We start from the raw sequence: 55833 nt of genomic DNA, 5'->3' as shown, positions 1-55833 counted from the left end.
AACCCTCGCCTAGACTGGGCATCATGGCCGCCACCCGAGACCCGCGCCCCTGCTCCATCGCCGACGCCCTGGCGCTCGTCGGCGAGAAGTACTCCCTGCTCGTGCTGCGCGAGGTCTGCCTGGGCAACGGCCGCTTCGACCAGCTCGTGCGCAACATCGGGGTCCCGCGCGACGTCCTGGCCACCCGGCTGCGCCGGCTGGTCGACGCCGGGATCCTGACCAAGCGGGTCTACAGCGAGCGGCCGCAGCGCTTCGAGTACCGGCCCACCCAGGCGGGACTGGAACTGGAGCCGGTGCTGCTGACGCTCATGGCATGGGGCGACCGGCACCTGCGCAAGGACGACGACCGGCCCATGGTCCTGGAGCACGTCTGCGGCCATGAACTGGAGCCCGTCGTCGTCTGCTCCGCCTGCCGCGGCACGGTCGTACACGAGGACCTGACGTCCCACCCGCAGGCCCCCGGCTGGACGGTGTCGGGCCCGACCGCCGCGTAGGCCCTAACCGGTCGCGCGTCCGGGCCCGACCGCCCCTGTGGCCGGGCCGTCACCGCGGGGCGCTACGCTGCCCTCGCACCCCGATCACCGCGCCCGGTGATGCGGCGCGCCCGACTTCCGTCACACGACCAGCACTTGGACGCCGTAACTTCATGTCTTGGTTCGAATCACTCATCCTCGGACTCGTCCAGGGGCTGACCGAGTTCCTCCCCGTCTCCTCCAGCGCGCACCTGCGGCTGACCGCGGCCTTCTCGGGCTGGAAGGACCCCGGGGCGGCCTTCACCGCGATCACCCAGATCGGCACCGAGGCCGCCGTCCTGATCTACTTCCGCAAGGACATCGGGCGGATCGTGGCGACGTGGAGCCGTTCCCTCGTCAAGAAGGAGCTGCGCAGCGACCACGACGCCCAGATGGGCTGGCTGGTGATCGTCGGGTCCATCCCCATCGGGGTGCTGGGGCTGCTGTTCAAGGACCAGATCGAGGGGCCGTTCCGCGATCTGCGCATCACCGCCACCATGCTGATCGTCGTCGGAATCGTCATCGGCGTCGCCGACCGGCTGGCGGCGCGCGACGAGACCGGCGGGCGGCACCGGGCACCCAAGCAGCGCAAGGGACTTGAGAACCTCGGCGTGAAGGACGGCCTGATCTTCGGCATGTGCCAGGCCATGGCCCTCGTGCCCGGGGTCTCCCGCTCCGGCGCCACCATCAGCGGCGGCCTCTTCATGGGCTACAAGCGCGAGTCCGCGGCCCGCTACTCCTTCCTCCTCGCCATTCCGGCCGTACTGGCCTCCGGGCTCTTCGAGTTGAAGGACGCGCTGGAGAGCGACCACGTCTCCTGGGGTCCGACGATCTTCGCCACGGTGATCGCCTTCGTCGTCGGCTACGCGGTCATCGCCTGGTTCATGAAGTTCATCTCGACCAAGAGCTTCATGCCCTTCGTCTGGTACCGGATCGCCCTCGGCATCGTCATCATCGCCCTGGTCACGATGGGCGTCCTGAGCCCGCACGCGGCGGAGTCGGCGGGCTGAGCCACAGGTGGCCCTGACACAGCGGTTCGCGCGGGTCAGGCCGGAGGACCTCCTGGACACCGGCTGGGCGGTGTGGGGGCTCATCCGGCACTGCCGCGGGTCGGGCGTCGACGCCGGCACGGTGGCCCTGCCGGACCGCGCGGTCTCCGGCGACCCGGACGCTGCTCCCGGCTTCCCGGACCACCTCGACGTCCACGACGGCTTCGGGGACCCGCCCCGGCTTCCTCGTCCCCGCGGCCGTCGTCGAGGTCACGCGCGGCCTCGACGCCATCGACACCGACACTCTGCCCGCCCGCCTGCCGGACTCCCCGGACGAGGCCCGTCCGCGGCACCGTCACGGGGCGCCCGCCCCGAAACCCGTGACCCATCACATACGTTGTGCGTAGCCGTCCGGTAGCGCACTGTCAGTGCTTGCCCCTAGGCTTGTGCGCATGTCCCCCGATTCCGTGACCCCTGGTTCCGTGCGGTCCGCTGCCGAGGTGAACGAGCAGATCCGGGCGCTGTGGATGCGCGCCGGCGGCACACTGTCGGCACAGGAGCGCGCGGAGTACGAGCTGTTGGTGGTCGAATGGGCGGCCGCGATCCGCGGTGACGTCATCAAGGCAGCCTGAACTCCCCCCAGGCAGCAGGCGCGTTCCTCGAAGTGAGGTCATGCCATGAGAGCGATCGTCGTGGGCGCCGGCATCGGTGGTCTCACCGCGACGCTGAGCCTGCGCCGGGCCGGCCATGACGTGACGCTCGTCGAGCAGTCGCGGCGGCTCTCCGAGATCGGCGCCGGCATCCAGCTCGCCCCCAACGCCACCCGCGTACTGCGCCGGCTGGGCCTGCTCGACGCCGTCGCGGAACACGCCGCCCGCCCCTCCCACGTGAGCTTCCGCACCTGGTCCGACGGCTCGGAGATCTGTCGCTACGTCATCGGCCCGGACGTGGAGGAGGAGTTCGGGGCGCCCTACCTCCAGCTCCACCGGGCCGATCTGCAACGGGTCCTGGTCGCCGCCGTACCGCCCGGCTCGCTGCGCCTGGCGACCGCCGTCGTGGGGATCGACCAGGACGACAAGGGGGCCCGGGTGACCACGGCGAGCGGTGAACGCCTGGACGCCGACCTCGTCGTGGCCGCCGACGGCATCCGCTCCGCCGCCCGTCAGTGGCTCTTCGGCGCGGACGAGGCGGTGTTCTCGCACACAGCCGCCTACCGGGCCCTGCTCCCGGCCGCCGAGGTCGCCGACCTGGACCTCCCGGAGTACGCCCTCTGGCTCGGCCCGAACCGCCATGTCGTCCACTACTGGCTGCGCCACGGCCGACTCCTCAACGTCGTGGCCGTGTTCGTGACCGACCGGGCGGCCCAGGAGTCGTGGACCGCGCGGGCGGAACCCGGCGAGCAGGTGCGCACCTTCGCCGGCTGGGACCCACGGCTGCTGACCCTCCTCGACCGCGCGGGCCAGGTCTTCCGCTACGGCATCCACAGCCGCGCCCCGCTCCCCCGCTGGAACGTCGGCCGGGTCACCCTCCTCGGCGACAGCGCCCACGCGATGGTGCCCTTCCAGGCCCAGGGCGCTGCCCAGGCCGTCATGGACGCGGCCGTCCTCGGCGACTGCCTCACCGGCGCGGCCCCCGACGAGGTGCCCGACGCGCTGGACCGGTACGTCCGCAGACGGGCCCCGGCCGCGACGGCCGTGCAGGCCGGTTCCGTCCGGGCCGGGCACGACTACCACGTGCCGGACGGCCCCGAGGCCGAGCAGCGCAACGCCCGCCTGGTCGCCCTCGCGGCCGAGAACAGGTTCGGCCCCCACTCGGCCGCCTGGCCGGTCGACGTCCTGGCCGACGGCTGAGAAACATCTCCCGCCGGGCGAGCCACGGCCGGGCCGTCCGAATGTCACCGCACGCCCCTTGGCTCGGCCCGTCCCATGCCCAACACTGAGCCGATGACGCAGCGTGTGGAGCTCGCGACCGTGATGGACCGGCTGGCCGTGGACGCACTCGTCACCGACTACGCCGTGGCCGTGGACGACGGCGATTGGGAGGCGTACCGAGGACTGTTCACGTCCGGCGGACGGGCCGACTACCGCTCGGCGGGCGGGGTGGAGGGGGACGCGCGGCGGGTCGCCGCATGGCTCGCGGAGAGCCTGGCGCCGTTCTCGATGCGACAGCACCTGATCGTCAACCGCCGCGTCCGGTTCGGCACCCTGGACCAGGACACCGGCGACACGGCCCGCGTCCAGGCCGACTACCTCAACCCCATGCGTCTCGCCGCCGACACCCCCTCCACCGCCCCCGACTTCGTCTGCGGCGGCCGCTACGCCTTCGCCCTGCTGCGCACGGACGACGGCTGGCGGCTCAGCGAGGTCGTCGTACGGGAGAAGTGGCGGCGTCTGCCGGACCCCCGGCCCGCACCTGTGATCAACTGAGCCGACACCCTCGGGTGGTCAACCGCACGCACTTCGGAGACCCGCACGGGGTAGGAGGCGCCGTATGAACACGTTCGGCCACTGGCTTGCCTCCCCGTGGCGGCGCTCGACCGTCGCGGTGCTGGCGGGCGCCCTCCCCGTCCTCGCGTTCCCGGCCCCGTCGCTGTGGTGGTTCGCCTACGTCGCCCTCGTCCCGTGGATCGCGCTGATCCGCTCGGCGCCCACGGCGAAACGGGCGGCGTACGACGGCTGGGCCGGCGGTTTCGGGTTCATGGTCGGGATGCACCACTGGCTGCTGCCGAGCCTGAGCGTGTTCATCTTCGTCATCGGCGCCCTGCTCGGCGCGCTGTGGGCCCCCTGGGGTGCGCTGGTGCGCCACCTCCTGGCCGGGACGCCCTCGCGCGGCCGGGCCGTCGCCGCCCTGGCCGTACTGCCCTCGGGCTGGCTCGGCATCGAGCTCGTCCGCTCCTGGCAGGGGCTCGGCGGCCCCTGGGGCGTGCTCGGCGCCAGCCAGTGGGAGGTCGCACCCGCGCTGCGGCTGGCCTCGGTGGGCGGGGTCTGGCTGATCAGCTTCCTGATCGTGGCCGTCAACGTGGCGTTCGCCCTGCTGGCGACGGTCCGTGCGTCCCGGGTGCCCGCGGTGGCGGGCCTGGTCGCCTGCGCGGCGGTGACCTCGGCGGCCTGGATGTGGTCGCCGCGCCCCGACACCGAAGGGAGCACCCGGATCGCGGTCGTCCAGCCCGGTGTCGTCGACGGCCCCGACCGGCGCTTCGCCCGCGAGGAGCAGCTCACCCGCGACCTCGCCGGGCAGGACGTCGACCTGGTCGTCTGGGGCGAGAGCAGTGTCGGCTTCGACCTCGGCGACCGGCCCGACCTGGCGAAACGGATCGCGGCGCTGTCCGCGGAGACCGGCGCCGACATCCTCGTCAACGTGGACGCCCGCCGCTCCGACAAGCCCGGCATCTACAAGAGTTCGGTCCTGGTCGGCCCCGACGGGCTCACCGGCGACCGCTACGACAAGATGCGCCTGGTCCCCTTCGGCGAGTACATCCCGGCCCGCTCCCTGCTCGGCTGGGTCACCTCGGTCGGCAAGGCGGCCGCCGAGAACCGCAGGCACGGCTCCGAACAGGTCGTGATGGACGTCGGCCACGGGCTGAAGGTCGGTCCGATGGTGTGCTTCGAGTCGGCGTTCCCCGACATGAGCCGTCATCTCGCCGAGGAGGGCGCCCGGTTGCTGGTCGCCCAGTCGGCGACCTCGTCCTTCCAGCAGAGCTGGGCCCCCGAGCAGCACGCCTCGCTCGCCGCCCTGCGCGCGGCCGAGTCCGGCCGTCCGATGGTGCACTCGACCCTGACCGGGGTCTCCGCCGTGTACGACGCGAGCGGACAGCGCGTCGGCCGGTGGGTCGGCACCGACGCCAGCACCTCCCGCGTGTACGAGGTACCGCTGGCGACCGGGACGACGCCGTACGTCCGCTTCGGCGACTGGCCGGTGCACGCGGCCCTGCTCGTGCTCGCCGTGTGGTGCGCCGTCGAGTGGGGCCGGCGGTTCAGGCGGCCCGCTCCTGCACCGCGCGTACCACCCGCTCGCACAGCTCATGGGTCGCCAGCGCGTCCCGGGCGCTGAGCACCTTGCCCGCGCGGACGGCGTCGAGGAAGGTGAGCACCGCCTGCTCGATGCCGCGCTGCCGGGCCACCGGCACCCAGTCGCCGCGTCGTCGCACGGTCGGCTGGCCCTTGTGGTCGATGACGTCGGACAGGTTGAGCACCTGCCGCTTGGTGTCCTGCCCGGACACCTCCAGGATCTCCTCGGCCGAGCCGCTGAGCCGGTTCATCACCCCGAGCGCGGTGAAGCCGTCCCCGGCGAGCTGGAGCACGACGTGGTGCAGCAGCCCGTCCGCCACGCGCGCGCGTACCGTCACGTCGTCGACCGGCCCCGGCACCAGGAACCGCAGGGTGTCGACGACGTGGATGAAGTCGTCGAGGATCATCGCGCGCGGCTCCTCCGGGAGCCCGATCCGGTTCTTCTGCATGAGGATCAGCTCGCGCGGATGCTCGGCGCACTGCGTGTACCCGGGGGCGAAGCGCCGGTTGAAGCCGACGGCCAGGCTCACGTCCCGCTGCTCGGCGAGCGCCACCAGCCGTTCGGAGTCGGCCAGTTCGTAGGCGAGCGGCTTGTCGACGTAGGTCGGTACGCCCGCTTCCAGCAGCCGGGCGACGATCTCGGGGTGCACGGCCGTCGGCGCGTGCACGAAGGCCGCGTCGAGGTCCTGGGCGAGCAGGGAGTCGAGGTCCCGGTGCCGTTGTCCCTCGGGCAGGTGGAGCCCGTCGGCGACCCGGATCAGCGTCGCCGGCGTCCGCGTCTGCACGTGCAGCTCGATGCCGGGCCGGCTGCCGAGCACCGGCAGGTACGCCTTCTGCGCGATGTCACCGAGTCCGATGCAGCCGACCTTCACGTGGACTCCCTCATCTTGTCCGGCCAGAGCGTTGCCGGAAGCATACGGCGAGGGCTCCGGGGCCCGGTCGGCGGCCGGGAATTCGCTGGTGGTGCGGGGTCGGGTGGGTCAGGATGCGAGGATGACGACTCAGCGCCGGGAACCCGCGACCACCGCCGACGAACGCAGCATGCTGGAGGGCTGGCTGGACTACCACCGGCAGACCCTCGCCTGGAAGTGCGAGGGCCTGACCGACGCCCAGCTCAGGACCGCCTCGGTGGAGCCGTCCACGCTCTCCCTGATGGGCCTGGTACGGCACATGGCGGAGGTGGAGCGCAGCTGGTTCCGCCGGGTCCTGGCCGACGAGGACGCGGGACCGATCTACTACAGCGAGGCCGACCCGGACGGCGAGTTCCGCCTCACCGAGTCCGACACCTGGCAGGAGGCGTACGGCACCTGGCAGGCCGAGATCGACAGGAGCCGGGAGAACGCGGCCCGCTTCGGCCTGGACGACATCACCGTGGGCAAGCACCGCCGGACCGGCGAGCGGTACAACCTGCGCTGGCTCTACACCCACATGATCGAGGAGTACGCCCGTCACAACGGCCACGCCGACCTGATCCGCGAGCGGCTCGACGGCTCCACCGGCGACTGACGTCAGCACCGGACGCCCTGAGCACGCCGTACGGGGTCGGAGATCACCCGTGCGGGGCAACCTCCGCTTGTCCGCTGTCGCCGAGGTGGCCCCGACCAGCAGAGTGACGCGGGTGCATCGAACCACGACTACCGCAACGCTCCTGGTCACCGTGGCTGTCTCGGCCCTCACCGGCTGTGTGACGGTCCAGCGTCCACCCGTGTCCGGGCCGCCGCCGACGACAGCGCCGTCGCAGCTCCCGGAACCGGGGGACGCCCGTCCGGACGGTCAGGCGGAGCCGCAGATCGTGCAGGCCCCGGCCCAGGAGGCGCTGTCCATGATCGATCCGTCCCCGCGCTCGAAGCCGGGTGCGACCGCGCCCCGCGACAGCGCCCCGGGAACCGCGGCGGCCTCCGCGCACCCGCAGGACCGGCAGCCCGCGCACGCGCATCCCGCGCACCCGGAGCGCCCCGCGCGCCGGGCACATCCGCAGCCGTGGCACCCGGACGTACCGCACCACCGGCAGCGGCGCGTCGAGATCCCGGACGTGGCCGAGGCGGTTCCGAGGTCCGTGCCCAAGGGGCCGAAGGACGTCTGCGCGCTGGGCAGGAAGTACGGCCGCTGGCCGGAGGGCAGCCCGGAGTCGGTCATCTGCGACCAGACCTACGGGCGTTGAGGCCCCCGGAGGCTCAGGGCCGCTGACGCGGCGGCCCCCACCTGCCGTCGGTCGGTCCTCCTTCGCCGAGCCGCAGCTCCAGTCTGCTGATCGCCGCCCGCACCCCGTCGCTGTAGCTGTCCTCGCCCAGGGCGTCCGCCGCCCTGCGGGCCCGGCGCAGATGGGTGCGGGCGGCGTCCGCGCGGGCGAGCCGGACGTAGTCGGCGGCCAGGTTGAGGTGCAGCGAGGGGTACAGGGCGCGCACGGCGAGCGCGCTCTGGTGCCGGGCCGTCCGGTCGTCGGTGAGTTCCTCGGCGGCCGTCAACGCCCTGAGGTCCCAGGCGAGTTCGTCACAGGGGTCGTCCTGGGCGTCGGCCATGTAGTGGGCCAGGGTGCAGCGGTGCAGCGGGTCGCCGTCCTCGCCGATCTCCGCCCACAGCTCCAGGAAGCGGTGCCGGGCCTCCTCGCGGTCCCCCGCGTGGCACAGCATGACGACCTGCCCGATCCGTGTCATCACGGCATCCGGCGCCGTCTGCTCCTGTCGCTCCGTCACGCGTCCTCCAGGCCTGGTCGGCTGCCGTGCTGTCCTTCCCGACGCTAGCCGCCACCACTGACAATCCCGGTCAGGCGGGACCGGGCCGGCGGTGCCGCACCGGCCCGGCGGAGGAATCAGCCGAGGTTCGGGATCGTCCAGTCGATGGGCTCGTGGCCCTGCCGGGCGACCGCCTCGTTGATCTGCGTGAACGGACGCGAGCCGAAGAACTTCTTCGCCGACAGCGGCGAGGGGTGCGCGCCCTTGACCACGGCGTGCCGGCTCTCGTCGATCAGGGGGAGCTTCTTCTGCGCGTAGTTGCCCCACAGCACGAAGACCGCCGGGTCGGGCCGCTCGGCCACCGCGCGGATCACCGCGTCGGTGAACTTCTCCCAGCCCTTGCCCTTGTGCGAGTTGGCCTCTCCGGAGCGGACGGTGAGCACCGCGTTGAGCAGCAGGACGCCCTGCTGGGCCCACGGCATGAGGTAGCCGTTGTCCGGGATCTCCAGACCCAGCTCCTCCTTCATCTCCTTGTAGATGTTCCGGAGGGAGGGCGGGGTCTTCACTCCGGGGCGGACCGAGAAGCACAGGCCGTGTCCCTGGCCCTCTCCGTGGTAGGGGTCCTGACCGAGGATCAGGACCTTCACCCGGTCGTACGGCGTCGCGTCGAGGGCGGCGAAGACCTCCTCGCGGGGCGGGTAGACGGGACCCTTCGCCCGCTCGTCCTCGACGAACTCCGTCAGCTCCTTGAAGTACGGCTGCTGCAGCTCGTCGCCCAGAACCCCGCGCCAGGACTCGGGCAGCATGGCGGTGTCGGTCACGTCAATTCCTCACGATGTGCGGTCACTTGCAGGGTTCAGAACCTACAGGCGCCCACTGACAGTCGCTGCTACCAGCTCGTCTTCCAGTACAGCTCCCACATCGTCATCATGGTCGCCGGGTCGATGACCCTCTCCAGCCCGGCGACCTCCTCGCTCGCGGCCACGTACTGCTTGCCCTGCCACAGCGGCACCAGCCGGGTGTCGTCCACGAAGACCTGCTGGGCCTCCTCGATCTGCGGGCCGACGGCCCCGCGGTCGCTCTCCGCGCGCGACTCCGGGAGCAGCTTGCCGGTGATCTCGGGGGCCTCGTAGGGGGTGCCGAGCGCGTTCTGCTTGCCCACGAAGGGCGCGATGAAGTTGTCGGCGTCGTGGAAGTCGGGGAACCAGCCGCGCCCGAACACCGGGTACTCGCCCTTCTGGTAGCCCTCGACGTAGGTCTTCCAGGGGCGGCTCTTGAGGGTGATCCTGAAGAGACCGGAGGCCTCCAGCTGCCGCTTCAGCTCCTCGAAGGCGGGCTTGGTCGTGGAGCCGTAGCGGTCGCTGGTGTACCAGAGGGTGAGCGGGACCCGCTCGGTGATCCCCGCTTCGGTGAGGTACTTCTTGGCCTTGGCCACGCTGGGGTCCCCGAAGTCGTCGAAGAAGCCCGTGGTGTGGCCGGTGAGTCCGGCCGGGACCATGGAGTACAGCGGCTCGACGGTGTCCTTGTAGACGTAGTGGACGAGTGCCGGACGGTCGATGATCTGGGCGACGGCCTTGCGGACCGCGGGCTTCGCGGACCACGGGTCGCTCGGGTTGAACACCAGGTAGCTGATCTCGGTGGTGGGGTTCTCGATGAGCTGGAGCCCCTCCTTCTTCTGGTTGACCTCGATGTCCACGGTGTCGGCGGCGCCGAGCCCCCGGTAGACGACCGAGATCTCCTTGTTCTTGAGGGCCTTGACCATCTGGTCCGACCGCGGGAAGTAGCGGATGGTGACGGCCTTGTTCCTGAGGTCCGCGATGCCCTTGTAGTTGTCGTTGCGGACCAGCTCGGCCTTCTCGCTCTCCTGGTAGGAGTCGAGGGCGTAGGGCCCCGAGCCACTGATCTTCCCGTCCTTGCGGACCGCGTCCTCGGCGTACTCCTCGGGGTCCACGATCGACATGGCCGGGGTGGTGAGCACCAGGGGGAAGGTGGCGTCGGGCTGGCTGAGGCGGAAGACGACCTCGCGGTCCCCCTTCACCTGCACCCGGGAGAGCGTGCCCAGCAGGCCCGCGGGGCCGCCGTTGACGTTGATCTTCTTGATCCGGTCGATCGAGTACTTGACGGCCTGGGCGTCCAGGGTGTGCCCGTTGGAGAACTTCAGCCCCTCGCGCAGGGTGCAGGAGTACACGGTGCTCGACGAGTCGGTGAACTCGCAGTGCTCGGCGGCGTCGGGCTCGGGGTCGGACGCGCCCGGCGAGTAGTTGAGGAGCGTCTGGTAGACGTTGCGGAACAGCTCCCAGGAGTTGTCCCAGGAGGCCGCGGGGTCGAGGGTGGCCGGGGCGCTGGTGGTGCCCACCACGATCGACTTGTCGCTGTCGGCCGAGTCCGAGGAGAACACACCGCATCCGGCCGTCGTGGATATGGACACGAGCGCCGCGAGAGGCGGCAGGTATCGGTTCCGCTTGAACACGCGCTTGCTCCTCGAAATGCCGTGCCGAGAGTCGGCAAAACATACCGCAGCGCAACGCGCACTCAACCGGTTCGGACACAGGCGGCTTGATCACCGCACGGGTGATGACCCTGTAATGCCCCTGTGCGGCTTTTGTGCGTCGACACGGGCGCCGTCGGTGTCAACGGACGCCCGTGCCGAGGCGACGAGGGTCAGCCCACGCCGGCGTTGAGGAAGATGCCGCCGTCGACGACGAGGGTCTGGCCGGTGACCCAGTCGGACTGCGCCGAGGTGAGGAAGGCCGCGGCGCCGCCGATGTCGGAGGGCACGCCGAGCCGGGCCAGCGGGTAGGACGCGGCGGCCTCCGCCTCCCGGCCCTCGTACAGGGCCTGCGCGAACTTGGTCTTCACGACCGCCGGGGCGATCGCGTTGACCCGCACCTTGGGCGCGAACTCGTGCGCGAGCTGCTGGGTGAGGTTGATCATCGCGGCCTTGCTGACGCCGTAGGCGGCGATGAAGGGCGAGGGCGCGATGCCCGCGACGGAGGCGATGTTGACGATCGCGCCGCCGTTGTCCTTCTGCCAGGCGTGCCAGGTCTTCTGGGCGAAGCCGAGCGCGGAGATCACGTTGGTCTCGAAGACCTTGCGCGCCACGTTGAGGTCGAGGTCGGCGATGGGTCCGAACACCGGGTTGGTGCCGGCGTTGTTGATCAGGTAGTCGACGCGGCCGAAGGCGTCCATGGCACGCTCGACGGCGACCCTCTGGTGGTCCTCGTCGTGCGCCTTGCCGGCGACGTAGACGGCGCGCTCGGCGCCGAGCCGCTCGACGGCCTCCTTGAGGGCGTCCTCGGTGCGGCCGGTGATGACCACCCGGTCACCGCGCGCGACGAGCGCCTCGGCGACGCCGTAGCCGATGCCGCGGCTGGCGCCCGTGATGAGCGCGACCTTGCCCGAAGGCTCGGGGAGTTGCGAAGTCATGGTCCTGTTTCCCTAGTCGAGCGGTCCGCCGGCGACGTACAGCACCTGGCCGGAGACGAATCCGGCCGCCTCGCCGGTGAAGAAGGCGATGGCGTTGGCGATGTCGTCGGGCTCGCCGACGCGCGCGACCGGGATCTGGGTGGCGGCGGCGGCCTTGAACTCCTCGAAGCCCATGCCGACGCGCTCGGCGGTGGCGGCGGTCATGTCGGTGGCGATGAAGCCGGGGGCGACGGCGTTGGCGGTGATGCCGAACTTGCCGAGCTCGATGGCGAGGGTCTTGGTGAAGCCCTGGAGACCGGCCTTGGCGGCGGAGTAGTTGGCCTGGCCGCGGTTGCCGAGCGCCGAGGACGAGGACAGGTTGACGATCCGGCCGAAGCCCGCGTCCACCATGTGCTTCTGGACGGCCTTGGTCACCAGGAACGAGCCCTTGAGGTGCACGTTCAGGACGGTGTCCCAGTCGGAGACGCTCATCTTGAACAGCAGGTTGTCGCGGAGCACGCCCGCGTTGTTCACGAGGATCGTCGGCGCGCCGAGCTCCTCGACCACGCGCGCGATCGCGGCCTGCACCTGGGCCTCGTCGGAGACGTCCGCGCCGACGGCGATCGCCCGGCCGCCGGCCGCGGTGATCTTCTCCACGGTGTCCTTGCAGGCGGCCTCGTCGAGATCGATCACGGCGACCGCACGGCCCTCGGCCGCCAGTCGTACGGCGGTGGCGGCGCCGATGCCGCGCGCGGCGCCCGTGACCACGGCTACCCGCTGCTCAGTGGTGGACATTGCTGGTTCTCCTCGCCCTTGAGAAATCGCCTTGAGAGATCGCCCTGGAAATCGACCTGCGGAAGAACGGCCCGTTCGGTGAGCGACCGCTTAGTACCTTCAGCAGACGTGACGCTAGAAGCCATGGCACGCGGTGTCAACGTCACACGGGCCGCGTGTGATCCATTACCTGACCAGCAGATCGAGCAGACGCTCCGGTTCGGCGGCCGGATCGGAGGTGAGCCCGGTGTGCACGGGACCCGGCTGGACCACGGTCGAGCGCGGGGCGATCAGCCAGCGGAAGCGCCGGCCGGCGTCGTCGCGCGCGGCCTGCCCCGCCGCCGCTCCCCCCGCGCAGATGCCCTCGACGGCCCGGAGCGCGGCCCGTACGCCGGCCACGTCCGCCTCCGGGTCGAGCGCCCGCAGCCGGTTCTCGTCGAGGTGGGTGCGCACCCCGACGTAGGCCTTGGCCCGGCAGTACACGAGCACCCCCACGTTGATGCCCTCGCCGCGTTCGATCCGGGGGACGACCCGCAGCAGGGCGTACTCGAAGACCTCGCGGTCGTCGGTGCGGCCGCCCCTGATGATGTGGCGCTCGGTCACTTGATCCCCTCGATCCGCTCGTGGACGACGGCCGCGCGCGCGAGCAGGGGCCGTGCGTAGGTGCGCCGCAGTTCGTCCGGCGACTCGAAGCCGGGCTCGTCCGCCAGCCAGGCGTCCGGGATCTCGGCGGTGACCTCGGCGAGCAGGTCCTCGGTGACCCGGGGGGCCAGGTCGGCGGCGGCAGCGGCGACATCGGGCGCGAAGGGCTTGAGGACGTGGTCCGAGGCGTCGTAGGGCCGGGCTGCCGACTTCTCGGCGCCGGGCCAGTTGTGGTGCCAGATCATGGTCGCGCCGTGGTCGATGAGCCACACCTCGCGCTGCCACCACAGCAGGTTGGGGTTGCGCCAGGAGCGGTCGACGTTGTTGACCAGCGCGTCGAACCAGACGATCCGGCCGGCCTCCTCGGGGTCCACCGGGAAGGCGAGCGGGTCGAAGCCGAGTGCTCCGGAGAGGAAGTCCATGCCGAGGTTGGTGCCGCCGCTGGACTTGAGGAGTTCCTGCACCCGCTCGTCGGGCTCGCCGAGCCCCAGGTCCGGGTCCAGGTCGAGGGTCAGGAGCCGCGGCACCCGGAAGCCGAGCCGGCGGGCGAGTTCCCCGGCCACCACCTCGGCGACCAGCGTCTTGCGGCCCTGTCCGGCGCCGGTGAACTTGATGACGTACGTCCCGCGGTCGTCGGCCTCGACGAGCCCCGGCAGCGAGCCGCCCTCACGCAGGGGCGTGATGTAGCGGGTCGCGATGGCTTCCTTGAGCATCGCCCCAGGTTACTGGGGGGTGACTGAACAACGGGCCCTCCGAGGCCGTACCTCAGGGCAGTCCGGAGATTCCGTGGAAGGGGACGTCAGCAATGGCCAGCGAATCGATTCATCCCGCAGCGGGCCCCAGTCGCCGGGTCGTGGTGGCGGCGGTCGGCGCGGCGGGACTAGCCCTCACCCTGAACGCGTGCGGGTCGGAGGACGACCCCTCCCCGTCGTCGGACGCTGCCGCCGGCGGCGGTGTCCTCGCCAAGACCTCGGACATCCCCGAGGGCGGCGGCAAGATCTTCAAGGACTCGGGCGTGGTGGTCACCCAGCCCACGGCGGGCGAGTTCAAGGCGTTCTCGTCGAAGTGCACCCACCAGGGGTGCGCGGTGACGGGGATCGCCGACGGGGTCATCACCTGTCCGTGCCACAAGAGCGAGTTCTCGGTGGCGGACGGCAGCGTGAAGAAGGGGCCGGCCACCCAGCCGCTGCCCGAGGAGAAGATCACCGTCAACGGCGACTCGATCACGCTCGCGTGAGGAGTCAGGCACCGTGGGGCCGCCGGAGACAGGCCAGCACCTCGTCGGTGGTCGCGAGGGTGGCCACGAGGGCGAGCGTGTGGCGGATCATCGCCCGGGTGTAGTCGGAGGGCACCCCGGCGATCGCGTCCGTCACCACCAGGGCACGGTAGCCGCAGTTCACCGCGTCGAAGACGGCGTTGGGCACCGCCACGTTGGCGGAGACCCCGGTGACGACCAGGGTGCGGCAGCCGAGGTTGCGCAGCAGCGCGTCGACCTCGGTGCCCTGGATCGGCGACAGGCCGTGCAGCCGTCGTACGACGAAGTCCTCCTCGCTCACCTCGATCGGGGCGGCCACCCGCACCGCGGTGGTCCCGGAGAGCTGCTGGACGGGCAGGCGCTCGGCGGCGCTGAACAGGCGGGCGTTGCGGTTCGCGCCGCGCCCGTCCGGACGGCGTTCGGCGATCGCGTGGATCACCTGGACCCCGCTCGCGTGCGCGGCGGCGACCAGCCGGGCGACGTTGGCGAGTGCGCCCGAGGTCCGTGCCGCGCGGGCGAGTTCGGGCAGGGCGCTGTCCGGTCCGACGACGCCCTGCTGGCACTCGACGGTGAGCAGGACGGTGGTCTCGGGATCGAGCAGTTCGCTGAGTCGTGCGTACGACGGCACGGTTCCCCCTCGTCGCCGGTGACCCGGAGCCGAGGTCCCGAGCCGAGGTCCGCGCACGGTGGCCCGGAGCCGGTGACAGTAGCGACCATTGCGTGGGGACGGAAGACGACCCATCCTTTTCTGACGTGATGTCAGAGGATCTCTCCTCTGACACGACGTGAGAGACAGAGGGGGATGTATGACCGTCACGCAGCGCCGGGGCCGGAAGATCATGATGACGCCGGGCGAGCTGGACGAGTTCCTCACCAGCCAGCGCACCTGCCGGGTCGCCACGGTCTCGGCAGACGGCGCTCCGCATGTGAGCACGCTCTGGTTCGCCTGGGACGGCACCTCGATGTGGCTGTACTCCGTCGTGCGCAGCAAGCGCTGGACGGATCTGCGGCGCGATCCCCGGGTCGCGATCGTGGTCGACACGGGCGAGGAGTACGACGAACTGCGCGGCGTCGAGCTGTCCGGGGCCGTGGACTTCGTGGGCGAGGCCCCGCGCACCGGCGAGCTCCGGGCCGAACTCGACGTCCCCGAGACGCTGTTCGCCCGCAAGAACTTCGGTCTGGAGGAGATGCCGCACGACGGACGGCACGCGTGGATACGCCTGACCCCGGAGAAGATCGTCTCCTGGGACTTCCGCAAGCTGGGCTCCGTCTGACTCAGACGGCGTTCTCCGCCGCCGACTTCAGCGCCTCGACCGCCGCCCGGATCGACGGGCGGCGGTCGGCGTCCGCGCGCCAGACGGCGTAGATGTGCCGGCTGACCGAATGCCGTACGGGCACGGTCCGCACGCCCTCCGGGACCGGTCCGCGGCCGAGCCGGGGTGCCACGCACACGCCCAGTCCCGCGCCGACCAGGGCCAGTTGGGTCGGATGCTCCTCCGCGCGGTGTGCCACGTGCGGTTCGACGCCCTTGGAGCGCAGGGTGTGCATCAGCCACTCGTCGCAGAACTCGCCCTCGCCCCAGGTGATCCAGTCGTCGTCGGCGAAGTCCTCCAGATCGACCTCGTCGCGGTGCGCGTGGCGGTGGGTCGCGGGCATCGCCACGTCGGCCGTGTCGTCCACGATCGACGCCTTCACCAGCCCTTCGGGCATGGGCAGCGGCTTGTTGTACCAGTCCAGGACGACCGCGAGGTCGTAGTCGCCGCGGATCACGGCGAGGACCGCGGGCTCGGGCTCCATCTCGCGCGAGCCGATCCGCAGGCCCGGATGCGCCGAGCGCAGTCCGGCGATCGCGGCCGGGAACAGTCCGCGCGCCGCCGTCGGGAACGCTGCGAGCCGCAACTCCCCGACCACCCGGCCGCGTTGCGCCTCCAAGTCGGACTGGGCGAGTGCGACCTGGGAGAGGATGCGGGCCGCGTGGTCGGCGAGGAGGCGGCCGGCGTCGGTGAGGCGCACCCCCCGGCCGTTCTTCGCGAGGAGCTGCTGGCCGACCTCGCGCTCCAGCTTGGACATCTGCTGCGAGACGGCCGAGGTCGTGATGTGCAGACCCTCGGCGGCGCCGCTGACCGAGCCGTGCCGGGCGAGGGCGTCGAGGGTGCGCAGGCGCTCCAGGTTCAACATGTAAGCAATACTACGAGATACCTCACTGAAATACTCGCTTGTGCTACGAGATCGGGTGCCGGATCCTGATCCGCATGACCACCGCGACCGTCGCCGACTCCCCGGTTCTCGCTGCCCGCCGCCGCACCCTCGACTGGCGCCTGCGCTTCGGCGTGCTCTCGCTGATCTGGGGGTTCAGCTTCCTGCTCATCAAGGTGGGCACCGAGGGGTACGCGCCCTTCCAGGTGACGCTCGGGCGCCTGGTGTTCGGGACGCTGGTGCTGGCCGCGGCGATGGCGGTGAAGCGCGAGCGGCTCCCGCGCGGGGTGCGCACGTGGGGGCATCTGGCGGTCGCCGGGTTCCTGCTGAACGCGCTGCCGTTCTCGCTCTTCGCCTACGCGGAGCTGACCATCCCGTCCACGCTGGCGGGCATCTGCAACGCGACCTCACCGCTGTGGGGCATGGCGCTGTCCCTCGTCGCGCTGTCCGAGGACCGTCCCACGCGCGTGCGTGTCGCGGGCCTCGGGCTCGGATTCCTGGGCGTGCTGACGGTTCTCGGCGCCTGGCAGGGGTTCAGCGGCCTGGACGGCAGGGGGACGGCGCTGGCCCTGCTGGCCTCGCTCAGCTATCCCGTCGGGTGGATCTACGTGCGCCGCACCCTGGCGGGGGTGGGGTACTCCCACATCTCCCTGACGGGCGCGCAGTTGCTGCTGGCCACACTGCAACTGGCCTTCGTCACGCCCCTGTTCACCGGCGCGCCGCCCCACTTCGCCCTGCTGCCCCTGCTCGCCGTCGCGGCCCTGGGAGCGCTCGGTACGGGACTGGCCGTGCTCCTTCAGTACGGACTGGTGGCGGAGGTGGGGCCCACCACCGCGCAGATGGTCACGTACTTCATCCCGGTCATCGCCACGGGGGCGGGCGTCGCCCTGCTCGGGGAGTCGTTGCACTGGTCCACCCCGGTGGGCGCGGCCATCGTCCTGGCAGGAGCAGCGCTCAGCCAGGTACGACGGCGAGCCTGAGAGACGGGGCTCGGGGACCGAGGGGCGGCGGGGCTGAGAGACGGAGCCCGGGGACCGAGGGGCCGCGAGCCCGGCCGTGAGAGCCGCGCGGACCCCTGAGCGACGCGCCTGCCGCGTGGCGGCGGCCCGCACCGAATCCAGCACCCTTGCGACGGAGTCCGCCAAGGGGGCCTAGGTGGGCACGGGGGTACCGAAGGGCAACAGCCCCCTCATGCCTCGCCGCATCCCCGCTCCGCCCCCCGACCGAGCACCCCACTCACCCCTACGTGGCCGTACCCGAGCCTGCCCCACCCCATGAAACCCGCGGCCGCCGGAGCAGCCGGGTTCACCTGTACGTGCTCGCGGACCGGACCGTTCCCACCGCCCTCGCGACCGCGTCCGCCAAGGGAGCGACCTCGGCCTCCTTCAGGGTGGCCACGGTCACCCGGATCCCCTGCGGGGCGCCCATCCGGAAGCGGGCGCCGGGGGCCACCGCCCAGCCCGCGTGCAGGAGGCGGGACACCGCGCCCGTCTCGTCGGGGACGGGGATCCACACGTTGAGCCCGCTGCGGCCGTGGGCCTCGACCCCTCGTTCCGCCAGAGCCCGGATCAGCCGGTCGCGGCGCTCGCGATAGGCGGCCGCCACCTCGGCGGTGTCGAGCACGCCGTCCGCCCACAGGCGCACCACCGCCCGCTGGGTGACGAGGCTGACCCAGCCGGGGCCGAGGCGGTGCCGGCCGTGGACGCGGTCGACGGTGACCTCGTCGCCGGTGAGGACCGCCAGGCGCAGATCGGGGCCGTATGCCTTGGCCACCGAACGGACGAAGGCCCAGTGGCGGGTGGATCCCGCCAGGGGGTGCAAGGGGAGGTCGACGATGCCGTGGCCGTGGTCGTCCTCGACGAGCAGGACGTCGGGGTGGTCCTCGAGGACCGCACACAGGGCACGCGCGCGCGTGCCGGTCACCGAGGCGCCGGTCGGGTTCTGGGCCCGGTCGGTGACGATCAGGGCGCGGGCGCCCGACTCCAGGGCCCGGCGCACGTCGTCGGCGAGCGGCCCCTCGTCGTCCACCCCCACCGGGGCGGTACGCAGGCCGAGCGCCGGGACCAGGTCGAGGAGGCTGCCCCAGCCGGGGTCCTCCAGCGCGACCGTGTCACCGGGCTTGAGATGGGCGGCCAGGACGCGCTCGATCACGTCGAGGGACCCGGAGGCGACGGCGAGAGGACCGTCGGGGACACCGTCCGCGTCGAGCGCCTCCCGGGCCAGGCGCGCCAGGTCCGGATCCACGGTCGCCTCTCCGTACAGGACCGGCTCCCGGTCGCCCTGTGCGGCGGCCGCCGCGAAGGCCGGCGCCAACGGGGGCAGCAGCGCGGGGTCCGGGTTGCCGTTCGACACGTTCCGAACGCCCTCCGGGACCTCGACCCGGATGTACTCGCGGCCCGTGGTCGCGGGCTTCGGCCGGACCCGGCTGCCCCTGCGCCCGGAGGTCTCGATGACCCCGCGCTCCCGCAGAGTGCGGTAGGCGGCCGCGACGGTATTGGGATTGACGCCCAGCTCGGTCGCCAACTCCCGCATGGGAGGCAGCAGTTGTCCCGGCTCCAGCTCCCCGGCACCCACCGCGCGCTCGACGCTCGCCGCAATCTCTGCTGCGCGTCGCCCCTCGATCCGATATTCTCCTAGCACAAAGCAGATTATGCACTAGTGCAATGGAGACCGCAATGCAGGGGACCACCGCGACCACGCCGGAGCCGACCGCCTACGCGCCGACCGACCGCACCGTCCCGACGCGCTCCCCCGACCGGGCCTCGTACGACAGGGAACTGGTGCACTCGATACTCGACGAGGGCTACGTCTGCCACCTCGGCTTCGTCCGGGACGGCGCCCCGGTCGTGCTGCCCACGCTGTACGGCAGGGTGGGCGAGCGCCTCTACGTCCACGGCTCGACCGGCTCGCGCCCGCTGCGGATGACCGGCCAGGCGGCCCCCGGCCTGCCCGTGTGCCTGACGGTCACGCACGTCGACGCGCTGATCCTGGCCCGCTCCGCCTTCCACCACTCGATCAACTACCGCTCGGTGGTGGTGCACGGACTCGCCCACGACGTCACGGACCCCGAGGAGAAGCGCCTCGCCCTCGACGCGCTGGTCGACCACGTGGTCCCGGGGCGTGCGGTCGACTCCCGCCCCGCCAACAAGAAGGAACTGGCCGCCACCGCCGTCATCCGCCTCGACCTCGACGAGGTCTCCGCCAAGCTCCGCACCGGCGGTGTCAACGACGAGCCCGAGGACCTCGCCCTCCCCCACTGGGCCGGTGTGGTCCCGCTACGCAAGGGCTACGGCACCCCGGTCGCCGACGGCCACCTGGCCCCCGGCACCGAGGTCCCGGACTACCTCGCGGTGCTGTGATGCTGGTCCACCCCTGGGACGCGGCCCGTGACGACGCCGAGTGGCAGCAGTGGCTCGCCGTCCACGACTTCGGGCAGCTCGCCGTCAACGGCCCCGCGGGCGAGCCGCCGTTCGTCCAGCCGCTGCACTTCACCTACGAGCCCGCGCGGGGCGAGGTCCTCACCCACCTCGCGCGGCCCAACCCGCTGTGGCACGCGCTGGAGGCGAGCCCGGACTGCCTGCTGAGCGTGGTCGACGACTACGTGTACGTCCCGGGCCCGTGGCAGGCCGAGCCGGACGGCCCGTCCGAGCACGGCACGCCCACGAGCTTCTACGCGGCGGTCCAACTGCGCTGCCGTGCGCACGTGGTGGACGACCCGGCCGAGAAGGCCGAGCTCCTGAACCACCAGGTCGCTCACTTCCAGCCGGAGGGCGGCTCCGCGCGGGCGGCGGTGGGCCAGGCGCCGTACGGGCGGATGCTGGCGGGGATCCGCGGACTGCGGCTCGAAGTGACCGGTGTGCGGGCCAAGTTCAAGTACGCCGGGAAGCGGGACGCGCAGGTGCGGGAGCGGATCGCGGACGGACTGGCCGGCCGGGGCGGTCCCCGGGACGCGGCGGCACGCGAGCACCTGCTGCGGCGGCAACGCGCCTGACCGAAGGGCCCTTCGCGGAGAAGGGCCCATCGCGCCTGACCGAGGGGGCCCTTCACGGAGAAGGGCCCCCTCGCTCGTCAGGCGGGCACGCGCGCCTCGGTCACCGCGAGCCCCGCGACGGCGCCCAGCATCAGCAGGGTGCCGAGGAGGACGGCCGGGGTGAGGTGCTCGCCGAACACCACCACGGCCAGCACCGCCGCGCTCACCGGTTCGAGCAGCATGATCACGGAGACGGTGGTGGAGCGGACCACCGCGGCGGCCGCGAAGTAGAGGCCGTAGGCGAGCGCCGTGGGGACGGTGGCCAGGTAGACCAGCAGGGCCAGGAGCAGGGCGGGCCGGGCCGTGTGCGGGAGCAGGCCCTCCGCGAGCGCGAGCGGCAGCAGACACAGGCTGGTGACCGCGAACACCGCCACGGACGTCCCGGAGGACTCAGCGCGGGCGGCGCGGGTGATCAGGGTCATCACACAGCAGCCCGCGGCCGAGAGCAGCCCGAACAGCACACCCAGGGGGCGCACCGACGCGTCCGCCCCGCCCAGCGTCAGCACACCGAGTCCGGCGAGTGCTCCGGTGACGGCGAGGACTCCGCCGCGTCCGAGCCGCTCCCCGAGGGCGAGGCGGGCCCCGAGCGCGACGAGCACCGGGCCGGCGCCCAGGGTGACGACGGTGGCCACGGCGAGCCCGGTGGACCGTACGGCGGCGAAGTAGGCGGTCTGGAACACCGCGAGCCCGACGCCCGACGCGCCGACCCGCAGGGCCCGGCGACCGAGCGGTTCCGGGGCGGCCGTACGCGCGCGCGGCCGTGCGAGACGGACCGCGAGCAGCACCGCGAGGCCGGCCGCGCAGCGCCAGAAGGACAGCGACACCGGGCCCAGGTCACTGGTCCGGTAGGTCAGGGAGGCGACGGCTCCCGCGGTGCCCCAGGTGGCACCGGCGACGATCAGGTAGACGAGGCCTCGCCCGACGGGCAGGCCTGAGGAAGCATGCGACACGTGTTCTCTCCGCAGTCGCGCCGGGGCGCGGAAGTTCGGAAGAGGACGCCCGCTCGGCGGCGGGGTCCCGCGGACTTCGTCTGCGGGCAGCACCGTTCAGCCCGGCGACCGGCCGGGCGTGGTCTCCGGAGGGCCCGCCTCAGGCGGCCGGCGGAGAGACGATGAGTGTGCGGGTGTGCATGGTCCTGGAGCCTAGGCGGCGTTCTCCCGGGCGGACAACCGACTTTCGGCGCCGCCGGCCGCGACCGGCTCCGCTGAGCCCTTGGCCGGCGTCGAGGACTGCGCGATGAAGGCGCCCAGCAGGACGACCGCGCCGCCCACGATCTGCGGGGCGGAGAGGTGCTCGCCGAGCAGCACCCAGGCGAGGACGGTCGCGACGACCGCTTCGAGGCAGGCCACGACCCCGGCCACCGCGGGCGAGAGCCTGCGTACCGAGACCACTCCGGTGACGTAGGCGAGGACGGTGGCGATCAGCACGATCCAGCCGAGCAGCAGTCCGGCCGCGACCGGGGTGCCGTTCATGTCGGCGCGCTGCGCGAGGACGGAGAAGTCCATGGTCCACGGGCGGGCCACGACGGTCAGGACCGCGGTGCCCACGAGCAGGCCGTAGGCGATCACGCCGAGCGGGTCGGGGGCCTCGCCGGAGTCGCTGCCCTGGTCGGACAGGACGAAGTAGCCGACCTGGCAGCAGGCGGCGCCGAGCGCGAGGAGCAGTCCGAGGGCGTCGAAGCTCAGGCCCGACCAGACCTCGACGACACAGGCGAGGCCGCCCACCGCGAGGACGACGCCGAACGCGGCGGCGCGGGTGACCGGCCGTCGCTGCACGAACCGCACCCAGCCGAGCACCAGGGCCGGGGCGAGGTACTCGACGAGGAGGGCCACGCCGACCGGGATGCGGGAGATCGAGGCGAAGTAGAAGGCCTGGACGCCGGCCACGCCGAGCAGTCCGAAACCGGCGAGCAGGGCGGGGCGGCTGCGCAGCAGCGCGCGGTGCCGGACGGCGAGCGGCAGCATCACCAGGGCGGCGCCCGCCACCCGCAGCCACACCACGTGGAGCGGATCGAGGCCCGCCTCGATCAGCGGCTTGGCCGCGACCCCGGATCCGCCGAAGGCGAGGGCGGACACCAGCGCGAGACCGAGTCCGACTCCCCTGCCGCCACCGGCCCTGCTGCTCTCAGACGTATGCACCGGCCCATGATGACAGGGCACGACATGAGCGTCACCCCCGTTGACTCCTGTCTCAGCGACTGGACCGCGGCGGGCCGCCCCACAGGCCGCCGGGCAGGCGGTCCTCGATCCGCGCGACCACCGCCCGGGCGTCGATGCCCGCCCGGGTCAGCACCTCCACCGCCCGGGACTCCGGGTCCGCCAGGATCGCCGCGAGCAGGTCGATCCCGCGGGCGGGCCCGTCGGCGCGGTGCCCGGCCCGGACGCAGGCGTGTTCCATGGCGCCCGCGGCGAGCGGCGAGAAGCCCTCGGCCGCCGTGGCGAGGGGGACCGCGCCGGAGTCCTCGACGGTGCCCTGCCAGCGCAGTCCGTAGCCGATGCTGCGCTGCACGAGATATCCGAGGAGCCGCGGCAGGTGGGGTTCCGCCTCCAGGACGGCGTACGCCTCGGCGTCCGCGTCCAGCAGCGAGTGCAGCAGGTGGGCCGTGTCGATGTGCCGGTCCCCGTCCCTCAGCGCGCGCCTGCGGGCGCCGGACACCACCGCCGCCAGTTCCGCGCTGAGCCTGACGTCGTCGTCCGGACGGACCGGCGGCAGGCCGCTCTGTTCGCGGTCGGACTGCCGGGGGATACGGGGGTGCACATCCCCCACCCCATCAGTCCCACCGGATCCGGGCATCCCCGGGGGGAAGCATTTCGGCGTCCCACGCAGAGCGGACCCCGGAGCGGAATTCTCCTCCTTACGGAGGAGATCAGGGCCCTCGGCCCTCGGTGGGCGCGCGCCGCATTGCCGTGCGCCCCTCGCGCAACCGCCACGCGGCGTCCCTCGTCCCCCACAGGCGTGGACAGCAGGGGCTGGCTGGTGGCACTGCCGGCCGTGGACGGCAGGCAGTACGTGTACCAGGTGTACGCCCCGGAGGACGCGCTGCCGGCCGACCTGTTCTGGGAGGCGTGGCACTGCCACGACGAGAGCGCCTTCCCGCGCGCGTGGGACCTGTTCGACGCGGCGGTGATACGGCGGGTGGGCTGAGCCACCTCGGGCCGGACCGAGGCCAGGCCGAGCCCTCTCCACACTTTCTGACGGTTCATCAGTATTGAATGTTGTGCGCCCTGCGGCTACTTTCCGCGACACCACAGACCGACACGAAGAGGTGGCCGCATGGCGGAGATCAGCGCGGAGGCACGCATCCCGGCACCCGCGGAGAAGGTCTGGGCCCAGCTCACCGACTGGTCCACGTACGGGGAGTGGAACGCGACCCACACCAGCTTCCCCCAGGGCGGCCCCGCGGTCCTCGAACCGGGCGGGACCTTCCAGGAGAACATGAAGCTGATGGGCTTCCCGGCCGAGGTCGAGTGGACCATCGACCAGGTGGAGCCGGCCCGGCTGTTCGCCATCCGGGGCAAGGGCCCGATGGCGGTGAGCGTCGCCACCCGCTACACCCTGACCCCCGACGGGGACGCCACCGAGGTCCGCATCGACGGCGAGTTCACGGGCGCCGCCGTCTCGCTGATGGCGGGCAGGCTGAAGGACTCGGGTACCGCCGCGCTGAACGAGTCGCTGCGGAAGCTGGCCGCCCTGGTCTCCTGACAGCCCGCCCCGACAGCGCGTCCTGTCCCGACAGTCCGCCCCGACGGCTGGGCGCACGAAGGCGCCCCGGGAGTGTCCCCCGGGGCGCCTGTCGCCGTCACAGGGCGGCGATCCTTGATCAGTCCTCGTCGGCGAGGATGAGGTACAGCTTCTTGCGGGCCTCGTTGATGACGGCCACCGCCTTCTCGCGCTGTTCCTTGCTGCCGGTCTTCCAGACCTGACCGAAGGCCTCCATCAGGCCGAAGCCGGCCTGCCGGATCTCGCCGAGCGCCTCGAAGTCGATGCCGCGGGAGGCTTCCTCCCAGGGCGCGTCGGGGCCCTCGTCGGCCGCGGTACGGCCGGCCTCGGTGAGCGAGAACAGCTTCTTGCCGCCCTCGGTCTCACTGGCGATCAGCCCCTCGTCCTCCAGCAGCTGAAGGGTGGGGTACACCGAGCCCGGGCTGGGCTTCCACGCCCCGCCGCTGCGCTCGGCGATCTCCTGGATCATCTCGTAACCGTGCATCGGCCGGTCCTTGAGCAGGGCCAGGATCGAGGCGCGCACGTCACCGCGCCGCGCCCTCCCCCTGGGTCCGCCGCGCCCCCGGTGCCCCCAGGGGCCGGGGCCGAAGCCCGGCCCTCCGAAGCCGGGTCCACCGGGACCGCCCGGCCCGAAGGGACCGAAGGCACCCCGCAGGCTCTCGGGACCACCACGGCCCCGACGACCGGCTCCACCATGTCCACGCTCGAATCCGTGGGAACGCATCGCAATCACTCCATTCCATCGTTGATCAGTCGCGATGCTTCAACGATATATCGGAACCGATCGCATGGCAAGACCCCTCTCCGGTCGCTGCCGACCCCGGTGCCGCGACGCGCCCGCTTCTGGCTGGCTAGCCTGCGGGCATGACGGAGGACCCCGGGTTCGGCACGGCGCTCGCGCGGCTGCTGGACCACAGAGGACTCGGCGGGCCGCAACCGGCCGAACGTGCCGGGGTGCGGGACGACCGGCTCCGTGCCGTGCTCGCCGGGAGCGGCCCCGGCGACGAACCGCTCCGACGGCTCGCGGCCGCGCTGGGCCTGCGTGCCGTCGACCTGTTCGTCCTCGCGGGCCGGGCGGTGCCGGACGACATGGCGCCGCTGGACGCCACGGCCGCGACGTGGGTGAAGAGCACGGTGACGGACGCCGTACGCCTCCCCGCCGTGCGGCGCCGTGAACTCCTGCGGCGGATCCGGGAGCTGCCGCAGGAGGAACGGCGGTCCAGGTTCACCCCGGAGCCGCTCCTGCCCCTCGACGGCGGCCCCGGCACCCGGGTCGTCCGCATGCTCCAGTACCGCAACCTGAACTGGTCGGGCATGGCGGCGGCGCTCGCGCTGACCACGCCCACCTACCTGTCGGCAGCGACGTACGGCGTGATCGGCTCCGGCCGCAAGGAGCTGACCCCGCGCCTGGTGACGGACTTCGCCGCCCTGCTGGGGATCGACGCCGGCGATCTTGCGGCCCTGACCGGCGTCGTGCTGCGCGAGGCGCCACCCCCTCCGCCGCGTCGGGCCGTGGACGCCGCGGCACTGCTGTGGGCGGCCCGGCGTCTGTCGGCCGCCCAGGCACGACAGATCTCCGAACTCGCCCGCTCCCTGCGCGAGGCCTCCCCCGACGCGCTTCAGCGGCCCGCCCGCGACTGACTCCGCCGGGACCGCAGGCGCACCGCGGGGCGTCGCACAGCGTGGTGGCCATCGGGCCGACGGCCTCCCTCGCGACCGCCACCGGGCCCGTGCGGGCCCTGCGCCGCCGATACGCGCCCGCCTGCGCCGACGGGGGAGCGGCGGCCCGCCCGCGGCAACTCGGGCCGGCGACCCGGGATTGGCCTTGTCCCGGTCACAGGACCACCCCGTACCGTCGGCCCATGCGTATCCGAATCGTCGACGCCTTCACCGACCGCCCGTTCGCCGGCAACCCGGCCGGGGTCCTGCTCCTGGACGACGCCTTCCCGGACGACGACCGGCTCCAGAACATCGCCCTGGAGGTCAACCACGCGGAAACGGCCTTCGCGCACCGGTTGCCCGAGGGCGGCGAGGCCGACTGGGCACTGCGGTGGTTCACACCCGCCACGGAGGTCAACATGTGCGGGCACGCCACGCTCGCCACGGCCCACGTCCTGCACGGCACCGGCGCCCACCGCGGCCCGGTGCGGTTCGCCACCCGCAGCGGGGTCCTGGTCGCCACGCCCCGGGAGGACGGCTCGATCACCCTGGACTTCCCGACGGCCCCGCTGACGCCCGTCGCGCTGCCCGACGGGGTTGCCCGGGCGCTGGGCGCCGAGCCGCTGACCGCCTGCGACACCGGGCCGAACATCGGTGACCTGCTGCTCGAACTGGCCGACGAGAAGACCGTGCACGCCCTGCGCCCCGACCTCAAGGCCCTGGCCGCCTACTCCGAGCGCGGGATCATCGCCACCGCACGCGCCGAGAACCCGGGCCTGGGCTACGACTTCGTCTCCCGCTGCTTCTTCCCGAACGTCGGCATCGACGAGGACCCGGTCACCGGCAGCGCCCACACCGCCCTGGCGCCCTACTGGGCCGAGCGACTCGGCCGTACGGATCTCACCGGGCTCCAGGCCTCGCCGCGCTCCGGCCGGGTCCGCACCGAACTGCGCGGTGAGCGCACGCTGCTGACGGGGCGGGCGGTCACGGTCATCGAGGGCGAGCTGCTCGCCTGATCACGCGGTCGGCAGCCAGCCCACCTTGCCCGCGAGCAGCGCGTATCCGACGAACGCCCCGATGTCGAGCAGGGAATGCGCCACCACCAGGGGCCCTACCCGGCCCCACCGCCGGTACAGGAGGACGAACACCACGCCCATGACCATGTTGCCGATGAAGCCGCCGACGCCCTGGTAGAGGTGGTAGCTGCCGCGCAGTACGGAGCTGGCCACCAGGGCGGTGCCCGGCGTCCAGCCCAGCTGGTTCAGCCGGCGCAGCAGATAGCCGACGACGATCACCTCTTCGAGGATCGCGTTCTGCATCGCCGACAGGATCAGCACGGGGTACTTCCACCACACGTCGGGCAGCGCCTCGGGCACCACGGTGAGGTTGAAGCCGAGGCCGCGTGCGGCCAGGTAGAAGGCGATGCCGGTACTGCCGATCACGGCCGCGATCCCGGCCCCGCGAGCGAGGTCGGGGCCGGGCCGGGTGCGGTCGAAGCCGAGGGTCCGCAGGCTCTGCCCCTCGCGCAGCAGGAAGTGCGCGACCAGGGCGACGGGCACCAGGGCGGACGCGATCCCGAAGAGCTGCCAGGCGAGATCCAGCCAGGGGCGGCCGGGCGCGGCCGAGGCGTTGAGGGTCGCCGCCTGGTCCTTGAGACCCCCTGGTTTGGTGACCGATCCGACAAAACTGATCAGCGCGGACACACCGCTCGCACCGAGCGAAAGCCCCAGGACGAGCAGCGTCTCGTCACGGAAGAACTTCCGTGAGAGCGCCCTCTGCGGAAAAGAATCGGCCACCGGCCCTTCCTCCGCCTGCACACCTGCCTCCAGTTGAGTAATCCAGCCTCATCCGTATCCCCGCCCCGCTAGGGTCCTTCGAAAGAAGTTACGAAGATCGTGCGCAAGGCCGTCGGGGGGACGGACGCCGTACGGGGGCGTACCTCCCTCTCTCCTGCCGTACACGGCCGTGCCGGCACGAGCACCAGGGGAGGGCACCACCGTCATGGGACGTCACAGCTTGCCCGATCAGTATGGGGCGGGCGGCAGCGGCCCCCGCCCCCGCGCGCGCCGCCGCACCGTGGCCGTCGCGACGGTGCTGGTCCTGACCGTCGCCGGTGGCACGGCCGCCGCCGTCCAGAGCGGCCTGCTCTCCTTCGGCTCCTCCTGCCGCGACGAGGCGGTACGGCTCGAGGTCGCCGCCTCCCCCGACGTGGCCCCCGCCCTGCGCGCCGCGGCCGAGCGGGCCCACGACGAGAACCTCACCTCCGACGGGAGCTGCGTCGACATCTCCGTGACCGCCCGTGAGTCGTACAAGGTCAGGGACACGCTCGCGGCCGGCAAGAACCCGGGTGCGCAGGTGTGGGTGCCGGACTCGGACGTGTGGGTCGAGCAGATCTCCGCGGACGCGGGCGCGACAAAGGTGGCCCGTGTCGGCAACGTGGCCTCCAGCCCGGTCGGCATGGCGATGGTGCCGGCCGCCGCGAAGTCTCTCGGCTGGCCGCAGAAGACGTACGGCTGGCTGGAGCTGGCCGGCGCCGCCTTGGGGGGCGACTCCCTCAGGCTGGGCGCCGCCGACCCCGCGCGGAGCGCGTCCGGACTGCTCGCCCTGACCCAGCTCAGCAGTGCGGCGGGCCGGACCGAGGGCGGGCCGACACAGGCCGCGGCGATGATGAAGTCCCTCTCGCAGCGCATCTCCGACAGCGACGGCCAGCTCGTGGAGACGCTGCCGCGGGACTCGTCCGGCACCGAGCAGGGCAATCCGAAGCGCAACCAGGCGCTCGTCCTGTCCGAGCAGGCGGCCTTCGCCCACAACTCCTCGGCGGAAGCCGGGGACGGTCTCGACTTCTTCTACCCGAAGGACGGTTCACCCCGGCTCGACTACCCGTACGCGCTCGTCGACGAGGCGAGGCTGAGCACCGACGAGAGCCGGGCGGCGATCCGCTTCATGACGTATCTGCGCAAGCCGGAGCAGGAACAACTCCTGACGGACCGGGGGTTCCGCACCTCCGACGACCAGGTGTCGGGCTCACTGGTCGCCAAGGCCGGGGGCAGGGCGCCGCAGCCGTTCGCGGCGGCGGCCGGTGAACCGGCTTCCGCGACCGCGCTCCAGGAGGCCCTCGGCACCTGGACGATCACCGTCCAGAGCGCCCGGATCACCACGGTCGTGGACGCGTCCTCGTCCATGTCGGAGGCGGTCCCGGGCACCGGCCGCTCCCGGATGGACGTCACCAAGGCGTCCCTCCTCCAGGCCCTCGCCACCTTCACCCAGGAGGACGAGATCGGCCTGTGGGAGTTCTCCACCGAGCTGGACGGCGACAAGGACTACAAGATCCTGGTGCCGACCGACCGGCTGGGCGACAGCACGGCCGCGGGCGGCACCCAGCGGGAACGCCTGTCGGCGGCCTTCGGCGGTCTGGAGCCGGTGCCGGGCGGCGCGACGGGCCTGTACGACACCACGCTCGCCGCGTACAAGGCGGCGACCTCCTCCTACGCCGAGGGGAAGTTCAACGCCCTGGTGGTGCTGACCGACGGCGTCAACCAGGACCCCGGCAGCATCTCGCGCGGGGCGCTGATCTCCGAGCTGGAGAAGCTCTCCAGCCCCGAACGCCCGGTGCCGCTGATCGTGATCGCGGTGGGCCCCGACGCCGACCGCGCGGAGGCCCAGCAGCTCGCCGAGGCCACCGGCGGCTCCGGTCAGCAGGTCAACGACCCCGCCCAGATCCACACGGTGATCCTGAAGGCGATCGTGGCCGCGGGCGCCCAGGGCGGTGGCTGACCCGCGGCGGCCCTCACCCTGTCGGCACCGGTTCCGGCAGTCCCACCGGCCAGGTGTGCACCGGCTCCCCCAGGCGCATCAGCTCGCCGTACCGCCGCGTCGTGGCGGCCAGCGCCGCCTCCCGCGACAGCCCCGCCTCCAGGGCGCGGTGGAAGGTCGCCGCCTGCCAGGACGCCCCGTTGGTCCGGCGTCGGCAGCGCTCCTCGATCACCCCGAGGTACAGGTCCCGGTCGGCGGGCTCGACGCCCCAGGCCGCGAGTCCCGCCTCGGCCAGCGGCAGCAGTTCGTCGCGTACGAGGCTCACCGCGTCGACCTCGACCGTGCCGCCGTGCCGGCCGCGCCGGGGCCAGGTCATGCGCGCGTCGATGCCGTGCCGGCACGCCGCGTCGAAGTTGGCCGCGGCCGCCTCGAACGGCATCCGGGTCCACACCGGCCGCTGCTCCTCGGCGAGGGCGCGGACGAGACCGTAGTAGAAGGCCGCGTTCGCGATGACGTCGGTGATGGTGGGACCGGCGGGCAGCACCCGGTTCTCGACCCGCAGGTGCGGGACGCCGTCGGCGATGTCGTAGACGGGACGGTTCCAGCGGTACACCGTGCCGTTGTGCAGGACGAGTTCGGAGAGCGAGGGCACCCCGCCCTCGTCGAGCACCTTCAGCGGGTCCTCGTCGTCGCAGATCGGCAGCAGGGCCGGGAAGTAGCGCAGGTTCTCCTCGAAGAGGTCGTACGCGGAGGAGATCCAGCGCTCCCCGAACCAGGTGCGCGGCCGCACGCCCTGGCTCTGGAGTTCCGGCGGCCGGGTGTCCGTGGACTGCTGGAAGAGCGGCGGCCGGGACTCGCGCCAGAGCTCACGGCCGAACAGGAAGGGCGAGTTGGCCCCCAGGGCGATCTGAACGCCGGCCACCGCCTGGGCGGCGTTCCACACGTCCGCGAAGCGTCCCGGGGTGACCTGGAGGTGCAGTTGCACGGAGGTGCACGCGGCCTCCGGGGCAATGGACTTGGAGGTGCAGGTGAGGCGTTCCACCCCATCGATGTCGAGGAGGAAGTCCTCACCGCGCGCCGCCACGATCTGGTCGTTGAGCAGGGTGTAGCGGTCCACGTCGGACAGGTTGGAGGAGACCAGGTCGTCCCGGTCGAGCGTCGGCAGAATGCCGATCATCACGATTCCCGCGTCGACCTCGCCCGCTTTGCGGTCGGCGTACGCGAGCGAAGTGCGGATTTCCTCGGCGAGCCGGTCGAATACCCGGCCGCCCAACGGGTGTGGGGCTATGTTGACTTCCAGGTTGAACATGGCGAGTTCTGTTTGGAAGTCGCGGCTCGCGATGCGTTCGAGGACCTCTCCATTCAGCATTCTCGGCATACCGTCGGTGCCGACCAGGTTCAATTCGATCTCCAGCCCCATCAGGTTCTTGGGGCGATCGAACCGCTGCTCCGCCAGAAGCCGCTCCAGCCCCGTCAGGCACTGTCGGAGCTTGTCGCGGTAGCGCTGGCGATCGGACAGGTCGAACTGGCCTGCCGCGACCTTCTCCCCCATGGATGGGTCCTTCCTCGTTGCGTCCTGCGTCAGGTGGGATGATGCCCCGCCGGAACGATCGATAACGTCCCGAGACCGCTCCGGGCCCGCTACGCTGTTGGATGTGACCGGTGGCACATTCACTCGGCATGCAGCTGTCAGCAGTTTCGGGTGCCCCGAAGAACTCGTGAAAAACGCCGACGAGAATTGGCCGACCGCTTCCGGCGCATTTCCCGAGGTCACCGCCTCGAAGTAGGCACGGTATCGGGATGATTCCCGCGTATCGCCGACCGAATGACTCCTTGCCGGTTACGGCGGAAACGGCTAGACGAAACATCGTCTGAACACATGTCGTATAAACTCCGCGAACAAGGCAGAGGGTTGGCGCCCACGGTCCTGATCCCGCCGTCGGTGACGTACGGCGGCCCTCGTCCGCACCCCCGTCACCGGACCCCGGCCCCCGCCTCTCTGACCCCCTGAGCTGACAGCGTCGTCCGCCCCCGCCCTCGCGCCACCGTGCCTGTCGAATGAGAGGCGACCCACCATGCCGCTGCATGTACCCCCGGCTCCCGCGCCCGCACTCCGTTCCGTCCTGACCGCACTCGCCTCGCCCACCGCGGTCCGCGAGGCGCGGACCCCCTCCCTGCTGCGCGCCCAGGGACCTGTCGCACCCGAGCTCCCGCTGCCCGTGCACGTCCTGGACGGCACCGCCACCAGGCTGGCCGGCTGGCGTTTCCTGATCCGCTGCGGCGAACGCTCGGTGGCCGCGGCCGAGACCATGCTCACCCCGGACGGCTGGGCGTTCTCGCACTTCTTCGAGGGGCCCTACATCACGTCCACCGAGCGCGCGCTGCACCAGGCCGAGCTGATGCCCCAGCCCTACCAGCCGCGCCTGCTGTCGATCCCGGGCCTGTACATGCTCGCGCTGTGGCTGCACGGCGACTGCGCGGCGGACGCCGGCACGGGCCGTCTCGCCGCCACCGATCTGCTCGTCCCCCTGGCACCGGCCCCGCCCGGTATCGCCGCGCACCGCCCGCACCAGGCCGCCGAACTCCTGCCGGTCCTGACCCACCGGGTGACACCGGCCCCACTGCTCGGCTCACCCGCCTGAGACACCACGACCGGCCCTCGTACCCCGCCCCGCATTCCGGGTAGCGGGGTACGTTGCCCGGACGAGACGGCAAGGGACCTGACCCCAGGTGGACTAGCCCTTTCCGGCCCCCTCGAACCACCCGAAGGGGCAGTGCAGTTGGGATGAACCGTCCGGCCGGGTGACGCGTCTCCAACCTGTGAAGAAGTGGTGATGCGAAATCCCTGCGGATTGACGCCCGTAGGGCAACACTGGGTTCGGACTGAGTTATCGCAACGGGGGACGCCATGATCACAACACAGCGAAAGATCCCACCAATGTGCCAGCACCAGCCACCGTGTCCCACCGCCGACTCCGCCGACCGGGAATCCGCCCGCCTCGTGGCGCACCACCCGGAACAGGGCTGGAGCCTGCTGTGCAACGGCGTTCTGCTCTTCGAGGACACCGGTGAGCTCCTGCCCGACGGCCGGGTCATCGCCCCGCACCGCCCGCTCGCGGCGGCGACAGCCGCCTGAGCACGACCGGGCGGCCGTCGTACCGCCCGGTGACCTTGAGGGGCCGGCTCGCAGCGACCGCCTGCGCACCGGCCCCGACGCATGTTCACCGACGATCACTCCCCGTGACGCCTTGTGTATGGGCGCACCTTCCGGAAGACTCCTGGAAGTTTCGAGCCCGACACGTCCGGGGCTCCGACGCGGAGGTGGACAAGTGACAGCAGGCGAGCCCGACGCCGCGTCCCGGGGCAGGGTCACCATCACGGAGATCGCCCGGCAGGCCGGGGTCTCGGTGCCGACGGTGTCCCGGGTGGTCAACGGCCGGTCGGACGTGTCCCCGCACACCCGCGCCCGGGTCGAGGAACTGCTCCAGCGGTACGGCTACCGCAAGCGCCCCGCGGCCCCGGGCACCCGCGCGCCCCTGCTCGACCTGGTCTTCAACGACCTCGACAGCCCCTGGGCGGTGGAGATCATCCGGGGCGTGGAGGAGGTCGCCCACGCGGAGGGCGTCGGCACCGTGGTCTCCGCGATCCACGGCCGCTCGGGCGACGCCCGCGAGTGGATGCGCAACCTGCGGGCCCGAGCCTCCGGCGGGGTCATCCTGGTCACCTCGGCGCTCGACATGGTCCTCCATGACGAACTGCGCGTGCTCGGCGTCCCGTTGGTCATCGTCGACCCGGCCGGCTCCCCCGCGCTGGACGCGCCCACCATCGGCGCCGCCAACTGGTCGGGCGGGCTCGCGGCCACCGAGCACCTGCTGTCCCTCGGCCACCGCAGGATCGGCCTGATCGCCGGGCCGCCCCGGCTGCTCTGCTCACGTGCCCGCCTCGACGGCTACCGTGCCGCCCTGGAAGGCGCCGGGCTCGCCCTCGACGAGGCGCTCGTCGTGCCGGGCGACTTCCACGCGGAGTCCGGCTTCGCGGGCTGCGAGAAGCTCCTCGGCCTGCCCGAGCCGCCCACCGCCCTGTTCGCGGCCAGCGACCAGATGGCCCTCGGCGCGATCGAGGCGCTGCGGAGGCGTGGACTGCGGGTGCCGGAGGACATGAGCGTGGTGGGCTTCGACGACCTCCCGGAGGTCCGCTGGTCGGCGCCCCCGCTCACGACCGTCCGCCAGCCCCTCGCCGAGATGGGCAAGCTGGCCGCCCGCACCGCCCTGGAACTGGCCCGCGACGAACGCCCGGCCTCCCCCCGGGTGGAACTGGGCACCGAACTGGTGATCCGCTCCAGCACGGCTCCGCCGGCGATCGGGGCAGGGGGTGACGCGAGGAGGGGGGGCCGCACATGACGTCGGATCGCTTCGCAGAGCCACGGCCGCCGCGCACCCCTCGACGGTGCACCGCCGGAAGTGTCTGCCTGCGGGCCGGCGACGGCCATCCGCGGCGAAGCCGCCTGTCACCGGCAGCCTCCCGCTCGACGGTCGGTTCCCGGAGGGTGATGCCCGGCGGACGGTTCTCGCGCCCCTGACCGAGCCGAACCCGCCGACCGGCACCGGTGACTGTGGGACGGGGGTCCGCCCGAGTGGCTCACCGGGGTGTGAGCACGCGGCGATCAGCCGACGCACGCGGGCCCGGCCACGGACCCGGTACCGGGCGGCAGTTCCACCCGGTACCGGCCCGAGACCGGGCTGCCGCCGCCTACGTCACCTCAGCGCCCCCCGAATCGCGAAGTACGCCGGCTTCGGCTGGAGTTGCTCGTCCCAGGGCAGCGCGGCGCCCTCGCCCTCGAAGAACGCCGGGATCCAGGAGTACTTGTCGGTGTAGTCCCAGACGGTGATGCCCACGCACCGGCGCACCGCGAGGCAGGCGTCGGTCAAGTAGGCGTACCAGTCGGCCTGTTGGGCCAGCTTCTCCTCCGTCGCCGGCAGGATCATCCGGATGTCGACCTCGGTGAGCGCGGTGTCGAGGCCCAGCCTGGCGAAGCGGCGGAGGTTGTCCTCCAGGGTGGTGGGATAGCCGTACTGGAGCGCCAGATGGGCCTGGAGGCCGATGCCGTCGAGCGGGACGCCCTTCGCCTTCAGCTCCTTGGCCAGCTTGTAGTAGGCGTCGCTCTTCGGGCCGACGGCCTCGATGTTGTAGTCGTTGAGATAGAGCTTGACCTTGGGGTCGGCCTGCCGGGCCCAGCGCAGGGCGTCGGCGATGTAACCGGGGCCGAGGGTGTTGTAGAAGACGGTCTCGCGGTACGTACCGTCCTCGTTGAAGGCCTCGTTGACGACGTCCCAGGCGAACACCTTGCCCCGGTAGTGCCGTACCTCGGTCTGGATGTGCCTCTTCAGTACCGGCCTCAGCTCCTCCGCCGTCCACGCGCGGGAAGTGATCCAGTCGGGCAACTGGCTGTGCCAGACGAGGGTGTGACCGCGGACCTTCTGGTGGTGCGCCCGGGCCAGCTGCACGATCTCGTCGCCCTGGGAGAAGTCGAAGACTCCCGGCTCGGGTTCGGTGGCGTACCACTTCATGCCGTTGCCCGGCGTGATCTGGTCGAACTCGCTGCCGAGGATCTTCTTGTACGGCTCGTCGACGAGTTCGGGATTGTCGGTCGCGCTGCCGAAGTACCGGCCGTGCCGCTGGGCGAGGTCGGCGAGGGTGGCCTGCTTGCCGTGGGCCTGGGCGGGTGCGCCGAGCCCGGTGACGACCAGGGCCGCGGCGAGCACTCCGACGAGTCTGAGACGGTTCTTGCGCATGGTGCGACTCCTCACGTGCGGGGTGGGGTGAGCCGTTCTGGACAGGGAAGTGACGCCGTCAGCCCTTCGTGGCACCGGCCGTGAGGCCGCCGACGAGCTGGCGCTCGGCGACCGAGTAGAAGGCGAGGGCCGGCACCATCGCCAGGACGAGATAGGCGAAGACACGGGCGTACTCGGCGGAGTACTGGCCCTGGAACTGCTGCACGCCCACCGGGAGCGTCCACCACGTGTTGTCGGTGAACACCAGCAGCGGCAGCATGAAGTTGTTCCAGCTGGTGACGACGGCGAGCACCGAGACCGTGCCGAGCGCGGGCCGTGCCATGGGCAGCAGCACCCGCCAGAAGAAGCCGAAGGAGCTGCACCCGTCGAGGGTGGCCGCCTCCTCCAGCTCACCGGGGATCTCCCGGAAGAAGGCCCGCAGGATGATGATCGTCATCGGCAGTCCGAAGGCGGCCTGCGGAAGGATCACGCCGAGCGGGTTGTCCAGCAGACCGAGCGAGCGCAGCAGCAGGAACAGCGGGAGCACCGCCACCGCGAAGGGGAACATCAGCCCCATCGTGAAGAGCGTGAACAGCGCCTCCCGGCCGCGGAAGGCGAAGCGTGCGAACGAGAACGCGGCCAGCGCGGACAGGGCGACGACAAGCACCGTCGTGCCGACCGCGATCAGCGTGCTGCTGCCGAGCAGCCGCCAGAAGTCCCCGCCGCCGAGGATGTCGGTGTAGTTGCTGGTGAGCCACTTCTCGGGCAGCCCGAAGGGGTTGCTGGAGAGCTCGTCGGTGGACTTGAACCCGGAGAGGACGGCGTACACCAGGGGCACGATCATCACCGCGCCGACCACTACCAGGATCACGTGCAGCGGCAGCGTCCGTACTGCCCTTGTACGGCTGGTCACTTGGCGTTCCCCCTCATCGTCGTGGTGGCCCCTTCGAGGTCGCGGCGGAGCACGAACCGCTGGTAGGCGAGGGCGAAGACGAGGCAGATGCCGAACATGACCACGCTGATCGCGCTGGCGTAGCCGACCTGGTAGCGCTTGAAGCCGTACTGGAACATGGTCACGGCCATCGTCTCGGAGTGGTGGTCGGGCCCGCCCTGGGTGATCACCCAGACCAGGTCGAAGAGCTGGATCGCCCCGATGACGGACAGGAAGACGCTGATCCGGAGAGTGGGCGCCAGCAGCGGCAGGGTGACGTTGCGGAACCGCTGCCAGGCACTGGCCCCGTCGATGAGCGCCGCCTCGGTCAACTCCCGCGGGATCGACTGGAGTCCGGCCAGGTAGAGCATCATGTGGAAGCCGAAGTACTTCCAGGTCATGACGAGGAAGAGCGTCGCCATCACGTAGGAGGGGTCGGCGAACCACAGTCCGCCCAGGCCGTCGAGGCCGACCGCGCCGAGGACGTGGTCGGCGAGTCCGTCGTCCGGGGCGAAGACCATGCTGAACAGCACGCCGGTGATCGCCTCGGACAGCACGTAGGGCGCGAAGAACAGCATCCGGTAGACGGCCCGGCCGCGCAGCCGCTGGTTGAGCAGGACGGCCATGGCGAGCGCGAAGGGCAGCTGGATGACCAGGGAGAGTCCGACCAGGACGAGGCAGCGCCACAGGTCGCCCAGGAAGACCGGGTTGTCGAACAGGTCGGTGAAGTTGTCCGTGCCGACGTAGTCGGAGGGCATGCCGAAGCCGCCCCAGCGGAAGAAAGCCGCGTACAGCGCGAACAGCATCGGCAGCAGGACCATGCCGACGAACAGCACCAGCGCGGGCAGCTGGAAGCCGACCGCGGTGAGCCAGTGCAGCGCACGCCGGCGGCCCCGCCCCCGGGCCCTGACCGATTCCGGGGGCGGGAGTTCGGTGCCCGGACCGCTCCGCTTGTCTGCGAGGAACGTGGAGGTCATCGCGGGCTACTGCTCTTCCTTCGCCGTCTGCGTGATCGACTGGGCCACCTGTTCGGGGGACTTGGAGCCGGCGATCAGGGCGGCCACGCTGTCGTTGACCTCCTGGCCGACGGCGGGGGCGTACGCCTGGTCGAGGTAGAGCTGGAAGCCGGTGGCGGCCTTCAACTGCGCCTGTACGAGCTTGAGGTTGGGGTCGGTCATGGCCTTCTCCGCGTTCGGGAGCACGGGAAGGACGCTGGTCTTCTTGACCAGTTCCAGTTCGGTGGCCTCCGAGGCGAAGAACTTCAGGAAGTCGACGGCCGCCTGCGGGGCGCCCCGGCGCAGGGCGTGTCCGCCACCGCCGCCGAACACCTCGGTGATGGCGCCCTTTCCGCCCTCGACCGCGGGGAACGGGAAGAAGCCGAGGTCGTCGCCGAGGCCCTTGCCGGAGTCGGCCTGCACGGACGGGGCCCACTGGCCCATGAGTTCCATGGCCGCCTTGCCGTTGCCGACGGTGGCGGCCTGGCCGGTGGGGGTGGAGTAGGCGGCGTTGAGGAAGCCCTTCTGGAAGGGCTGGAGGTCGACGAGTTCCTTGAGGTGGCGTCCGGCGTCGACGAACCCGGCGCCGGTGAAGTCCTTGTCCTCACTGGCCTTCTGGAGGGCGTCGATGCCGGCGGTGCGCATCGCGAGGTAGGCCCAGTAGTACATGCCGGGCCACTTCTCCTTGCCGGCGAGGGCGATGGGCGTGATGTTCTTCGACTTCAGCTTGTTCACGGCCTCCAGGAAGCCGCCCCACGTGGTGGGGGGCTCACTGACACCGGCCTGTGCGAAGAGCGCCTTGTTGTACCAGAAGCCGATCATGCCCATGTCGAAGGGGACGCCGTAGAGCTTGTCGTCGAGGATGTACGGCTCCTTGGTGACCTTCAGCAGGCCGTCGGACCAGGGCTTGGTCCGCTCGGTCAGATCCTCGACGAGGCCCGCGTCCACCTGCTGCTTGAGGACGCCGCCGCCCCAGGTGTGGAAGATGTCGGGGAGCTTCCCCGAGGCGGTCAGTGCCGTCATCTTCGACTTGTAGGCGTCGTTCTCCAGCTGGACGACCTTTATCTTGACCTTAGGGTTCGCGGCCTCGTACTTCTTGACGAGGCCCGCCCAGACACTCTTCGCCGGTTCGGTGGTGGAGATGTTCCACCACTCCACCGTGGTCGTCCCGTCGGACGATCCTCCGTCCGAGTCGCCGCCACAACCTGTCAGTGCCGTCATGCCCAGACCGGCCGCGGCGGACGCCGCCAGAAAATTACGGCGGGACAGTGCCGGGTCGCCCATGATGCGCTCCTTGGGTACGGGACGGAGCCGTCCTTGTCCGTCCTGCGGTCCGAAAGTTTCGGAGTTGATCCAGAAAGCTTCGCTGCTGCCGCACCCTAGAGACAGCTACTAAACGGTGGCAACCCCCTGTGCACGGGGAATGTTCACGGATTGCTCCGCCGACTCCCCGGACAGGGCTCAGCGTCCCACCGGACACACCCCGGCGACAGGGGATCGGGGCACGGAGGCACGCATGCCGGTCGGGCGCGGGGCAGTTGATCCGCAGCGGAGCGGCCCCGGGCACGCACCTCCGCAGGTAACCTCGGACGGCCAGGTCACGACAACGCTGTCCGCCGCGAGACCCTCCTGAGCTCGCGAAACATTCGGCAACATCGGCGAACATTACGAAGAGGGTCACCGTCCCCGTTCACCACGCCCTTCGACGCGGCTCGCAGCAGGTCGGGGCCCAGGACACGCCACTCCCACCCGAGCCCTGACATGACGCTGCGTGTCCGCCCACGCAGACCCGCGCATGAGCAGCGCCGACGAGGCCGTACACCCCTCCGACCTGGACCGTCTCCCACCGCCGATGTGCACGGACCGAGTCTTAACGGAAGTTTGACGCCCCCGGGCCCTCCATTCACAGGCCCGAGCGTCACTCTCCGCTTACGCTGGTCGCGCCGTCGCACAGGCGGCCCGATCCGAACCGCGCCGCGCCGAGGAGCACCCCGAGATGGCCACCACCGAGCACCCTGCCCCGAGTCGTCTGCGCTCCTGGATGCTGGAGGGCCTGTCGGACATGGGCAAGGACGGCGGCCCCGTGGGCCCGCACGCCGAACCGGAGCCGCCGCACCGGGGTCAGCCCTGGTACCGGGTGATGTGCCTGACCGGCGTCGACTACTTCTCCACCCTCGGCTACCAGCCGGGCATCGCCGCCCTCGCGGCCGGCCTGCTCTCCCCCGTCGCCACCATCGTGCTCGTCCTGGTCACCCTGGCCGGCGCGCTGCCCGTCTACCGCCGCGTGGCCGAGGAGAGCCCCCACGGCGAGGGCTCCATCGCCATGCTGGAACGCCTCCTGTCCTTCTGGCAGGGCAAACTCTTCGTCCTGACCCTGCTCGGCTTCGCCGCCACCGACTTCCTGATCACCATCACCCTCTCCGCCGCCGACGCCTCCACCCACCTGGTCGAGAACCCCCACCTCACCGGCGTCCTGCACGGCCGGCAGATGCTCATCACCCTCGTCCTGGTCGCCCTGCTCGGCGCGGTCTTCCTCAAGGGCTTCCTGGAGGCCGTCGGCGTCGCGGTCGCCCTGGTCGGCGTCTACCTCACCCTCAACGTCGTCGTCGTGATCGTCGGCCTGTGGCACGTCGTCACCGCGGGCCACGTCGTCACCGACTGGTCCAGCGCCCTGACCGCCGAGCACGGCAACGTCCTCGCCATGGTCGGCGTGGCCCTGCTCGTCTTCCCCAAGCTCGCACTCGGCCTGTCCGGCTTCGAGACCGGCGTCGCCGTCATGCCGCACGTCAAGGGCGACCCGGGCGACACCGAGGAACACCCCGCCGGCCGCATCCGCGACACCAAGAAGCTGCTCACCGCGGCCGCCCTGATCATGAGCGTCTTCCTGATCGCCACCAGCTTCGTCACCACCCTCCTGATCCCCGAGAAGGAGTTCGAGGCGGGCGGACAGGCCAACGGCCGCGCCCTCGCGTACCTGGCCCACGACTACCTGGGCGGCGTCTTCGGCACGGTCTACGACGTCTCCACGATCGCCATCCTGTGGTTCGCGGGCGCCTCGGCCATGGCCGGCCTGCTCAACCTGATGCCCCGCTACCTGCCCCGCTACGGCATGGCCCCGCACTGGGCCCGCGCCGTACGCCCCATGGTCATCGTCTTCACCCTCATCGGCTTCCTGGTCACCTGGATCTTCGACGCCGACGTCGACGCCCAGGGCGGCGCCTACGCCACCGGCGTCCTGGTCCTCATCAGCTCGGCGGCGATCGCGGTGACCATCGCCGCCCGCAAGGCGGGCCAACGCGGCTGGACGATCGGTTTCGCGGTCATCTCGGCGGTGTTCCTCTACGTCACCGTCGCGAACGTCATCGAACGCCCCGACGGCGTCAAGATCGGCGCCTGCTTCATCGCCGGCATCATCCTCGTCTCCCTCCTCTCCCGGCTGGCCCGCGCCTTCGAGCTGCGCGTGACCAGCGTGCACCTGGACGCGATGGCGGAACGTTTCATCAGGGACATCGCCAGCCGCAAGATCCGTTTCATCGCCAACGAACCCGACCAGCGCGACCAGGCCGAGTACCGCGACAAGATCGAGCAGATCTGCGCCGACAACGACATCCCCGGCGACGACTTCGTCTTCGTCGAGGTCACCGTCCTCGATCCCTCCGAGTTCGAGGCGAGCCTGACCGTCCGCGGCGAGGTCCTCCACGGCCGCTACCGCGTCCTGACCCTGGAGTCCTCCTCCATCCCGAACGCCCTGGCCGCCCTCCTCCTGCACGTCCGGGACATCACCGGCCGCACCCCCCACATCTACTTCGAGTGGACCGAGGGCAGCCCCTTCCACCACTTCCTGCGCTTCTTCCTCTTCGGCCAGGGCGAGGTCGCCCCCGTCACCCGGGAGGTCCTCCGCGAGGCGGAACCGGACCGCGCCCGCCGCCCCCGCGTCCACACCGGCTGAGCCGCGCATGCCCGGCACGGGGGTCCACGACATGGTGAAGCCGGCGGAGGTCTCCCTCGCCCCCGGTCCGCACCCCGTCACCGACCGCGCGGCCCTGGATCCGGCCCAGGGCGTGTACATCCGCAACCAGCTCCCTGGAACGGTCACCGACGTGGCCACCGTGAAGATCCCCGTCAAGCCGGCGAACTCACCTCCGCGATCACCGCCGACTCCGCGACCGGCCTCGCCCTGACCGCCGGCACCACGGTCGTCGCCCTGATGAAGTCGACCGAGGTGTCCCCGGCGACCGCCTGACGGCAACGACGACCACGGAAAAGGGCCCCGCCGAAGCGGGGCCCTTTCTCACGGCAGGTCAGTCCTCGTACGCGTCCAGCGGCGGGCAGGAACACACCAGGTTCCGGTCACCGTAGGCCTGGTCGATCCGCCGCACCGGCGGCCAGTACTTGTCCGCGGCCGAGACACCGCCCGGGAAGACGGCCTCCTCGCGCGTGTACGCGTGCTCCCACTCCCCGCCGAGCGCCCCCGCGGTGTGCGGGGCGTTCCGCAGCGGGTTGTCCTCCGCGTCCCACTCCCCGGCCCCGACCTTCTCGATCTCCGCGCGAATGGCGATCATCGCCTCGCAGAACCGGTCCAGCTCACCCAGGTCCTCGGACTCGGTCGGCTCGATCATCAGCGTCCCGGCCACCGGGAACGACATGGTCGGCGCGTGGAAGCCGTAGTCGATGAGCCGCTTGGCCACGTCGTCGACGCTCACGCCGGTCGCCTTGGTCAGCGGTCGCAGGTCGATGATGCACTCGTGCGCGACCAGCCCGCCGGGGCCGGTGTAGAGCACGGGGTAGTGCGGCTCCAGCCGCTTGGCGATGTAGTTGGCGGAGAGCACCGCCACCTGCGTGGCCCGCTTGAGCCCCTCGCCGCCCATGAGCCGGACGTACGCCCACGAGATGGGAAGGATCCCCGCGGACCCCCAGGGCGCGGCCGAGATGGGCCCGACGCCCGTCTCAGGACCGGCCTCGGGCTGCATCGGGTGGTTGGGCAGGTACGGCGCCAGGTGCGCCCTGACGCCCACCGGTCCCACGCCCGGACCGCCGCCGCCGTGCGGGATGCAGAAGGTCTTGTGCAGGTTCAGGTGCGAGACGTCGCCGCCGAAGTGCCCCGGCTTGGCCAGGCCCACCAGCGCGTTGAGGTTGGCGCCGTCGACGTACACCTGACCGCCGGCCTCGTGCACCTGGGCGCAGATGTCGGCGACGTGCTCCTCGAACACCCCGTGCGTCGACGGGTAGGTGATCATCAGCACGGCCAGCTCGTCGCGGTGCTTCTCGATCTTGGCCCGCAGGTCCTCGACGTCGATCTCGCCGTCCCCGGCGGTCTTCACGACGACGACCTTCATGCCCGCCATCACGGCGCTCGCGGCGTTGGTCCCGTGCGCGGACGACGGGATCAGACACACGGTCCGCTGCTCGTCGCCGTTGGCCCGGTGGTACCCGCGTACGGCGAGCAGCCCGGCCAGCTCACCCTGCGAGCCCGCGTTGGGCTGAAGGGACACCTTGTCGTACCCGGTGACCTCGGCGAGCCGGTCCTCCAGCTCCCGGATCAGCGTCAGGTAGCCCTGCGCCTGCTCGGCGGGCGCGAAGGGGTGCAGCTGCCCGAACTCGGGCCAGGTGACCGGCTCCATCTCGGTGGTCGCGTTGAGCTTCATGGTGCAGGAGCCCAGCGGGATCATGCCGCGGTCGAGCGCGTAGTCCCGGTCGGCGAGCCGGCGCAGGTAGCGCAGCATCGCGGTCTCGGAGCGGTGCTGGTGGAAGACGGGGTGGGTGAGGAAGTCGTCGCCGCGCAGCAGCGCGTCGGGCAGTGCCTCCTCGGTGGCCGCGTCCAGCGCCTCGATGTCGCCCTCGACCCCGAAGGCGCTCCACACGGCGGCCACCTGGGCCCGCGCGGTGGTCTCGTCGCACGCGAGGGACACGTGGTCGGCGTCGACGAGGTGCAGGTTGACGCCGTTCTCCCGCGCCGCGGCGACGACCTCGGCGGCCTTGCCCGGCACCCGCACGGTGAGCGTGTCGAAGTAGGAGCCGTGCACGACCTCGACCCCGCCGGCCGTGAGTCCCGCGGCGAGGATGTTCGCGTACCGGTGCGTCCGCCGCGCGATCGCCCTCAGCCCGTCGGGGCCGTGGTAGACGGCGTACATCCCGGCCATGACCGCGAGCAGCACCTGCGCGGTGCAGATGTTGCTGGTCGCCTTCTCCCGGCGGATGTGCTGCTCACGCGTCTGGAGCGCGAGCCGGTAGGCCTTGTTGCCGTCGGCGTCCACGGACACGCCCACGAGCCGCCCGGGCAGGCTCCTGGCGAACTTCTCCTGTACGGCCATGTAGCCGGCGTGCGGTCCGCCGAACCCCATCGGCACACCGAACCGCTGCGTGGTCCCGACCGCGATGTCCGCCCCGAGCTCGCCCGGCGACTTCAGCAGGGTCAGCGCGAGCAGGTCGGCCGCGACGGTCACGAGCGCGCCGAGCTCGTGGGCCTGGTCGATGAGCGGCTTGATGTCCCGTACGACACCGGAGGCGCCGGGATACTGGACGAGCACGCCGTTGATCTCACGCCCGGCGACCTCGGCCGGGATGCCGTCGCTGAGGTCGGCGACCACGACCTCGAGGCCGGTCGGCTCGGCACGGGTCTCGATCACGGCGATGGTCTGCGGCAGCGCGTCCGCGTCGACGAGGAAGAGCCCCTTCTTGTTCTTCCCCATCCGCCGGGACAGTGCCATGGCCTCGGCCGCGGCGGTCCCCTCGTCGAGCAGCGAGGCACCGGAGGTCGGCAGGCCGGTGAGATCGGCGACCACGGTCTGGAAGTTGAGGAGCGCCTCGAGCCGTCCCTGCGAGATCTCCGGCTGGTACGGCGTGTAGGCCGTGTACCAGGCCGGGTTCTCCATGACGTTGCGCAGGATGACGGGCGGGGTGAAGGTGCCGTAGTACCCGAGCCCGATCATGGAGTCGAGGACCTGGTTCCGGTCGGCCAGCGACCGCAGCTCGGCCAGCACCTCGGCCTCGGTGCGCGCACCGGGCAGTTCCAGCGCATCGGCGTTCTTGATCACGTCGGGCACCGCGGCGGCGGTCAGCTCGTCGAGCGAGCCGTACCCGACGTGGGCGAGCATCTTGGCCCGGGCTTCATGATCCGGACCGATGTGACGCTGCTCGAACGGGATCCCCTGCTCAAGCTCTGCGAGCGGAATGCGGTGGGCGGTCATTGCGGAGGCCTCCTGGTCTGACGCGACCTTCGAGGGGTACCCCGGCGCGGGTACCCCGACGGCCTCCCCCTCTGTCATCTCAACCTGAGAGCTTCACCGGCCGCCCGAAGGCCGCCGGCTTTCACCGTCGGTGAGAGCGGAAGCCGTCGACACCCGCCCTGCTTTCCAGAGTGACCTCGTCCGTGCGGTACGTGAGCCTGAGAGATTCCGGGGAGGATTTGCTCCTTCGGCGCCTCCGATGGTGTCCGGAGGACTCTCCCGCACGGGGTCAGCAGCCGTTCGCAAGCCTACCAGCGAGGTCGCCGCACGAGTCTTCGAGTGGCCGCCCACCCCGATGTGCTCTTTCGTAGTGCTTACGACCGCTTCGGATGAGTTGCGACCAAGTGGAGGGCACGTGCAGACCGACATCGATCCGCGCAACCTGATCGGCCGCAAGGCGTTCGACCGCAACGGCACCAAGATCGGCACCGTCGACGAGGTCTACCTCGACGACGCGACGGGCGTGCCGGAGTGGGCCGCGATACGCACGGGCCTCTTCTCCCGGGACGCCTTCGTGCCCCTGGAGCCCAGCGAACTGGTCGACGGCACCCTGCACGTCCCCTTCGACCGCACCCTCATCAAGGAAGCCCCCGACTTCGGCGTGGGCCGCCACCTCTCCCCCGACCAGGAACTCCAGCTCTACCACCACTACGGCCTCGACGTGGCGACACCTCCCGCCTTCCCGGACCACGACTTCGGCAAGCTGGCCGGCACGGAGGACGCGGGCACCTGAACGGGCCACGCTCCCGCCGACGCCAACCCCGCCCAGGCCTCGCGCCGGCAACCGAGTTCCTCCCCCCCACCCTCAGGCCCCCCTTCCAGGCCCGTCCAGCGGAGCTGCACGCCGCGCTGGACCACCCGAGGCCACCAAGCCGCCACGCGCCCGAACCCGGGCCTCGCCGAGCGCCCTACCCCCTCAACCGCAGCTCCCCGTTCCGACGAAGCGTCGCTCCCCCCGCGCACCCACACTCCACCCCCGCAAGGGGAACTTGCAGACCGTCCGGCAGGGAACCGGCCGCCCACGGCCCCGAACCGAAGTCGACACCTCAACCGGGTGTCCCACCCCAGTCCCAACCCCACCGACGCCTGCCCCCTCACGACTGCCGCTGACGCACCCTCACCCCCTCGACCAACGGCAACGGCTCAGCCGCCTCCAGCGCCGGATCGTCGACAAGAAACGTCCGCACCCGCCCCGGCTGCGAATCCGGCGTCTCGAACCGCACGGTGACTCGCCCCAGCCCGCTCCCCTGCACCCACCCGTGCCCGAACTCGGCGTGCCGCACATCGTGTCCGGCGACCCACCGCCGCTCGACGACCACGTCCCGCTCCTCGGCCGGGACGTCGTCGGCCGCCTCCTCGACGGCCTGGTCCGCGCCCTCCCCCGCGGCCTGGGCGAACAGATCCTCCTGGGTGAAGTCGGCAAGCCCGGACACCCCCACCCCCAGCAACCGCACACCCCCCGTCGAGTCGACGCCCTCCAGCAGCCGCAGGGCGGCCTCCCGCACCACCGCCGGATCATCCGTGGGCCCCCGCAAGGTCTCGGACCGCGTCAGCGTCGAGAAGTCGTACCGCCGCACTTTCAGCACGATGGTCCGCCCCGACAACCCGGCCTCCCGCAGCCTCCGCACACACCGGTCGGCAAGCCGCTGCACCTCCAGCCCCACCCGCACCCGGTCATGGATGTCCACGTCGTAGGTGTCCTCCACGGACACCGACTTGGCCTCCCGCTCCGCCACCACGGCCCGCTCGTCCCGCGCCAGCGCCATCGCGTACAGCCCGTGCCCGTGCGCCTTGCCGAGCAGCCGTACGAGCTCGTCCTCCCCCGCCTCGACGATCTCGTCGACCGTGTGGATCCCGGCCCGCCGCAGATGGTCCCCGGTCGCCGGCCCCACCCCGGGCAGGGTGCGCACCGACATCGGCCCGAGCATCGCCCGCTCGGTGCCCGGCTCGATCACCACCAGCCCGTCCGGCTTGGCCTGCTCGGAGGCGATCTTCGCGAGCATCTTCGACGCGGCCAGCCCCACCGACCCCGTGAGCCCCGTGACGGCCCGTATGTCGGCCCGCAGCTTCGCCCCGACCAGTCGCGCCGACGCCTCGTCCCAGGCCGCTCCCCCGGCCTCCAGATCCACGAACGCCTCGTCCAGGCTCAGCGGCTCCACCAGGGGCGACAGCTCCCGCAGCAGCCCCATCACCTGCTCGCTGATCGCCTTGTAGAACCCGAAGCGCGGCACAAGATATGCGGCGTTCGGCGCGAGCCGTCTCGCCTGGGCCATGGGCATCGCCGAGTGCACCCCGAACACCCGGGCCTCGTAGGACGCGGTGGCCACCACACCCCGCGGCCCCAGCCCGCCCACGACGACGGCCTTCCCGCGCAGACTCGGCTTGGACGCCTGCTCCGCCGAGGCGTAGAAGGCATCCATGTCGAGATGCAGGATCGTGGGCGCTTTTCTCACATGTCCGATGCTGCCCTACGCCACTGACAATGCCCCGCCGCGGACGGCGGCCGGTCTCAGACCGCCCGGTTGCGGCGCCTGGCCAGCTCGTCCGCGGGGTTGTGCCCGACGAGCGTCTCCCCGGTGTCGATGCGCTCCCCGTGCAGTTGCGACAGGGCGCTCTCGACGTCCCGCCACACCACGCCGACGGCGATCCCGAAGATCCCCTGCCCGCCCTGGAGCAGCGCGTGGACCTCGTCGGGCGAGGTGCACTCGTAGACCGTGGCCCCGTCGCTCATGAGCGTCATGCGCTCCAGGTCCTGGAATCCGCGCTCCCGCAGGTGCTGAACCGTGGTGCGGATGTTCTGCAGCGACACACCGGTGTCGAGGAACCGCTTGACGATCTTCAGGACGACGACGTCCCGGAAGCTGTAGAGCCGCTGTGTCCCCGACCCGTAGGCGGGCCGCACGCTCGGCTCCACGAGCCCGGTGCGCGCCCAGTAGTCCAGTTGCCGGTACGTGATGCCGGCGGCCGCGCAGGCCGTGGGACCGCGATAGCCGATCTGCTCGGACGCCATGGACGTCGCCCCTCCGCTGCTCGGCACGGCCGCCGGTCGCTGCGGAGCATGATGGTCGGCCGCGCTGGTGTGAAGCGGGTACGGACCGCTCGCCCCGAGACTGCGTCCGGGGGCACCCCCAGCCGTACCGTCGCCGCTGCTTCTCACGCCGACCTCCGTCCTTGACCTGCCTTCTCGACGGTAGGCAGTCACCAGGGGTGCGTCAACGATCGCCACACTCGGCACGCCGAGTGATAATCACCCAAGGAGTGGTTTCCCGTGCCCCACCGCGGGGAAAGGCTAGCCGAATGCGCTCCGAACGGGCCGTAGGACGCTCTCACGCGCCGGTGGCAAATGCCGGCATTTCCGTGACGACCGGACACGGCCGAACCGTCACGGACCACCGATCCGCCGAACCGGCCGTGTACCCCTCACTGACTGCTGGTGCCGAAGTCCTCGGGGGAGATCTGGTCGAGGAACTCGCGGAACTTCTCCACTTCGTCCTCCTGCTCGTCCGGGATCGCGATACCGGCGTCGTCGAGCACCCCGTCGCTGCCGTAGATCGGCGTTCCGGTGCGCAGGGCCAGCGCTATGGCGTCGGACGGCCGCGCGCTCACCTCGACCCCGCTGGCGAAGACCAGCTCCGCGTAGAAGACGCCCTCACGCAGGTCCGTGATGCGTACTTCGGTGAGCTCCTGGCCGACCGCCTCCAGCACGTCCTTGAACAGGTCGTGGGTCAGCGGTCGTGCGGGGGCCATGCCCTGCTGCGCGAAGGCGATCGCCGTCGCCTCCCCGGGCCCGATCCAGATGGGGAGGTAGCGGTCGCCTCCCACTTCACGCAGAAGCACGATCGGTTGGTTGGAGGGCATTTCGACCCGGACACCTACGACATCGAGCTCGTTCACACAGCAACCCTAGGCCGTGCCCGGGACGTTTGGGTAGTCGGGCAGGAAACGGGTGACGATCCGGGGCCCTCCCGCCCTCAAGGCAGGCGTACGCCGAGCGCGGTCTGCACAAGTGCCGCGTGCAGCTTCACCGTGAGCCCCGCGAGTTCCTTGGCGCGGGCTTCCGCGTGTGCGCGGGTCTGCGGGTTGCGGTGGCGTTTCAGCGGGGCCACCACCTGGTCCACGAGCCCGGCCTCACGGTCGGCGGCCGCCTTCATCGCCCGCAGGTGCCGCGGCTCGATCCCGAACCGCCCGAGTTCGACGACGAGCGCGGCCACAGTCACCGCCTCGGCGTCGTAGGCCCCGTCCGGCAGCGGCGTGATGAGCCCGTACGACTCCCACTCCGCCAGCTCCGTCTCGCCGATCTCGGCGGCGGCGAGCAGCTCGGCCCGCCCGATCCTGGCCGCGGTCGGGCCCTCGGAGACCTCCAGGACCGTTTCTCCGTCCCGCTGGCGGCCCACCGTGGGCAGCGCGACGGCCTCGCCGCGCTCCATGGCGTCCAGGTGCTCCCGGATCACCTTGAGCGGCAGATAGTGGTCCCGCTGCATCCTCAGGACGTGGCCGAGGCGCTCCACGTCCCGGTTGCTGAACTTGCGGTACCCGGAGGGGGTCCGCTGCGGCTCGATGAGGCCCTCGGACTCCAGGAATCGGATCTTGGAGATCGTGACCTCGGGAAACTCGTCGCGCAGCACGTTCAGCACCGTGCCGATGCTCATCAGCCCACTGTCCGTGGCGGCGGTGCCGTGTCCGGCACCGCCGCTCGGTGTTTGAAGCATGGACCTTCCCTGGGAGGGTCAGTAGCCCCGCTGGCTCGCGTAGAACACCAGGCGGTACTTGCCGATCTGCACCTCGTCGCCGTTGTTCAGGGCGACCGAGTCGATCCGCTCGCGGTTGACGTACGTGCCGTTGAGGCTGCCCACGTCGGACACCGTGAACGAACCGTCCTGACCGCGGCGGAACTCCACGTGCCGGCGCGAGACCGTGACGTCGTCGAGGAAGATGTCGCTCTGCGGGTGCCGGCCGGCCGTGGTCAGCTCGCCGTCCAGGAGGAAGCGGCTGCCCGAGTTCGGTCCGCGGCGCACCACCAGGAGTGCGGAGCCCAGCGGGAGCGCGTCGACGGCAGCCTGCGCCTCCGGGGAGAGCGCCGGCATCTGCGTCTGGCCGGTGACCTCGGAGTCGTAGGCCTCGAGTCCCGAGATGGAGATGGTGGAGGTCGTCTCCGAGGGGCGCTCGGGCACGGCTCCGGCCCGCAGCGGGGCGCCGCAGTTGGAGCAGAAGCGGCTGTTCTCCGCGTTGCGGTTACCGCACCTCGTACACACCAGGGCCGACATAGGGGAAAACCCTCCACCCGTACTTGAGGTTGACGGCTGCCCGAAACCTATGCCGCCGGACTGGGCAGGGTCAACAGACGGCACGCCCTGACCTCCGGAAACGTCACCACCCTGACCGGCGACCTGGTCCCGGAACAGCGGGCGCTGACCCTCGGCGTCGGGCTGTGCGCGATGACGAGCGGTGGCGTTCTCGCTACCTTCTCGCGCGCTCTTGCCGAACAACTTCTGAAACAACTTCACGGGCGATTCCCCTTGACCGAAACAGACCCGCCCGTGGGGCAGGACGAACCCTGATTGAACACACCGGTCGACCCGGACATCCTCACAACGTCCGTTTCCACCAGACAGTTTCCACCACGCACCACCCAATCGGTGCGCCGACCCCCCGCAACCTCATGCCCTGGCCGGATGCCCCCCATGCACCCCCGGTTCACTGGGAGGACGACCGAGCGTAGTCAGGCTGCTTCGCTGCTCGCAAGGCGTCCACGACGATCTTGTCGGACCGCTCGACGGCAACGGTGGCCTGCTCCTTCTCGAGAGTCTGCACCACGCCTCCAGGGATGTTCAGCGCCGGTTCGAGGTCCTGCGGATTGCCGATGACCTTGAAACGAAAGGGTGCGGTGATCTTGTTCCCGTCGACGCTCACGCTCTTGCCGGAATCCGACAGGTACGTGTTGGCGACGACCCGGACGCCGTTCACCTGGATCGCCTCCGCCCCGGCAGCCCGCAGCTCCTGGACCGCGTCGAGCAGCATGTCCGCCTCGACCGTCCCCTTGGTGTCCTCGATCGTCATCGTGATGCCCGGCCCCTGTGCGGCCACCGTGCCCGCCAGGATGCCGAGTTGCCGCTCCTTCTCGACCGTCTGCTTGCGGGCCTCCTCGGCCTGGTCGGAGCTGTTCTCCAGCTCGTCCCGCTGCTTCTCGAGGCCCTGCTTCTCGTCTTCAAGACGCTGAGTACGGTCGTCCAGTTCATCGAGGATGCGTACAAGATCTTCCTGTCGCGCCCCGCGCAGCGCGCTGTCGCTGTCACTGTTCGACGCCACCTGGACCGCGAGACCGAATCCGAGGCCGAACAGCAGGACCGCGACGATGAGTTGGGCCCGCGTCACGCGCGGCGGCCACAGCCCCTTCACCAGCCGCTGACGGCCGGTCAGTCCGGTCTCCTCGGCCGGGGCTCCCGGCCCCTCGGTCTCCTGGGCGGGTGCCGCCGGGCGTTCCTCCGGCAGTTCCCTGCGCAGCCCGCCCGCGGGCGTCTCTTCCGGCTCGTTCATCGGCCTCACGCCCGGAAGACGTGCCGGCGGATCGCCGCGGCGTTGGAGAAGATCCGGATGCCGAGCACGACGACGACTCCGGTCGACAACTGGGCGCCCACGCCCAGCTTGTCGCCCAGGAACACGATCAGCGCGGCCACGACCACGTTCGACAGGAACGACACGACGAAGACCTTGTCGTCGAAGATGCCGTCGAGCATGGCCCGCAACCCCCCGAAGACGGCGTCGAGCGCAGCCACCACGGCGATCGGCAGATAAGGCTCGACAACCGCCGGAACCTCAGGCCGGACCAACAGGCCGGCCACGACTCCCACGACGAGGCCCAGTACGGCGATCACGATGTGCCCTTCTCAGTTCTCGGCTCTGCTGTACGTACGATCACACTCGGTGCGGCGGGCAGCCGGAGGTCGTCCTCCACGGAGATGGCGGTCCGGATGCCGTAGTTCTCTTCCAGGGCGTGCAGATACAGCCCGTCGGCACTGTCCTGGAACATGGTGCTCAGCCGCTTCCCGTCCCCCACTGCGAGCACCGTGTAGGGCGGGACCAGCGGCTTGTTGTCGACCAGTATCGCGTCACCCGCGGCCCTGATCGCCGACAGGGCGGTCAGCCGCTGTCCGTTGATGGAGACGGCCTCCGCGCCCGACTCCCACAGTCCGTTCACGACCCGCTGCATGTCCCGGTCGCGGACCCGCCCGGTGTCGGAGAACCCCGAGGTCTCCCGCGGGTTCCCGTCGCCGCCGCCCGTGCCGGCCTCCTTGGCGTCGTCCACGACCAGCTTCACGCCCGGGCCGTGCACCTCCACGGCGCCCGACAGGATGCCCACGAGATCGGCCTGGCCGCTGTCGCCACTCTGCTTGAGGGCCTCGCGCTGCCGTGTGCCCACGTCGTCGCGGAGTCGGTCGACGCTCTCCTCGAGCCGGTCCGCCGTCTCGGTCTCGCGGTCGATGCGGTCGATGAGCTCCTCGCGCTCCTTGGCCACGACCGGGGCGGCCACCCGCGCCTGCGCCGCCCCCACGGTGACCACGAGGGCGGCGAGCACCAGGCCAAGGGCGAGCCCCAGTCTCGCCCGCAACGTCTTGGGCAGCCCGCCGTCACCGGCGGCCTTCTTGCGGGCAGCGGCTTCGGCGTACCCGTCGTCGAGGCTGTGGTCCATGACGTTGGTGAGCAGCGACATGGAGGCGTCCGGGCGCGACGGGCGCGTGGGGGTGCTCCGAATGGGGGGCTGCTGCGGCATGCCGCACATCGTCGCACGTCGCGGCCCCTACCTCCGAATGGCCCCATCGGCGTGCCGGACAGGCCCCGTTGGGGAGACTTGTCCGGCACGCGCGCGTGGGGCGGCTCAGCGGCCGGCGCTGTCCACGACCGCCGCCCACTCGTCCAGCAGGGCCTGCGCGGACGCGTCGTCCGGTCCCTCGGCCCACAGATGGGTGACCGCCTCCGCCGGATCCGGCAGCACCATCACCCAGCGCCCGTCGGTCTCGACGACCCGGACGCCGTCGGTCGTGTCGACGAAGCGATCGCCCGCCGCCTCCACGACCCTGCGCATCACCAGCCCCTTGACGGCCCACGGAGTCGCCAGATCCCGCTTGAGGACATGCGCCCGCGGAATCCGCGCGTCGATCTGGCTGAGCGTGAGCTGCGTCCGTGCCACCAGCCCGATCAGCCGTACGAAGGCCGCCGTGCCGTCGAAGACACTGCTGAACTCCGGGATGATGAAGGCGCCCTTGCCGTCACCGCCGAAGATCGTCGAGTCGTCGCGTCCGACCCTGGTGAGGTCGTCGGGCGAGGTGGTCGTCCACTCGACCTGCGTCCCGTGGTACGCCGCCACCTGCTCGGCGATCCGCGTGGTGGTCACCGGCAGCGCCACCCGGCCGCTGCGCCGCTCGGCGGCGACCAGGTCGAGCATGACGAGCAGCGCCCGGTCGTCCTCGATGATCCGGCCCTTCTCGTCCACCAGCGACAGCCGCTCGCCCACGGGATCGAACCGCACACCGAACGCGGCCCGCGCGGACGCCACGATCTCGCCCAGCCGCACCAGCCCCGACCGCCGGGCGTCCGCCGTCTCCGTCGGCCTGGACTCGTCGAGCCCCGGGTTGATGGTCAGCGAGTCCACCCCGAGCTTCCCGAGCAGACTCGGCAGCACCAGTCCGGCACTTCCGTTGGAAGCGTCCACGACGACCTTCAGCCCGGACTCGGAGATCCCGGTGATGTCGACGTTCCGCAGCAGCGAACCGGTGTACGAGTCGAAGACGCTGGAGGGGAAGTGCAGATCCCCGATCTCACCGGGGAACGCGCGCCGGTACTCCTGCCGCGCGAACACCCGGTCCAGCTTGCGCTGGCTGCCCTGGGACAGGTCCGCACCCCGACCGTCGAAGAACATGATGTCCACGGAGTCCGGCACACCGGGCGTGGTCCGGATCATGATCCCGCCGGCGCTCCCCCGCGCGGTCTGCTGCCGCGCGACGGGCAGCGGTACGTTCTCCAGGTCGCGTACGTCGATGGCGCTGGCCTGGAGAGCGGAGATGACGGCCCGCTTCAGTGCTCGCGCGCCACGGGAGTGGTCGCGGGCGGTGGTGACGGTCGAGCCCTTCTTGAGGGTCGTCGCATAGGCACCGGCCAGCCGGACCGCGAGCTCCGGGGTGATCTCGACGTTGAGGATGCCGGAGACACCACGGGCGCCGAAGAGATGCGCCTGGCCCCTGGACTCCCAGATGACCGAGGTGTTGACGAAGGCACCGGCTTCGATGGTCTTGAACGGGTAGACCCGTACATTCCCCTGAATGATCGATTCTTCGCCGACGAGGCACTCGTCACCGATGACCGCGCCGTCCTCGATACGAGCCGCCCGCATGATGTCGGTGTTCTTCCCGACCACACAGCCGCGCAGATTGCTCTGCTGCCCGACGTACACGTTGTCGTGCACGACGGCCTTGTGCAGGAACGCCCCGCTCTTCACGACCACGTTCGAGCCGACGACGGTGTGCTCCCGGATCTCGGCGCCGGCCTCGACCTTGGCGTAGTCGCCGATGTACAGCGGGCCGCGGAGCACGGCGTCGGGATGCACCTCGGCACCCTCGGCCACCCATACGCCCGGGGAGAGCTCGAAGCCGTCGATCTCGACGTCGACCTTGCCTTCCAGGACGTCGGCCTGCGCCTTCACATAGCTCTCGTGGGTGCCGACGTCCTCCCAGTAGCCCTCCGCGACATAGCCGTAGATCGGCTTGCCTTCCTTCATCAACTGCGGGAAGACATCGCCGGACCAGTCCACGGGCACATCGGGGTCGACGTAGTCGAAGACCTCGGGCTCCATGACATAGATGCCCGTGTTCACGGTGTCCGAGAAGACCTGGCCCCAGGTCGGCTTTTCCAGGAAGCGCTCGACCTTGCCTTCCTCGTCGACGATGGTGATGCCGAATTCGAGCGGATTGGGTACACGCGTCAGGCAGACGGTGACCAGAGCGCCCTTTTCCTTGTGGAAGTTGATGAGCTCGGTGAGGTCGAAGTCGGTCAGGGCATCACCGGAGATGACGAGGAAAGCATCGTCCTTCAACGCCTCTTCGGCGTTCTTGACGCTTCCGGCGGTACCGAGTGGCTTCTCCTCGTTGGCATAGGAGAGCTCCATTCCGAGCTCTTCACCGTCACCGAAGTAGTTCTTGACCAGTGAGGCCAGGAACTGGACGGTGACGACGGTCTCGTTGAGCCCATGCCTTTTGAGCAGCCGCAGAACGTGCTCCATGATCGGCCGATTTGCCACCGGCAGGAGCGGCTTGGGCATGCTCGAGGTCATGGGACGAAGGCGTGTGCCTTCGCCTCCGGCCATCACGACGGCCTTCATGTCGGAAGCGTCCTCCTTGAGAGATGACGGTCTAGCCGACTTCACCCGTCCAGATTGTCCCGCACTTTTCCGTCGGGGGCCATCGAGCCGCTACGGCCGTGCCAATGGGCGAGTTCAGTCGGCCTCAGCGTCCGCACGGACCAGGCGGCGGACTTGGACCACATAGAGCACTCCTGCCCACCAGTACAGGGTTGTACCCCATCCGGCGAACGCCCATCCGAAAATAGCAGCGAGTGACGAGATCCATCCAGTTCCGTCACTGAGCAGTAGCAGCGGGAAGGCGTACATCAGGTTGAAGGTGGCGGCCTTGCCGAGGAAGTTCACCTGCGGCGGCGGATAACCGTGGCGCCTGAGGATGCCCACCATCACCAGGAGCATCAGCTCCCGCAAGAGAAGTGCAGCCGTCAACCAGATTGGCAGAATCTCGCGCCAGGTGAGGCCGACCAGAGTCGAGAGAATGTAGAGACGGTCAGCCGCGGGGTCGAGCAGCCGGCCGAGGCTGCTGATCTGGTTCCACCGGCGGGCCAGCTTGCCGTCCAGGTAGTCACTGATCCCGCTCAGAGCCAGTACCAGCAGCGCCCAGGTGTCACTCTTGGGCCCTCCGAACTCGGGCCTGAGGATCAGCCACAGGAAGAGCGGCACCCCGACGAGCCGGGCCATGCTGAGGATGTTGGGGATGGTGAGGACCCGGTCCGTCTGGACGCGGGTCTCCTGGACCTCCACCCGGGGGCCTCCTGTGGGAAACGTGCCAACGATGCTCCCTGACCCTACCTCAACGCAAAAAAGCTCTGGCTCTTGGGCTGCGTGCCCAAGAGCCAGAGCTCTAAAAGGAGTTCGGCGGTGTCCTACTCTCCCACAGGGTCCCCCCTGCAGTACCATCGGCGCTGTAAGGCTTAGCTTCCGGGTTCGGAATGTAACCGGGCGTTT

57 protein-coding genes, 1 rRNA gene and 1 riboswitch are annotated in these 55833 nt (G+C 71.0%); of the genes, 25 read left to right on the top strand and 33 right to left on the bottom strand.

Going from position 1 to position 55833, the window contains the following annotated elements:
- Positions 1-23 precede the first annotated feature (23 nt).
- From ACIQJT_RS09370 to lnt, 6 genes are all read left to right on the top strand, one after another.
- Positions 24-494 (top strand): winged helix-turn-helix transcriptional regulator, encoded by a 471-nt coding sequence (locus ACIQJT_RS09370; RefSeq protein ID WP_402641443.1) that lies wholly within the window; start codon positions 24-26, stop codon positions 492-494.
- 152 nt (positions 495-646) lie between these two features.
- Complete coding sequence (locus ACIQJT_RS09365) at positions 647-1522, top strand: undecaprenyl-diphosphate phosphatase (RefSeq protein ID WP_402641440.1); 876 nt, start codon at positions 647-649, stop codon at positions 1520-1522.
- Between the two features lie 431 nt (positions 1523-1953).
- Positions 1954-2133 carry a hypothetical protein gene (locus tag ACIQJT_RS09360; RefSeq protein WP_078936148.1) on the top strand — a complete coding sequence of 60 codons (180 nt, stop codon included), beginning with the start codon at positions 1954-1956 and terminating at the stop codon, positions 2131-2133.
- 45 nt (positions 2134-2178) lie between these two features.
- The gene (locus ACIQJT_RS09355; RefSeq protein ID WP_402641437.1) at positions 2179-3351 is read left to right on the top strand and encodes an FAD-dependent monooxygenase; all 1173 of its coding nucleotides are present in this window, start codon (positions 2179-2181) and stop codon (positions 3349-3351) included.
- 93 nt (positions 3352-3444) lie between these two features.
- Positions 3445-3927, top strand: coding sequence for a nuclear transport factor 2 family protein (locus ACIQJT_RS09350; protein ID WP_365448434.1), 483 nt, complete (start codon positions 3445-3447; stop codon positions 3925-3927).
- Positions 3928-3991: 64 nt separating this feature from the next.
- Positions 3992-5551: an apolipoprotein N-acyltransferase gene (lnt, locus tag ACIQJT_RS09345; RefSeq protein ID WP_402641435.1), complete on the top strand. Its 1560-nt coding sequence runs from the start codon at positions 3992-3994 to the stop codon at positions 5549-5551.
- Here lnt and ACIQJT_RS09340 read toward each other — a convergent pair.
- A complete protein-coding gene (locus ACIQJT_RS09340) occupies positions 5475-6380 on the bottom strand; it encodes a Gfo/Idh/MocA family protein (protein ID WP_402641432.1) in 906 nt (301 codons plus the stop codon). The two genes, lnt and ACIQJT_RS09340, sit on opposite strands and share 77 nt — an antisense overlap.
- A gap of 121 nt (positions 6381-6501) precedes the next feature.
- On the opposite strand from ACIQJT_RS09340, the gene ACIQJT_RS09335 reads away from it, so the two are divergent.
- Entirely contained in the window at positions 6502-7014 is a 513-nt protein-coding gene (locus ACIQJT_RS09335; protein ID WP_053850684.1) for a DinB family protein, read from the top strand.
- Positions 7015-7165: 151 nt separating this feature from the next.
- Complete coding sequence (locus ACIQJT_RS09330) at positions 7166-7669, top strand: hypothetical protein (protein WP_402641429.1); 504 nt, start codon at positions 7166-7168, stop codon at positions 7667-7669.
- Between the two features lie 13 nt (positions 7670-7682).
- Here ACIQJT_RS09330 and ACIQJT_RS09325 read toward each other — a convergent pair whose 3' ends face one another.
- The 7 genes from ACIQJT_RS09325 to ACIQJT_RS09295 form a co-directional block, all read right to left on the bottom strand.
- A complete protein-coding gene (locus tag ACIQJT_RS09325; RefSeq protein ID WP_402641426.1) occupies positions 7683-8201 on the bottom strand; it encodes a hypothetical protein in 519 nt (172 codons plus the stop codon).
- A 116-nt stretch (positions 8202-8317) separates the two neighbouring features.
- Positions 8318-9001 (bottom strand): uracil-DNA glycosylase, encoded by a 684-nt coding sequence (locus ACIQJT_RS09320; RefSeq protein WP_365448422.1) that lies wholly within the window; start codon positions 8999-9001, stop codon positions 8318-8320.
- Between the two features lie 68 nt (positions 9002-9069).
- Positions 9070-10650 carry an ABC transporter substrate-binding protein gene (locus tag ACIQJT_RS09315; RefSeq protein ID WP_402641423.1) on the bottom strand — a complete coding sequence of 527 codons (1581 nt, stop codon included), beginning with the start codon at positions 10648-10650 and terminating at the stop codon, positions 9070-9072.
- Positions 10651-10841: 191 nt separating this feature from the next.
- The gene (locus ACIQJT_RS09310; protein WP_365448418.1) at positions 10842-11606 is read right to left on the bottom strand and encodes an SDR family oxidoreductase; all 765 of its coding nucleotides are present in this window, start codon (positions 11604-11606) and stop codon (positions 10842-10844) included.
- 12 nt (positions 11607-11618) lie between these two features.
- Positions 11619-12380, bottom strand: a complete 762-nt coding sequence (gene fabG, locus ACIQJT_RS09305) for a 3-oxoacyl-ACP reductase FabG (protein ID WP_053850690.1) — start codon at positions 12378-12380, stop codon at positions 11619-11621.
- Between the two features lie 165 nt (positions 12381-12545).
- Positions 12546-12962 (bottom strand): DUF3037 domain-containing protein, encoded by a 417-nt coding sequence (locus ACIQJT_RS09300; protein WP_402641419.1) that lies wholly within the window; start codon positions 12960-12962, stop codon positions 12546-12548.
- Positions 12959-13714, bottom strand: coding sequence for a HipA family kinase (locus tag ACIQJT_RS09295; RefSeq protein WP_402641417.1), 756 nt, complete (start codon positions 13712-13714; stop codon positions 12959-12961). Before ACIQJT_RS09295 ends, ACIQJT_RS09300 begins: the two co-directional genes overlap by 4 nt.
- 92 nt (positions 13715-13806) lie before the next feature.
- On the opposite strand from ACIQJT_RS09295, the gene ACIQJT_RS09290 reads away from it, so the two are divergent.
- Positions 13807-14238 carry a Rieske (2Fe-2S) protein gene (locus tag ACIQJT_RS09290; protein ID WP_402641415.1) on the top strand — a complete coding sequence of 144 codons (432 nt, stop codon included), beginning with the start codon at positions 13807-13809 and terminating at the stop codon, positions 14236-14238.
- Positions 14239-14242: 4 nt separating this feature from the next.
- Here ACIQJT_RS09290 and ACIQJT_RS09285 read toward each other — a convergent pair whose 3' ends face one another.
- Positions 14243-14884, bottom strand: a complete 642-nt coding sequence (locus ACIQJT_RS09285; RefSeq protein ID WP_402641413.1) for a cysteine hydrolase family protein — start codon at positions 14882-14884, stop codon at positions 14243-14245.
- A 178-nt stretch (positions 14885-15062) separates the two neighbouring features.
- Between ACIQJT_RS09285 and ACIQJT_RS09280 the strand changes: the two genes are divergently transcribed.
- Positions 15063-15530: a pyridoxamine 5'-phosphate oxidase family protein gene (locus ACIQJT_RS09280; RefSeq protein ID WP_402641410.1), complete on the top strand. Its 468-nt coding sequence runs from the start codon at positions 15063-15065 to the stop codon at positions 15528-15530.
- Position 15531: 1 nt separating this feature from the next.
- On the opposite strand, the gene ACIQJT_RS09275 is transcribed toward ACIQJT_RS09280, so the two are convergent.
- The gene (locus tag ACIQJT_RS09275) at positions 15532-16434 is read right to left on the bottom strand and encodes a LysR family transcriptional regulator (RefSeq protein WP_402641407.1); all 903 of its coding nucleotides are present in this window, start codon (positions 16432-16434) and stop codon (positions 15532-15534) included.
- Between the two features lie 74 nt (positions 16435-16508).
- Between ACIQJT_RS09275 and ACIQJT_RS09270 the strand changes: the two genes are divergently transcribed.
- Positions 16509-17432 carry a DMT family transporter gene (locus ACIQJT_RS09270; RefSeq protein WP_402641404.1) on the top strand — a complete coding sequence of 308 codons (924 nt, stop codon included), beginning with the start codon at positions 16509-16511 and terminating at the stop codon, positions 17430-17432.
- 325 nt (positions 17433-17757) lie between these two features.
- Here ACIQJT_RS09270 and ACIQJT_RS09265 read toward each other — a convergent pair whose 3' ends face one another.
- Complete coding sequence (locus tag ACIQJT_RS09265) at positions 17758-19092, bottom strand: aminotransferase class I/II-fold pyridoxal phosphate-dependent enzyme (protein WP_402641401.1); 1335 nt, start codon at positions 19090-19092, stop codon at positions 17758-17760.
- A gap of 35 nt (positions 19093-19127) precedes the next feature.
- Between ACIQJT_RS09265 and ACIQJT_RS09260 the strand changes: the two genes are divergently transcribed.
- Together ACIQJT_RS09260 and ACIQJT_RS09255 are read left to right on the top strand one after the other, a co-directional pair.
- Entirely contained in the window at positions 19128-19811 is a 684-nt protein-coding gene (locus tag ACIQJT_RS09260) for a pyridoxamine 5'-phosphate oxidase family protein (RefSeq protein ID WP_402641399.1), read from the top strand.
- Entirely contained in the window at positions 19811-20443 is a 633-nt protein-coding gene (locus ACIQJT_RS09255) for an FMN-binding negative transcriptional regulator (RefSeq protein WP_402641397.1), read from the top strand. Before ACIQJT_RS09260 ends, ACIQJT_RS09255 begins: the two co-directional genes overlap by 1 nt.
- Positions 20444-20520: 77 nt before the next feature.
- Here the strand turns inward: ACIQJT_RS09255 and ACIQJT_RS09250 are convergent, their stop codons facing one another.
- From ACIQJT_RS09250 to ACIQJT_RS09240, 3 genes are all read right to left on the bottom strand, one after another.
- Positions 20521-21432 (bottom strand): DMT family transporter, encoded by a 912-nt coding sequence (locus ACIQJT_RS09250; RefSeq protein ID WP_402641394.1) that lies wholly within the window; start codon positions 21430-21432, stop codon positions 20521-20523.
- Between the two features lie 192 nt (positions 21433-21624).
- On the bottom strand, positions 21625-22620 hold the full coding sequence (locus ACIQJT_RS09245) for an EamA family transporter (RefSeq protein ID WP_365448394.1): 996 nt from the start codon (positions 22618-22620) through the stop codon (positions 21625-21627).
- 52 nt (positions 22621-22672) lie between these two features.
- The gene (locus ACIQJT_RS09240; RefSeq protein ID WP_402641391.1) at positions 22673-23239 is read right to left on the bottom strand and encodes a Clp protease N-terminal domain-containing protein; all 567 of its coding nucleotides are present in this window, start codon (positions 23237-23239) and stop codon (positions 22673-22675) included.
- 198 nt (positions 23240-23437) lie between these two features.
- Here ACIQJT_RS09240 and ACIQJT_RS09235 point away from each other — a divergent pair, with 198 nt between their 5' ends.
- Both ACIQJT_RS09235 and ACIQJT_RS09230 read left to right on the top strand, forming a co-directional pair.
- Positions 23438-23626, top strand: coding sequence for a hypothetical protein (locus ACIQJT_RS09235; protein ID WP_402642641.1), 189 nt, complete (start codon positions 23438-23440; stop codon positions 23624-23626).
- A 129-nt stretch (positions 23627-23755) separates the two neighbouring features.
- Entirely contained in the window at positions 23756-24184 is a 429-nt protein-coding gene (locus tag ACIQJT_RS09230; protein ID WP_402641388.1) for an SRPBCC family protein, read from the top strand.
- A 118-nt stretch (positions 24185-24302) separates the two neighbouring features.
- Here ACIQJT_RS09230 and ACIQJT_RS09225 read toward each other — a convergent pair whose 3' ends face one another.
- Entirely contained in the window at positions 24303-24926 is a 624-nt protein-coding gene (locus tag ACIQJT_RS09225) for a PadR family transcriptional regulator (RefSeq protein ID WP_086724605.1), read from the bottom strand.
- Positions 24927-25066: 140 nt separating this feature from the next.
- Here ACIQJT_RS09225 and ACIQJT_RS09220 point away from each other — a divergent pair, with 140 nt between their 5' ends.
- Entirely contained in the window at positions 25067-25843 is a 777-nt protein-coding gene (locus ACIQJT_RS09220; protein ID WP_402641385.1) for a hypothetical protein, read from the top strand.
- A 221-nt stretch (positions 25844-26064) separates the two neighbouring features.
- Positions 26065-26877, top strand: coding sequence for a PhzF family phenazine biosynthesis protein (locus tag ACIQJT_RS09215; RefSeq protein ID WP_365448386.1), 813 nt, complete (start codon positions 26065-26067; stop codon positions 26875-26877).
- On the opposite strand, the gene ACIQJT_RS09210 is transcribed toward ACIQJT_RS09215, so the two are convergent.
- On the bottom strand, positions 26878-27678 hold the full coding sequence (locus tag ACIQJT_RS09210) for a type II CAAX endopeptidase family protein (protein ID WP_365448384.1): 801 nt from the start codon (positions 27676-27678) through the stop codon (positions 26878-26880).
- A 184-nt stretch (positions 27679-27862) separates the two neighbouring features.
- Here ACIQJT_RS09210 and ACIQJT_RS09205 point away from each other — a divergent pair, with 184 nt between their 5' ends.
- Entirely contained in the window at positions 27863-29635 is a 1773-nt protein-coding gene (locus ACIQJT_RS09205; protein ID WP_402641382.1) for a substrate-binding and VWA domain-containing protein, read from the top strand.
- Positions 29636-29648: 13 nt separating this feature from the next.
- On the opposite strand, the gene ACIQJT_RS09200 is transcribed toward ACIQJT_RS09205, so the two are convergent.
- Positions 29649-31166, bottom strand: coding sequence for a glutamate-cysteine ligase family protein (locus ACIQJT_RS09200; protein ID WP_365448380.1), 1518 nt, complete (start codon positions 31164-31166; stop codon positions 29649-29651).
- Between the two features lie 523 nt (positions 31167-31689).
- Here ACIQJT_RS09200 and ACIQJT_RS09195 point away from each other — a divergent pair.
- The 3 genes from ACIQJT_RS09195 (at position 31690) to ACIQJT_RS09185 (ending at position 34014) form a co-directional block, all read left to right on the top strand.
- On the top strand, positions 31690-32256 hold the full coding sequence (locus ACIQJT_RS09195; protein ID WP_053852147.1) for a hypothetical protein: 567 nt from the start codon (positions 31690-31692) through the stop codon (positions 32254-32256).
- Positions 32257-32552: 296 nt separating this feature from the next.
- The gene (locus ACIQJT_RS09190) at positions 32553-32750 is read left to right on the top strand and encodes a DUF5999 family protein (RefSeq protein ID WP_020123464.1); all 198 of its coding nucleotides are present in this window, start codon (positions 32553-32555) and stop codon (positions 32748-32750) included.
- A gap of 193 nt (positions 32751-32943) precedes the next feature.
- Positions 32944-34014: a LacI family DNA-binding transcriptional regulator gene (locus tag ACIQJT_RS09185; protein WP_402641378.1), complete on the top strand. Its 1071-nt coding sequence runs from the start codon at positions 32944-32946 to the stop codon at positions 34012-34014.
- 354 nt (positions 34015-34368) lie between these two features.
- On the opposite strand, the gene ACIQJT_RS09180 is transcribed toward ACIQJT_RS09185, so the two are convergent.
- The 4 genes from ACIQJT_RS09180 to ACIQJT_RS09165 all read right to left on the bottom strand — a co-directional run bounded on the left by ACIQJT_RS09180 (position 34369) and on the right by ACIQJT_RS09165 (position 38595).
- Complete coding sequence (locus ACIQJT_RS09180; RefSeq protein ID WP_402641375.1) at positions 34369-35406, bottom strand: endo-1,4-beta-xylanase; 1038 nt, start codon at positions 35404-35406, stop codon at positions 34369-34371.
- Positions 35407-35464: 58 nt separating this feature from the next.
- Complete coding sequence (locus ACIQJT_RS09175) at positions 35465-36229, bottom strand: carbohydrate ABC transporter permease (protein WP_402642586.1); 765 nt, start codon at positions 36227-36229, stop codon at positions 35465-35467.
- 65 nt (positions 36230-36294) lie between these two features.
- Positions 36295-37293, bottom strand: a complete 999-nt coding sequence (locus tag ACIQJT_RS09170; RefSeq protein ID WP_365448371.1) for a sugar ABC transporter permease — start codon at positions 37291-37293, stop codon at positions 36295-36297.
- Positions 37294-37299: 6 nt separating this feature from the next.
- Positions 37300-38595 carry an extracellular solute-binding protein gene (locus tag ACIQJT_RS09165; RefSeq protein ID WP_365448369.1) on the bottom strand — a complete coding sequence of 432 codons (1296 nt, stop codon included), beginning with the start codon at positions 38593-38595 and terminating at the stop codon, positions 37300-37302.
- Positions 38596-39307: 712 nt separating this feature from the next.
- On the opposite strand from ACIQJT_RS09165, the gene ACIQJT_RS09160 reads away from it, so the two are divergent.
- From ACIQJT_RS09160 to ACIQJT_RS09150, 3 genes are read left to right on the top strand one after another with little or no spacing between them, the layout of a single operon-like run.
- Positions 39308-41260, top strand: coding sequence for an amino acid transporter (locus tag ACIQJT_RS09160; RefSeq protein WP_402641371.1), 1953 nt, complete (start codon positions 39308-39310; stop codon positions 41258-41260).
- A gap of 7 nt (positions 41261-41267) precedes the next feature.
- Positions 41268-41492, top strand: coding sequence for a hypothetical protein (locus ACIQJT_RS09155; protein WP_402641369.1), 225 nt, complete (start codon positions 41268-41270; stop codon positions 41490-41492).
- Complete coding sequence (locus tag ACIQJT_RS09150; protein WP_402642583.1) at positions 41459-41554, top strand: hypothetical protein; 96 nt, start codon at positions 41459-41461, stop codon at positions 41552-41554. The genes ACIQJT_RS09155 and ACIQJT_RS09150 overlap by 34 nt, the downstream gene beginning before the upstream one ends.
- 58 nt (positions 41555-41612) lie before the next feature.
- Here the strand turns inward: ACIQJT_RS09150 and gcvP are convergent, their stop codons facing one another.
- Positions 41613-44498: an aminomethyl-transferring glycine dehydrogenase gene (gene gcvP / locus ACIQJT_RS09145; RefSeq protein WP_402641367.1), complete on the bottom strand. Its 2886-nt coding sequence runs from the start codon at positions 44496-44498 to the stop codon at positions 41613-41615.
- 175 nt (positions 44499-44673) lie between these two features.
- Positions 44674-44769, bottom strand: a riboswitch (glycine riboswitch).
- A gap of 123 nt (positions 44770-44892) precedes the next feature.
- On the opposite strand from gcvP, the gene ACIQJT_RS09140 reads away from it, so the two are divergent.
- Positions 44893-45270, top strand: coding sequence for a PRC-barrel domain-containing protein (locus tag ACIQJT_RS09140; protein WP_053852139.1), 378 nt, complete (start codon positions 44893-44895; stop codon positions 45268-45270).
- Between the two features lie 361 nt (positions 45271-45631).
- Here ACIQJT_RS09140 and ACIQJT_RS09135 read toward each other — a convergent pair whose 3' ends face one another.
- The 11 genes from ACIQJT_RS09135 to rrf form a co-directional block, all read right to left on the bottom strand.
- Entirely contained in the window at positions 45632-46990 is a 1359-nt protein-coding gene (locus ACIQJT_RS09135) for a DNA polymerase IV (protein ID WP_402641364.1), read from the bottom strand.
- A 56-nt stretch (positions 46991-47046) separates the two neighbouring features.
- On the bottom strand, positions 47047-47694 hold the full coding sequence (locus ACIQJT_RS09130) for a MerR family transcriptional regulator (RefSeq protein ID WP_365448361.1): 648 nt from the start codon (positions 47692-47694) through the stop codon (positions 47047-47049).
- A 263-nt stretch (positions 47695-47957) separates the two neighbouring features.
- Entirely contained in the window at positions 47958-48431 is a 474-nt protein-coding gene (locus ACIQJT_RS09125; RefSeq protein WP_004002801.1) for a bifunctional nuclease family protein, read from the bottom strand.
- A 77-nt stretch (positions 48432-48508) separates the two neighbouring features.
- Positions 48509-49246 (bottom strand): MerR family transcriptional regulator, encoded by a 738-nt coding sequence (locus ACIQJT_RS09120; RefSeq protein ID WP_402641362.1) that lies wholly within the window; start codon positions 49244-49246, stop codon positions 48509-48511.
- 18 nt (positions 49247-49264) lie between these two features.
- Positions 49265-50170: an FHA domain-containing protein gene (locus ACIQJT_RS09115; protein ID WP_078960135.1), complete on the bottom strand. Its 906-nt coding sequence runs from the start codon at positions 50168-50170 to the stop codon at positions 49265-49267.
- A 61-nt stretch (positions 50171-50231) separates the two neighbouring features.
- The gene (locus ACIQJT_RS09110) at positions 50232-51071 is read right to left on the bottom strand and encodes a DUF881 domain-containing protein (protein ID WP_365448356.1); all 840 of its coding nucleotides are present in this window, start codon (positions 51069-51071) and stop codon (positions 50232-50234) included.
- Positions 51072-51076: 5 nt separating this feature from the next.
- Positions 51077-51409, bottom strand: a complete 333-nt coding sequence (locus tag ACIQJT_RS09105; protein ID WP_003988855.1) for a small basic family protein — start codon at positions 51407-51409, stop codon at positions 51077-51079.
- On the bottom strand, positions 51406-52245 hold the full coding sequence (locus ACIQJT_RS09100) for a DUF881 domain-containing protein (RefSeq protein ID WP_402642581.1): 840 nt from the start codon (positions 52243-52245) through the stop codon (positions 51406-51408). Before ACIQJT_RS09100 ends, ACIQJT_RS09105 begins: the two co-directional genes overlap by 4 nt.
- 165 nt (positions 52246-52410) lie before the next feature.
- Entirely contained in the window at positions 52411-54906 is a 2496-nt protein-coding gene (locus ACIQJT_RS09095; protein WP_053852217.1) for a mannose-1-phosphate guanyltransferase, read from the bottom strand.
- 114 nt (positions 54907-55020) lie between these two features.
- A complete protein-coding gene (locus tag ACIQJT_RS09090; protein WP_053852216.1) occupies positions 55021-55629 on the bottom strand; it encodes a CDP-alcohol phosphatidyltransferase family protein in 609 nt (202 codons plus the stop codon).
- Positions 55630-55738: 109 nt separating this feature from the next.
- A 5S ribosomal RNA gene (gene rrf, locus ACIQJT_RS09085) occupies positions 55739-55833 on the bottom strand; the annotation flags it as partial.

Origin of the sequence: Streptomyces sp. NPDC091972 (assembly GCF_044756385.1) — a bacterium.
In the GTDB taxonomy this organism is placed as follows: Bacteria; Actinomycetota; Actinomycetes; order Streptomycetales; family Streptomycetaceae; genus Streptomyces.
Note: the sequence above shows the minus strand (reverse complement) of the source record. Positions and strands in the feature narration are given on the sequence as shown.

Excerpts from the sequence above, each read along its gene's own strand:
- ACIQJT_RS09295 (WP_402641417.1), bottom strand. The coding sequence starts at position 13,714 with ATGCTCAAGGAAGCCATCGCGACCCGCTACATCACGCCCCTGCGTGAG.
- ACIQJT_RS09255 (WP_402641397.1), top strand. The coding sequence starts at position 19,811 with ATGCTGGTCCACCCCTGGGACGCGGCCCGTGACGACGCCGAGTGGCAG.
- ACIQJT_RS09230 (WP_402641388.1), top strand. The coding sequence starts at position 23,756 with ATGGCGGAGATCAGCGCGGAGGCACGCATCCCGGCACCCGCGGAGAAG.
- ACIQJT_RS09180 (WP_402641375.1), bottom strand. The coding sequence starts at position 35,406 with ATGCGCAAGAACCGTCTCAGACTCGTCGGAGTGCTCGCCGCGGCCCTG.
- ACIQJT_RS09350 (WP_365448434.1), top strand. The coding sequence starts at position 3,445 with ATGACGCAGCGTGTGGAGCTCGCGACCGTGATGGACCGGCTGGCCGTG.
- ACIQJT_RS09335 (WP_053850684.1), top strand. The coding sequence starts at position 6,502 with ATGACGACTCAGCGCCGGGAACCCGCGACCACCGCCGACGAACGCAGC.
- ACIQJT_RS09360 (WP_078936148.1), top strand. The coding sequence starts at position 1,954 with ATGTCCCCCGATTCCGTGACCCCTGGTTCCGTGCGGTCCGCTGCCGAG.
- ACIQJT_RS09170 (WP_365448371.1), bottom strand. The coding sequence starts at position 37,293 with ATGACCTCCACGTTCCTCGCAGACAAGCGGAGCGGTCCGGGCACCGAA.
- ACIQJT_RS09370 (WP_402641443.1), top strand. The coding sequence starts at position 24 with ATGGCCGCCACCCGAGACCCGCGCCCCTGCTCCATCGCCGACGCCCTG.
- ACIQJT_RS09270 (WP_402641404.1), top strand. The coding sequence starts at position 16,509 with ATGACCACCGCGACCGTCGCCGACTCCCCGGTTCTCGCTGCCCGCCGC.
- ACIQJT_RS09195 (WP_053852147.1), top strand. The coding sequence starts at position 31,690 with ATGCCGCTGCATGTACCCCCGGCTCCCGCGCCCGCACTCCGTTCCGTC.
- ACIQJT_RS09215 (WP_365448386.1), top strand. The coding sequence starts at position 26,065 with ATGCGTATCCGAATCGTCGACGCCTTCACCGACCGCCCGTTCGCCGGC.
- ACIQJT_RS09225 (WP_086724605.1), bottom strand. The coding sequence starts at position 24,926 with ATGCGTTCCCACGGATTCGAGCGTGGACATGGTGGAGCCGGTCGTCGG.
- ACIQJT_RS09200 (WP_365448380.1), bottom strand. The coding sequence starts at position 31,166 with ATGGGGGAGAAGGTCGCGGCAGGCCAGTTCGACCTGTCCGATCGCCAG.
- ACIQJT_RS09095 (WP_053852217.1), bottom strand. The coding sequence starts at position 54,906 with ATGAAGGCCGTCGTGATGGCCGGAGGCGAAGGCACACGCCTTCGTCCC.
- ACIQJT_RS09205 (WP_402641382.1), top strand. The coding sequence starts at position 27,863 with ATGGGACGTCACAGCTTGCCCGATCAGTATGGGGCGGGCGGCAGCGGC.
- ACIQJT_RS09120 (WP_402641362.1), bottom strand. The coding sequence starts at position 49,246 with ATGCTTCAAACACCGAGCGGCGGTGCCGGACACGGCACCGCCGCCACG.
- ACIQJT_RS09220 (WP_402641385.1), top strand. The coding sequence starts at position 25,067 with ATGACGGAGGACCCCGGGTTCGGCACGGCGCTCGCGCGGCTGCTGGAC.
- ACIQJT_RS09355 (WP_402641437.1), top strand. The coding sequence starts at position 2,179 with ATGAGAGCGATCGTCGTGGGCGCCGGCATCGGTGGTCTCACCGCGACG.
- ACIQJT_RS09190 (WP_020123464.1), top strand. The coding sequence starts at position 32,553 with ATGTGCCAGCACCAGCCACCGTGTCCCACCGCCGACTCCGCCGACCGG.
- ACIQJT_RS09160 (WP_402641371.1), top strand. The coding sequence starts at position 39,308 with ATGGCCACCACCGAGCACCCTGCCCCGAGTCGTCTGCGCTCCTGGATG.
- ACIQJT_RS09155 (WP_402641369.1), top strand. The coding sequence starts at position 41,268 with ATGCCCGGCACGGGGGTCCACGACATGGTGAAGCCGGCGGAGGTCTCC.
- ACIQJT_RS09165 (WP_365448369.1), bottom strand. The coding sequence starts at position 38,595 with ATGGGCGACCCGGCACTGTCCCGCCGTAATTTTCTGGCGGCGTCCGCC.
- ACIQJT_RS09280 (WP_402641410.1), top strand. The coding sequence starts at position 15,063 with ATGACCGTCACGCAGCGCCGGGGCCGGAAGATCATGATGACGCCGGGC.
- ACIQJT_RS09110 (WP_365448356.1), bottom strand. The coding sequence starts at position 51,071 with ATGAACGAGCCGGAAGAGACGCCCGCGGGCGGGCTGCGCAGGGAACTG.
- ACIQJT_RS09290 (WP_402641415.1), top strand. The coding sequence starts at position 13,807 with ATGGCCAGCGAATCGATTCATCCCGCAGCGGGCCCCAGTCGCCGGGTC.
- ACIQJT_RS09310 (WP_365448418.1), bottom strand. The coding sequence starts at position 11,606 with ATGACTTCGCAACTCCCCGAGCCTTCGGGCAAGGTCGCGCTCATCACG.
- lnt (WP_402641435.1), top strand. The coding sequence starts at position 3,992 with ATGAACACGTTCGGCCACTGGCTTGCCTCCCCGTGGCGGCGCTCGACC.
- ACIQJT_RS09275 (WP_402641407.1), bottom strand. The coding sequence starts at position 16,434 with ATGTTGAACCTGGAGCGCCTGCGCACCCTCGACGCCCTCGCCCGGCAC.
- fabG (WP_053850690.1), bottom strand. The coding sequence starts at position 12,380 with ATGTCCACCACTGAGCAGCGGGTAGCCGTGGTCACGGGCGCCGCGCGC.
- gcvP (WP_402641367.1), bottom strand. The coding sequence starts at position 44,498 with ATGACCGCCCACCGCATTCCGCTCGCAGAGCTTGAGCAGGGGATCCCG.
- ACIQJT_RS09175 (WP_402642586.1), bottom strand. The coding sequence starts at position 36,229 with ATGATCGTGCCCCTGGTGTACGCCGTCCTCTCCGGGTTCAAGTCCACC.
- ACIQJT_RS09100 (WP_402642581.1), bottom strand. The coding sequence starts at position 52,245 with ATGTCGCTGCTCACCAACGTCATGGACCACAGCCTCGACGACGGGTAC.
- ACIQJT_RS09365 (WP_402641440.1), top strand. The coding sequence starts at position 647 with ATGTCTTGGTTCGAATCACTCATCCTCGGACTCGTCCAGGGGCTGACC.
- ACIQJT_RS09260 (WP_402641399.1), top strand. The coding sequence starts at position 19,128 with ATGCAGGGGACCACCGCGACCACGCCGGAGCCGACCGCCTACGCGCCG.